Origin of the sequence: Blautia fusiformis (genome assembly GCF_020686995.1) — a bacterium.
GTDB lineage: Bacteria > Bacillota > Clostridia > Lachnospirales > Lachnospiraceae > Blautia_A > Blautia_A fusiformis.
Genome location: NZ_JAJEPT010000019.1, coordinates 1 through 57,671 on the forward strand (window position 1 = coordinate 1; position 57,671 = coordinate 57,671).

Genomic DNA, 57,671 nt, shown 5'->3' on the forward strand with positions numbered 1-57,671 from the left:
GCCAGGAGGGGAAGAGCGCGAGAAGGGGAGACGGCCTTCGCAACTATGAGTGCTTCCCCTTCTCGCAAATTACCCACTTTCAAAAAGTGAAAACTATAATCCAAAAAAATCAAACCATCCAATTTCCTCTCACTTTCAAAAAGTGAAAACTATAATCCAAAAAAATCAAACCATCCAATTTCCTCTCACTTCAAAAGGTGAAAACTACAATCCCAAAAAATCAAACTATCCAATTTATCTCACTTCAAAAAGTGAAAACTATAATCCAAAAAAATCAAACCATCCAATTTCCTCTCACTTCAAAAAGTGAAAACTACAATCCCAAAAAATCAAACTACCCAATTTATCTCACTTCAAAAAGTGAAAACTATAATCTAAAAAATCAAACCACACAATTTCCCCTCACTTCAAAAAGTGAAAACCATAATCCAAAAAGCAAACCACATAATTATAGATTCAAAGGAAGTCGTCCCACAACCTCCTTTGTCAACCCACCTATGAGAATCCCCGCCAGGACACCTGCTACCAGCAGTGCCGGTGCATAAACCATCAAACTCGTATTGCTCACCACGATCATGGCAACGATCAGCTGCCCGATATTATGTGTGACACCACCGGCCACACTGATACCGATCAGACTGAAGCCGGAATGTTTTTTCAAAAGCTCCATCACAGTCAGGCTAAGCGCAGCGCCAGCCAGACTATACAAAATACTGAACAGATTTCCAAACATAAATCCGATCACCAGGATCCTGACAACGGACACGAGAGCCGCTTCTTTAAAGGAATATCGGTCCAGTATAAAAAGCACCGCCAGGTTTGCAAGCCCGAGCTTGATACCCGGAATCCCTGTAAATACAGGGACCAGAGACTCCACATATCCAAAAATGATCGCTACTGCGGCAAATAATCCGAGATAAGCTGTTTTTCGTTTCATAAATAAATCCTTTCATTTGTTACAGGAATATCGTTGCAGGAATAGCACAGACAGAATATCATCTGTCAGAGAAAAATCTACGGAGAACACGCATTGCGCATATTCTCCGGAAATTTTATGTCACCGCATCAATTTTAGGCGAACTCTCCGAATCCTCTGCAGTATTTTCCCCTTCTATCACAACCTTATTAGGAAGGCAGATGATGGAACCGCCGTGCTCGTCCACAGCCTTCTGTTTCATACAGTAATGATCCGGGCAGGTTGCTTCGATCATTGTAACTTTTCCATCTTTGATCTCGCAGACATTGGTGTCTCCGATGTGGATGATCTGGTCCTGGGAAAGCGAATAGGTTCCGAATTCTTTTCCGTCAACGGTAATACGGATCGTATTATGGGAACGTTTCCCTGCAATCTGAAAACCAAGCCAGAGAACCCCCGCCAGAATCAGGATCCCGGCAATAAAAATCAATTCTTTTTTCTTCAAAACAAATCTCCATTTCTGTTACAGATTCAGAAAAAATCATATCATAATCGAAATTAAAAGGCAAACATAAGTTAATGATATCTAACCATAATTCATACAGCTGTTCCCAACGGAAAGGGAGGAGTGGCGAAAAAATTCATATTGGAAAAAGTTATAAACTACTAACAAAAGTGTAGACAAGAAAAAAAACAGGTGATATAATACCTAGCTGTAAGTTAGCATCATCTAATTTTACAAAAAAGATTAATCGAAACTAATTTATGTATATGGATAAAAACTATATAATTTATCCAAAAGACAGTTATACGCAGATTGAAGGAATAGATCGAGAGCATCTGACGCAGCAATATATGTTCGTACAGCTGAGCCTGATGCAGCAATTTACAGAATTGTTAAAAATACAAGGGAGAAAAGAGATGAAAAATCAGAATTTTTATATGAGAGTGATCTCCTTACTACTGGTGATCCTGGCTATACTTTTTTATAACAGCAGTATGAAAGCCCAGGCAAATGAAAAAGAGATCGCGGCTCTGACAGATAAGGTAGATACACTTCAGGAGCAGCAGAATGAACTTCTCAGTGCGCTGGAGACGAGTTATGTAAATCGTATGCAGAATCAGGCAGCATCTGTAGGATCAGGCAGCAGTGATGCAGATACAGCAGGCGATGACAAAACAACAGACACTTCAGACGGCAATGTATCCGATGCAGACGCAGAGGACACAGCAACCGCAGATTCCGATAATGTATATAAAGATGGAACCTACACAGGAGAAGCCGAGGGATACGGCGGGACCATTCAGGTGGAGGTGACACTTACCGGTGATGAGATCACATCCATCAACGTAGTCAGCGCCCCAGGTGAGGACAGTGCATATCTTTCACAGGCAGAGAGTGTGATCGATTCCATCCTGAGTGCTCAGAGTACAGATGTGGATACCGTATCCGGAGCAACGTTCAGCTCCACAGGAATCCTGAACGCAGTGGATGCGGCACTTGGAAAGGCGGAAAACTCATGAAAAAAAGACAGCGGGAGGTAAGGCTGATGCGTGCGGGAATACAGCTGGCATTTTTTATTGCCGCCCCGTCTCTGTTTTCTACAGCCTTTGCAGGTATCAAATCGATCTTTCTTGCCATTGCGGCCGGTCAGCCGGTGGAGTGGAATTCCTTTCTGACTGTAACGGCAGTGCTTCTGATCTTTACCTGCTTTTTCGGAAGACATTTCTGCGGATATGCGTGTGCATTCGGATCTTTCGGAGATGCCGTATATGAAGGCTTTTCCTGGATCCGGATGAAATGCTTTCACAAAAAAAAGAAACCGGCTCTTTCCGAAAAAATGGTTCACGGGCTTCAGAAAGTCAAATATATCGTACTGGCACTGCTCCTGCTTTCCTGCCTTACAGGTGTATACGGAAAGCTTACGGGAACCAGCCCGTGGGATGTTTTTTCCATGCTCACGGCAGGACGGCTCCCGAACAGCAAATATCTGGTGGGAATTATGCTCCTGGTGCTGATCATTGTGGGAATGTGTACACAGGAAAGGTTTTTCTGCCAGTTTCTCTGTCCCATGGGAGCGGTTTTTGCATTAATGCCAATCCTTCCGGGTGCACTGTTTCGGAGAAACCGTGAGAAATGTCCGCCGAAATGTGGTCTCTGTAAAAAAAGATGTCCGGCGCATCTGGATATCGACGGCGACACAGGCAGATCCGGCGAATGTCTTTGCTGCCACGCATGTGCCGCAGCATGCCCGAGAAAAAATATTCACATTGGAACAATTGAGGAAAAATGATCTATGAGATATCAGGCTCTGAAAAAGAAAACTTTTCTGGCAGCAGTTACATTTACAGGGATTGCGGTGTTGTTTCCTGTGCTGTGCATGGCTGCTTCGGAAAAGGATGTACAGACATATACCGATACAGATTTTGCAATGGATACTGTGGTATCAGAAACACTCTATACCACAGGTGACGATATAAACAGTAAGCTGACAGCTGTGCTGACAGATGTGGAGACGAACCTTCTTTCCTGGACCAATGAGAAGTCCCAGATCTATAAGGTGAATGCAGACAGCGGAAAAGATACGGAGATTTCCGACGAGCTTTCCGGATACCTGAAACGTCTTCTGAAGATCGCAGAGGATTCTGACGGAGCCTTTGACCCAACCATTGGGAAGCTGATCCGCCTGTGGGATATTGGAGGGGAAAACCAGAAAATTCCGGAAGAAGCAGAAATTAAGAATGTTCTGAAGGATTCCGGATATCAGAAGATTTTTCTTGACGGAAATACGGTCCATATGGAGGAGGGCTGTTCTCTGGATCTTGGAGCAGCGGGAAAGGGTATTGGCTGTGACCTGATCCTTAAAGAACTGGAAACAAAGAAGGATGTAACAGCAGCACTTATGAATCTGGGAGGAAGCAGTGTCATGACCTACGGAAGCAAGCCGGATGGTTCTTCCTGGAATGTGGCGGTGACAGATCCCAGAGCTGAAAATGAGGATGACTATCTTGGTGTGGTTGCCTTAAATGGTACAGAATTTCTTTCCACATCCGGAGATTATGAGAAATATTTTATCGAAAATGGTGTAAGGTATCACCACATTATGGACCCGTCTACCGGCTATCCGGCAGAAAGCGGAGTGACCGGGGTAACGGTAGTCTGTGACTCAGGTCTGGAGGCAGATGCGCTTTCCACAGCATGTTTTGTGCTGGGGGTGGAAAAAGGGACACAGCTGTTGAAAGCTTACGGTGCAGACGGACTTTTTGTGGATGAAGACCATCATGTATATCTCACTGAGGGGATGAAAGAGCGGTTCAGCCTGCTTGCGGATTCCTATAGTGTGGAGGATATTGCAGAGTGAAGCTGATCTCCCGGCGATCCGGTTTATGACTGTTTGGCAGAGGGGAATGCTCATATCCGCAGTACTTGCGATAGTAAACCTGGAAAGGGTTCTATAAATATATCATATTTTTAGGAGGAATAAGCAATGCAGAAGTGGAATCTATTGAAAAAAACAGCTCCATGCATTTTAAGTCTTGCAGTGGCAGCAACAACCTTTCCGACCGCTGTAATGGCATCTGATCTTGATGCAGCCGTGGTTTCCGAGGCAGAGGCAGGAGATACGGAGGATTTTAGCACAGAGGAAACGGCAGAGGATACTGAAGCTGTAGCAGAAGAAGCTATAGAGGATGCTGCAGACATAACAGAAGAAGCAGCAGAGGATGCAGCAGTGCCAGATGCTGCTGCAGACGAGACAGAGGATATCCAGCAGGAAGATACAGAAGCTGTCGAGACTCTGGATGAGACAGCAGAGGAAGCAGACCCGTTCTCTACAGGGGAAGAGGATTTCACAGAAGGCGATGAAGTGGCGGAAGCATTTTCCGATTCTGACCAGCTGACAGGCGAGTATCAGTACGTATATGCAGGACTTACCTGGGGTGAGTACTGGGCAGCAGAAGGCGTATATGCAGCTGGAGATACAAGCTCTTCAGAAGAGAAGGATTCACATAGTGAGTTTGATACAGGAGCTTTTGATACAGTAACAAGAGCGACTGCAAATCATGGACTCCACAGAGGAAGCTATCAGACAGAAGCTACGATCATTGCTGAAGACGGAACCAGATTCGACGTATCCTACTGGGAGGATAAAGGAAGCACACTTTATCTTACAGATGGTTCCAAGGTAAAATGGAACAGAGGCAGTATAACAACAGAAGATGGAAAAACCTATACGATGGATCATTATGAGATATATGGTTTGAAATATGTCCCGGTAGCAGTTAAGACCGCAGATTTTGCAGATTTCTGCAAAAAGTATAATGTTGTACAGGATGGAGCTGTGCTCTCCGGAGGATACAGTGAAAACAATCTCCAGTATTATAAAGGCCTTGTGGCAGACGTAAATGCACAGACAAATGGTCTGAAATATGTGGAGAAAAATGGTGACGGCTTTACATTTACAGCAAGAAAATCAGACGGAACAGCTTCCGGTATCAAGGATCAGGCGTTAAAAACAGCAACAGAGATCAAGCCGAGTGTAAAAGCAGCAAGCGGAAGCTACGGCGAATTCCTCCGTGTGGATCTCAATGGAAATTATGGCGATCTTGGTGCAAATATGCAGGCTGTACGCTGGGATTATTATGGAGATGATTCCACATATACAAAATGCCTCGCTTCTTATGGAACCAAGTTTGCCGCAGATAACTGGATGCATAAAGCAATGGGAATCCAGCTTGGACTTACAAAATCTGCACGCTGCAAGCTTCCGGGAGGAACAGACGGAACAGGATACTGGAAACTGACAGTGTATGCTCTCGGATATAATGACTATACCTACAGCTTCCAGGCAACTGCAGAGAATATCGTAAATCCTACAATGGAGCCAACTGATTTTACAAGTCTTAAAACAGAAGTGGAAGCTGCAAAGGCTCTGGCAGAGGCAGATTACACAATTGCAACCTGGAAGTCCTTTGCCGGTGAGCTTCAGGAAGCAGAAGACATTCTTGCAAAAACAGATGCAAGTCAGGCTGAGGTAAATGAAGCACTTGAACATCTTCAGGGAGCAGAGAAAGAGCTTCAGAAGGTAACAGTTACACTTGATAAGACAGCAGCAGCTGTATATACAGGAAAAACAACGACTCTTAAGGCAACAACAAATGACAGCGATGCAGCAGTAACATTTAAGTCCGGCAACACAAAGGTTGCAACGGTAAGCAGCAAGGGTGTCGTTAAAGGCGTAAAAGCCGGAACAGCAGTTATCACAGCAAAGGTCGGAAATGCCACAGCAACCTGCAAGGTAACAGTAAAAGCTTCTACAATTAAATTCGCAAAGGCTTCCGTAACGATCTACAAAGGAAAAACAGCAACTGTAAAAGCAACTGCAACACCATCTGCAACTGTAAAATACACAAGCAGCAACACAAAGGTTGCAACCGTAAACAGTAAAACAGGTGTTGTAAAAGGAATCAAAGCAGGAACCGTTACGATTACAGCAAAGGCAGGAGCCCTGAAGACAACCTGCAAAGTAGTTGTCAAGAATCCTGCATTCAGTCTTGTAAAATCTTCTGCAACGATCAAAAAAGGTAAAACAACAACCATCAGATCCAAAGCAGCACCTGCAGGCAAGGTTACATATACAAGCAGCAATAAAAAAGTTGCAGCTGTAAACAGCAAGGGTGTTGTAAAGGGAATCAAAAAAGGTAAAGCAACGATCACAGTGAAATGCAACGGAATTACAAAGAAATTTGTGGTAACAGTTAAATAATTTCACTGTTGAACCGAATGTGATCACAGATATCCAGAAGCCTCTGCCGCAGACATAGAGCAATGTCTGCGGCAGAGGTCTGCTGATTTCTGAAGAGCAATGTCTGACAGAGGCCGCAAGAAAAGAGGAGAGAGTAAGGAAGCATGGAAAAAGATCTGAAAGATAAAAAGCAGGAGGAAAAAAATACTCCGAAGATACCCTGGACCAAGCTGGTTCCTGCAGCTGCTGTGATTGCGGCGCTTGTGTTTTCAGGCATAAAGGCGAAGGGCTCTGATGGAGAGACAGAAGCAGTCGGGCAAGCAGAGACGACCGTAATGTCTGCTTCAGAGCTGGAAAAATATCTCGGGTATGAAAAAGAAAATACTGTTTCTGACAGCACAACTGCCACAGCTGAGAAAAACAGTACAACAAAAAAGAAAAGCTCATCGAAAAAAAGTGCAAAAAAAACAGCAGCGAAAAAAAGCTCAGGTACAAGAACGGTTTCCGAATCTGCAAAAAGCAATGCCAGCGCCGCAGGACAGGGAACCACGCAGACACCGGTAGCAAGCGTTCCGGCAGATGGATATAAGGACGGTACGTATGAAGGAAGCGGAACCGGATTTGGCGGGACGATTCGCGTGAGAGTAACAATCAGCGGCGGAAAGATTGCAGCCATAGATATTCTGGAGGCATCTGGAGAAACCGCGTCGTATTTTGCGTCAGCTCAGGGTGTGATCAGCAGGATGATCGCCGGAAATACACCGAATGTAGATGCAGTCAGTGGAGCAACCTATTCCTCCAACGGAATCATCCAGGCAGTTCAGAATGCCCTCTCCCAGGCAGCGGCAGATGGAAACAGCCAGCAGGTCACCCCTACACCTGCAGCAACTGCTTTACCAACTCCGACATCAGCTCCGTCACCTACAAAAAAACCATCTCCTACAAAGAAACCGGAAGATCCGGACAGTCCCCAAAAATATCTGGACGGTAAATATACAGCTTCGGCAAAGGGCTTCAATGGAGACGTGAAAGTAATTGTGACCATCAAGGATGGAGTGATCGAAGCCCTGAAACAGGAAAATACGGACACGGAGCAGTTTTTTGAAAAAGCATGGAGCGTGCTGGAGGAACAGATCATTGGTACGGATTCTGTAGATGATATTGATGCAGTCAGCGGAGCAACCTATTCCTCCAACGGAATTCTCAACGCTGTAAAAAAAGCTCTTAAAGAAGCGATCAATCCGGAGTATGGAAAGAAACCGACACCAACTCCGACAAAGAAACCGACACCAAAGCCAACAGCCACACCGAAACCTACGGCAACGCCGAAACCAACGGCCACACCGAAGCCAACAGAGACGCCGGCAGCAACCCCGACGCCGGAGCCGGACGACCCGGATGTGACGCCGGTTCCTGAAAAACCCAATGTAACTCCAACACCAGGGACAGATGAGCCGGATGCAACACCGGAGCCAACGGAAGCACCGGAACCGGTGGGAATGTACAGAGATGGAACGTATACAGGCTCGGCTTTTGGATATGGAGGAAAAACATATCTGACAATTACGATCTCAGGAGGCCAGATCGTATCCATTGAGCAGACAAATCAGGATACACCGGAATTTTTTGATCCTGCATGGAGCACGATCTATTCTCAGATCATGGCAAACCAGTCGGCGGATGGAATCGATACTGTCAGCGGAGCCACATATTCCTCCGAAGGGATCCTGGACGCTGCACAAAAGGCCCTTGCCCAGGCAAAGAATTAACCGGGTGAACGTTGGAGCAGCTATAAACATCTGAATCTAAGCCAATAATAAGAGGTGAAAGAAACCTCTGGACTTCTTGATTTTTTTGAAGTTCAGAGGTTTTTTGCTAGGTTTCTGAAATTGCTTCTATAAATCGATAAAAAAATAACAGGAATGTATACAGAATAATAGGGAAAATATCAGAAAATACAATCGGTTTAAATAATTTGAAATGCAAATTAGCGGGAATTAACCTGAGAAATACAATAAAATTTTTATTGCACAGGGCAATGTTTTATGTTATGTTTGAATGTGTGTAATTAAAGTTGTTATTAAAATGACAAACAACGCTGAAAGGAGAACAAATATGAGCAGTAAAATTACGATCATCGGAGCAGGAAGTGTAGGAGCAACTATCGCTTATACCTTATCACAGAGGAGTATTGCATCAGAGATTGTTCTGATCGATATTAACAAAGATAAGGCTGAAGGTGAGGTTATGGATATTGAGCAGGGAACCAGTTTCCGTGAGCCGATCTCCATCGTGGCAGGAGATTACCCGGATGCTGTAGATTCTGACATTGTGATCATCACTTCCGGTATTGCCAGAAAACCGGGACAGACTCGCATCGAGCTGACACAGACCAACGTCAACATTATGAAGAGTATTACTCCGGAGATCGTAAAGGTGGCTCCCAAAGCGCTTTATATTATCGTAAGTAATCCATGTGATATTATGACTTATGCATTTGCAAAGCTTTCCGGACTGCCGGAAAATCAGATCCTTGGTTCCGGAACCGCCCTGGATACGGCCCGTCTCCGCTGCAGACTTTCTCAGCACTACGGTGTATCTGAGAAAAACATCCACGCCTATGTATTCGGAGAGCATGGAGATACTTCCTTTGTACCGTGGTCCAGAGCCTTTGTTGCAGGTGCGACCCTTGATGAGTTTGACAAGATCGTTCATGAGGATCAGAAAGATCTGCAGCCACTTGACAGAGAAGAGGTTCTGGAGTATGTTCATACTTCAGGATCAACTGTGATCGCCAAGAAGGGTGCTACATTTTATGCGGTAGCCGTATCTGTTTGCAGACTTTGCTCGCTTCTTCTTGCAGCATCTGATACAATAGTCAGTGTATCAACCATGCTTCACGGAGAGTACGGTGTTGAAGACGTATGTCTTAGTACCATGGCTTCTATCGGACCGGAAGGTGTAAAACGTATCGTTCGTGTTCCGCTGACCGAGGAGGAGACAGAGAAGCTTCATGCAAGCGCCAATGCTCTGAAGGACGTGATCGCACAGATTGATCTTTGATAAATGTCAGAAGCTGTGTAAAGAGGAAAAAGCAGCCTCAGGCAAATTTGAAACAACGGGAGAAAGATAAAAATGGATATTATTCAGGTAATTACCAGAGAATTGAACGTTGAGAAATGGCAGGTCGAGGCAGCGGTTAAGCTGATCGATGAAGGCTGCACCATTCCTTTTATTTCCAGATACCGTAAGGAAGCAACCGGTACACTGAACGATGAACAGCTTCGTAATCTTAATGAGAGACTTACTTATTTAAGAAATCTTGAGGATAAAAAGGCTCAGGTTCTGGGCAGCATCGAGGAGCAGGGCAAGCTGACTCCGGAGCTGAAGAAACAGATCGAGGCAGCGCAGACACTCGTTGTGGTAGAGGATCTTTACCGTCCGTACCGCCCGAAGCGCCGTACACGTGCCATCATCGCCAGGGAAAAAGGTCTGGGACCGCTGGCCGACATCATCCTTCTCCAGATGACGAAGAAACCTCTTGAAGAAGAGGCAAAAGCATTTCTTTCTGAGGAAAAAGAAGTCAAAACTGTGGAAGAGGCCATCAGCGGTGCCAGAGATATCATTGCAGAACACATTTCTGATGAAGCAGATTATCGTATCAGTATCCGTAAGAGAACAATGGATAAGGGAACTATATGTTCTACCGCAAGAGATGAGAAGGAGCAGTCTGTATACGAGATGTATTATGACTTTGAGGAGCCGGTGAAAAAGCTTGCAGGTCATCGTGTCCTTGCTCTGAACCGTGGTGAGAAAGAGAAATTCCTTACTGTGAAGATCCTTGCACCTGAGGAAGAGATCATCCGTTATCTTGAAAAACAGGTGATCGTCCGCGATAATCCATACACTATACCTGTTCTGAAAGAAGCCATTGAGGACAGCTATAAACGTCTCATCGGACCGGCTATTGAGCGTGAGATCCGAAGCGCCCTTACAGAGGCAGCAGAGGACGGTGCCATCCATGTCTTTGGCAAAAATCTGGAGCAGCTTCTCATGCAGCCTCCAATTGCAGGACAGGTAGTTCTTGGCTGGGACCCTGCCTTCCGTACCGGATGCAAGCTGGCAGTGGTAGATCCTACCGGAAAGGTTCTGGATACCACAGTTATTTATCCCACAGCACCAACCAATGAGACCAAGATCCGTGCCGCAAAGGAAACCCTGAAAAAGCTTATCAGCAAATATCATGTGACACTGATCTCTGTAGGAAACGGAACGGCATCCAGAGAATCCGAGCAGATCATCGTGGAGCTTCTTAAGGAAATCCCTGAAAAGGTCCAGTATGTTATCACCAACGAGGCAGGTGCTTCTGTATATTCCGCAAGCAAGCTTGCCACGGAAGAATTCCCGAATTTCGATGTTGGACAGAGAAGCGCCGCATCCATCGCAAGACGTGTACAGGATCCGCTTGCAGAGCTTGTAAAGATCGATCCGAAATCCATCGGTGTCGGTCAGTATCAGCATGATATGAACCAGAAAAAGCTGGGAGAAGCCCTTAACGGCGTTGTGGAAGATTGTGTAAACAAGGTCGGAGTGGATCTGAATACTGCATCTGCATCCCTTCTGGAGTATATTTCCGGAATCAGCAAGGCCATCGCAAAGAATATTGTAGCCTACCGTGAGGAAAACGGCCGTTTCCAGACAAGAAGAGAGCTTCTTAAGGTTGCCAAGCTTGGTCCGAAAGCTTTTGAGCAGTGTGCAGGTTTCACACGGATCACAGGAGGCAAAAATCCTCTGGACGCAACCAGTGTCCATCCGGAAAGCTATGACGCAGCAAAAAAACTCCTGGAAAAGCTGGGCTACACACCGGAAGATGTGGCAGAGCGTAAGCTTACCGGTATTTCCGGGCAGATCCGCGATTACGGAAAACTGGCAAAGGAGCTGGAGATTGGAGAGCCAACCTTACGTGATATCGTAAAGGAACTGGAAAAACCTGCCAGAGATCCACGTGACGAGATGCCGAAACCGATCCTCCGTACCGATGTCCTGGATATGAAAGACCTGAAAGAAGGCATGGTCCTCAAGGGAACTGTCCGCAATGTTATTGACTTCGGTGCTTTTGTGGATATCGGTGTGCATCAGGATGGCCTGGTCCATATTTCCGAGATGAGCGAGAAATTCATCAAACATCCGCTGGAAGCAGTCAGTGTGGGAGATATCGTGGATGTCCGTGTTCTTGGTGTTGATATGAAGAAAAAACGTATCAGCCTTTCCATGAAGGGAATCAGTAAATAAAGAGAAAATCCGAGACATACCGCGCGAATTTATGCGATCAGCATAAATTCTGTGCATCGCCAGGCGTGTTACTGAGAACAGAGTGAACAGTAATGTATATTCAGCAGCATTCTGCGGCGGATTACCGGACAGATATACAATAAAGCTATAACAGAAATACAGCAGTGGTTTATACCCTATACTTTATAGAACCGGAGAAATCAGGTTTACAGGGAAAAACCACTGCTGTATTATTATATTACCAGATGCGGATTATAGGGAATGTTTACATCAGGAATACATAGATCGATCCGCATATGTATATCGAATGATCGATCAGACAAGAGGGATACATATGTAATCAGAAATGTCAACAAATGTGAGTAAATACACTCAAAGGTGTTTAAAATCCAAAACACTAGTTGGTAACTTAAAACTACTGGAATTACAGGAAATGAACCAGTGCAAGTTGAAACAGCCTTGCTAACTATAGGGTAGAACCTTGATGGTTGTAATTGAGTAATGGTATAAGTCTACGAAAACCAAGTAGCAAAGAAAAACAAATATTAAGAAAGGAAAAGCTATTTAGATGAAGTCTGTATAATGTCATATACAAGACTATACAGATATGTACCGATGGCTTAGTCGGGAATTTACGACTGTGGAGTGTACAAGAACTTGTGAGTAGATTGATATTTATATCATCAAAAGCATATACGTTGAAGCAGTAACTACAAATCGTGAGATTGTAGTAAATCATCTAGCATATACACATATGTATATGTTTTTAGTAGCAGGGATTATATTTGGATAGTACTGTACAGACCGTGCAGGAGGTCGGAAATCAGGTAAGCCAGTACAGGCAGATGTTTGAAAATTACCTGCCGGACATCACAAAATTCGGAATCAAGGTTGTTCTGGCTATCGTTGCTTTCTGGGTAGGAAGCACGGTAATTAAATGGATCGTAAAGTTTGTGAGGAAATCACTGACAAAATCCAGGCTGGATACAGGAGTGGCACAGTTTATGTCCTCTCTGGTCAAGATCATACTTTACATACTCCTGATCTTTAATATATCCACAAGCTTTGGAGTAAAGGAATCATCTCTGGCAGCACTTCTTGGAACTGCAGGTGTTACTATGGGTCTTGCCCTCCAGGGTGGACTTGCCAACTTGGCAGGAGGTATGATGCTTCTTCTGTTCAAGCCGTTCCAGGTAGGGGATTACATCATCGTTAACGGACAGGACGGAAGCGAGGGAACGGTAGCCAAGGTCGAGATTTGTTATACAACGCTGTTATCCATTGATAACAAGCACATCGTGATCCCCAACGGTACTCTTTCCAATGCGACCATCACCAACGTAACAGCAAGGGATCAGCGAAGGCTGGAGATCAAAGTGGGGATCTCTTACAATGCAGATATCCAGAAGGCCAAGGATATCCTGGAAGATATCCTCACCGAAGATCCGGATACAAGAGAAGACGAAGAGATGGTGGTATTCGTAGATGAGCTGGCAGAAAGCTCTGTGATCATGGGCTTTCGTGTCTGGGTAGATACCGACCGCTACTGGGCAGCCAGATGGAGATTGAACCAGAGGATCAAGGAAGATTTTGATTATTATGGAATTGAGATTCCTTATAATCAGCTGGATGTGCATATCCATAAATAATGTGCATAAAGGAAGAAAGCTAAAGCCCTTTCACATGGCAGAGAAATTGCTGTGTGGGAGGGTTTTTTGATGAAAGTAACTGGTTTTGAGATTATTACTGCCATTCACGATAATAGAGAATATGAAAATTATTGACAAACCAGTGTCGGGGTGCAATAATACCCCACAGAGATAGTATTTGGACTCAAAACTATACTCTGGCTGAAATCACTGGAATCTTATATAAAAATAGCCAGCCGGAACCCGGGATCGGGAACGGACGGATATATGAAAATTATAAAAGATACGAGCCTGTATCGATGATAACGAAGGCGTTACAACAGTTATGGGAATTTTGAGCAACTGTTGAAGAGTATGCTTTTCGTGTATAAAAAACAGGACTCAATATACAGGGAATCAATCAGAAGCGTTTCAGGGTCGAAGTGTACCCCGAGACGTTTTTTTATTAAATACAGAAGCGGATGCTTTTATCCACTTGAAAGTTATTCCCTGCAGGAAAGGACTTATATAAGATGACAATAGAGATGTTAAAAGGAAAGATCCACAGAGCAACCGTTGTCCAGGCGGAACTGGATTATGTAGGAAGTATCACTGTGGATGAGGAACTGCTGGAAGCTGCCGGGATACTGGAATATGAGAAGGTCCAGATCGTAGATGTGAACAACGGCAGCCGTTTCGAGACATACACCATTTGCGGAGAACGCGGAAGCGGTATGATCTGCCTGAACGGAGCAGCAGCAAGATGTGTAAGCACCGGTGACAAGATCATCATCATGGCTTACGCACAGTACGAGCAGGAAGAAGCCCGTACTCACAAGCCTGCAGTTGTATTTGTAGATGAAGAGAACAGGATCAGCAGAGTGACCAATTATGAGAAACACGGACTGCTGAAGGATATGGCCTGACGCAGATTAGAAATACAATAAGACGAAGGTGAATTCAGAAAAGAGGCTATCTCGAATCTATTCAGAAAACCGGTTCCAGAACCGGAAAAGAGGAGAGCACAATGCAGGTAACAAAAACAGTAGAAGAAACAAGAAAACAGATCAAAGCGTGGAAAAAAGAAGGAAGAACAGTAGGCCTTGTGCCAACCATGGGATTTCTCCATGAGGGACACGCAAGCCTGATCAAAAAATGCAGAGAGCAGAATGATATCGTAGTGGTATCCGATTTCGTCAATCCTACACAGTTCGGTCCTACCGAGGACCTGGAAGCCTACCCGAGAGACTTTGAGCGTGACAGCAAACTCTGCGAAAGCCTGGGAGCAGACCTGATCTTCTGCCCGGAGCCTTCCGAGATGTATCATGATCCCCACGCATTTGTAAGTATAGATACTCTGTCAGAGACACTTTGCGGAAAAACACGTCCGATCCATTTCAAGGGTGTGTGTACCGTTGTGACCAAGCTGTTCCACATTGTGGCACCGGACAGAGCATATTTCGGACAGAAAGACGCACAGCAGCTGGCCATCATCCGCAAGATGGTGCGTGATCTGAACTTCGATATTGAGATCGTAGGCTGTCCGATCATCCGTGAGGAGGACGGACTTGCAAAATCCTCCAGAAATACATACTTAAGCCCTGAAGAGAGAAAAGCAGCTCTTTGCCTGTCAAAGGCAGTAAAAGCCGGACAGGAAGCCATTCACGCAGGAATCCCGGCAGAAGAGCTTCTCGGAAAAATGCGAGCAGTGATCGAAGCAGAGCCTCTGGCAAAGATTGATTATGTATCCATGGTAGATGCATTTACCATGCAGCCGGTGGAAAAAGCTGACCGCAGCGTTCTTGTAGCAATGGCTGTTTACATCGGAAAAACAAGACTGATCGACAACTTCAGCTACGAGGTATAATGTATGGGAAAAGTTTTAAAGAAAATCGGAATTATCAGCAGCCTAGCATCCAGATATATCGGGATCATTATCATCGCTTTTTCCTGCCTGGCTTTTTTCTGGCGTGACGGATTTTCCTGGATGACGAACTATACGTCTGTATTTCTGGGAGTGATCATGTTTGGTATGGGCCTGACCATAAAGCTGGATGACTTCCGGGCAATTTTTTCCAGACCCAAAGAAGTGGTGATCGGTGCAGTGGCTCAGTATACCATTATGCCGGTGATCGCCTGGCTTCTGTGTAAAGTGATGAACCTTCCGGCAGATCTGGCACTGGGAGTGATCCTGGTGGGATGCTGTCCGGGCGGAACAGCCAGCAATGTGATCACCTATATCGCAGGAGGTGATGTGGCGCTTTCTGTGGGAATGACCATAGTTTCCACACTGGCAGCACCGTTGATGACACCGTTTCTTGTATATGTTTTGGCAGGAGCCTGGGTGGAAGTATCCTTCTGGGCCATGGTGATCTCTGTGGTAAAGGTAATTCTGATCCCGGTTCTCCTGGGAGTTTTTCTTCGGAGCCTTGCGGGAGAGCATGTGGATAAGGTATCCGATGTTATGCCGCTGGTGTCGGTTGTAGCTATTGTTATGATCATCGGAGGAATTGTGGCTGTAAATGCAGAGAAGATCGTAAGCTGTGGAGTTCTGGTGCTTGGAGTAGTGGCGATCCACAATTTCTGTGGTATGATGCTGGGATTTCTGGCTGCAAAAATCTTCCATGTGGAGTATTCCAGAACAACTGCTATAGCTATAGAGGTAGGCATGCAGAACAGTGGCCTTGCTGTCTCACTGGCAGCAGCTAATTTTGCAGCCAATCCGCTTGCAACACTTCCGGGCGCGATCTTCAGTGTATGGCACAATATTGCGGGTTCCATTTTTGCGGGGATCCGCCGTGCAGGTGCAGAAAACCTTGCAGAGATTGACCGGATCAGGGAAATCGACTGCTGTAATTGCGAAAAGCAATAAGCAGTGAATGCGGATTGCGGATATCCTCCTGACGGGGAACAGAAAAGCTGTGGAAGAATGTCTGTAAAGAAAGATCCGGGGGAGTTTGAGAGATAAAATGGCAGATTATGTCGAAAGAAAAAGTCATAAAATGCAGAATTGTGGTTTACAAATTTTAGCCGGTATACTATAATAACCACATGGACGAACAAACGTCCCCAACATATGAAAACAGGGGGGCCCGCTGAAGCGAGCTGAGAGTAGACTGTAAATGTCTTGACCCATAACCTGATTTGGATAATGCCAACGTAGGGACATATGCACGAAGGATTCTTAAAGACACAGAAGATCAGAGAGTACAGAAGAGATCAGAAGTACAGAAGATTTTCATTAAGTACGTAAGAGTAAGAGCCGGTTGCCGTGATGCGTATGCGTTGCAGCAGCCGGTTTTTTGTTGTATAAACACAAAGAATTTATGGAAGGAGATTTTTTTTACATGAGAAATTACAGTACACAGATGGAGGCAGCCCGTAAAGGCATCATCACACCTGAGCTTGAGATCGTAGCTAAGAAGGAACGCATGACAACAGAGGAACTGCTTCCGCTGGTAGCCTCCGGTAAGGTGGCAATCTGTGCAAATAAAAATCACAAATGTATCGATCCGGAGGGCGTAGGTTCCATGCTCCGCACCAAGATCAATGTAAACCTTGGTGTATCCAGAGACTGCAAGGACTACGATGTAGAGATGCAGAAAGTAATGGAAGCTGTAAACATGGGCGCCCATGCTATCATGGATCTTTCTTCCCACGGAAATACCATTCCGTTCCGACGCAAGCTGACATCCGAGTGTCCGGCAATGATCGGAACCGTTCCGGTTTATGATTCCGTTATCCACTATCAGAGAGATCTTGATACGCTGACAGCTAAAGATTTTATCGATGTAGTAAGACTCCATGCACAGGATGGTGTTGACTTTGTAACTCTTCACTGTGGAATCACAAGAAAGACCATCGATCAGATCCGTAATCACAAGAGAAAAATGAATATCGTTTCCAGAGGAGGATCTCTTGTATTTGCATGGATGTGTATGACCGGTGAGGAGAATCCGTTCTATGAATACTACGACGAGATCCTGGATATCTGCCGCGAGTATGATGTGACCATCTCTCTTGGTGATGCCTGCCGTCCTGGATGTCTGGCTGACGCAACAGACGTATGCCAGATCGAGGAGCTTGTACGTCTTGGCGAGCTGACCAAACGTGCATGGGAAAAGGACGTTCAGGTTATGGTTGAGGGACCGGGACATGTGCCGCTTGATCAGGTTGAGGCAAATATGAAAGTACAGCAGTCCATTTGCCAGGGTGCACCGTTCTATGTATTAGGACCTATCGTAACTGACGTTGCACCGGGATATGACCACATCACATCCGCGATCGGCGGAGCAGTAGCTGCTATGTCCGGAGCAGCATTCCTCTGCTATGTAACACCGGCAGAGCACCTTGCACTTCCGAATCTTGAGGACGTAAAACAGGGAATCATGGCATCTAAGATCGCAGCTCATGCAGCAGACATTGCCAAAGGTGTCCGCGGTGCCCGTGAGATCGATGACAAGATGGCAGATGCCAGAAGAAAGCTTGACTGGGAGGCACAGTGGGAATGCGCCATGGATCCGGAAACAGCAAAACGTATCTGGAACGAGCGCAAACCGGAGCATGATGATACCTGCTCCATGTGCGGTAAATTCTGCGCAGTACGAAGCATGAACAAGGCACTTGCAGGAGAACATATCGATATTCTGTAAGAATACAGAATGCATATGAGCATGCAGCATCACAGTAGAACGTGGTGTTGGCAGTATCCAGCCAGAAAACTGGTTGATTGAATGCGGATATGGAAAGAACAGTAATGCTGAAATTGTGGAAAGTCTGATGTTCCGATAATAAAACATAAACCGCTGTGATCTAAAATGAAGATCACAGCGGTTTTTTGCAGAGTTAGGGACATTATTGCAGCTTGCGAAAAGACAGGGCCGCGTTATAATAAAAACAGAACTTACATATAAATGGTTTACATAAAAAGGAAGGAAAGGTACGAAATGAAATTTCCGAAAAAATTGATAGCATTTGGTCTGTCATTATGTATGTCTATTGTTCCATGTGGACCGGTGGTGGCCGAAGATTTTACAGACGCACAGACGGATATAACAGACGCCATTGATACTTTTACAGATGACGGGAATTTTGAGGAATCAGAAAATACCGTAAACACAGATCAGATCGCGGGAGAAGATAATACCGTGAGCACAGATCAGATTACAGAAGAAGAGTTTCCGGGATCAGATATCGGAACGGAAACGGATGAAGCTGAAAGCTCAGAGAATGAGGAAATACAACAGGATTCTGATGAAGGATTAATTCTGGAAGAACCTTCGGCGGTCATCAGAAAAGCAGAAGGAACAGAGGAGGCTGCGGCACCGGAAGAAATTTTTGGTGACGGAGAAAACAAGGAGCAGCAGGAAGATATATTCACAGATGATATTCCGGCAGCAGGCACTTCCGAAAAAGAAACAGATGTGGAGAGCACAGAAATATATCTGTATGCGATGAATGATACCTACAGCAGTGTGATCTCCATGCCGGATACCATGCAGACATCTTATCAGATCCAGACATCCGGCAAAAATCCGGTATATACGGTTGTTTCCGGTTATACTGCGAAAGTCAGCGAAACCGGTCTTGTTACTCCTAAAATGCAGTATGTAACCTATGTAGACAAAAACGGAAATGACGTAAAGAGCCAGTGGGAATACATGTTTGGAGAGACCCTGATCTCTGTACAGGATGGAAACAGTACCGTTTATTATAAATTCATACTCAAAGATTATGCGGAGTATTACGCAGAACAAAAAATGGATACATTTCTCAAAGAAAATATTACTGCGGAAATGTCCGATTATAAAAAGGTTGAGACGATCGCCAGATGGCTTGCCAACAACTTTAATTACAGTCAGTATCATTCCGGTTATACAGGCCTGATGCTGGATGGCGGCGGAGACTGCTGGGCCAATACCAGCGCAGTGAACTATATGTGCGAAAAACTGGGACTGACCGTGTATGCAAGGTATGCGGCAAATGATCCGGGGGCAGGAAGCGGTCACAGGAATTCCGTAGTCATTATTGACGGCGAAAGATATCTGGTTGACTGCGGATATACGGGAAATGCCCCCAGACATTATGAATTGTCCAAAATGGACTATGACTATTCTTATGAGATCCTGAATGATGGAACACTCAGGCTGTATCAGTATGAAGGGACAGATACAAATATCGTAGTTCCGGATACTATTGACGGAAGAAAAGTAACGGTTCTTGGAAACAGTACCTTCCAGTATTGCACCCAGGCTTCTGATATAGAGTCTGTTACTTTGCCGGATTCGCTTACAACCATCGAAAAGAATGCTTTTTACAACTGTGAGAAATTGAAATCTGTTACGATTCCCCCAAATGTGTCATCTATAGGGCTGGCTGCTTTTGTGGAGGGCTTGTCTGAGTCCAGTCTGACAGAAATTAAAGTAGATCCGGAAAATCCGTATTTTTCTGAAAAAGACGGAGTGGTATTCAGCAAGGATGGCACAAAACTGATCGTGTTTCCGTCCGGACGTTCCGGAGATTACCAGATCCCGGATGGAACTGTAAGCGTGGGAGACTATGCTTTTTATTACTGTGTAAATGTTTCTTCCATAACAGTCCCGGGAAGTGTCAGAAGCCTTGGAGAAGGTGCATTCGGAAACTGCTCGTCGCTTACGAAAGCTGTCCTGAACGAAGGTTTGGAAGAAATCGGTGAATATGCATTCCAGAGCAGTTCAGGGATCCGTGATATTATAATTCCCGCATCTGTAAAATCAGTTGGGAAAAATGGACTTCGTCTGTCTTCCGGGTGCAGGATAAGAGTACTGAGCACAGATACTGTTTGGGCGGATGATGCGTTCAGGGATTCAGCACTGATCGCGGGAAAAAAGGATTCCACACTTCAGAAATACGCAGAGGACCATGGCTGCACGTTTGTGGAGCTGTCAGCAGACAACCGGATACCGCTTCAGAATGAATGGTTTGAACAGATCACTTCAGACTATGAATATAATGGAAAAAGCCATGAACCCGAAATAGAATCCAGTGAATCCGCACCGGAACTTGAGCAGGGCTCCGATTATGAAGTAACTTATGAAAATAACATCAATGCAGGAACTGCGACTATAAAGATCACGGGAAAAGATATTTTCTGCGGTACAGTAGAGCGGAGTTTCAAGATTACGCCAGATGAAAATGGAATGCATGTGTGCTATTTTGCGGAAAATAATGAAACCTACCTGGAAACCACCTTTAAAGGAAAAAAAGTGGAACCGGAAGTGGTAATTGACGGACTGGTACGGGGGAAAGATTATACGGTAACCTATGTTAATAATGAAAAGCCTGGTGAAGCTCGTGCAGAGCTCACGGGAATCGGCAATTATAAAGGATCGGAAACATTATATTTTACTATTTACGGAAAACTACCGGCTGCGGATCCAATAGCTGATCAGACATATACAGGAAATGAGATCACACCGGACATCGTGATACCCGGATTGAAAGCCGGCGAAGATTATTATATGTATTACGAGGATAATCAGTATCCGGGTGTGGCAACGGTAACCATTTATGGTACCGGTTATTATAAAGGTACTGCAACCATTCATTTCAAGATCATAAAAAAGACAGAAAAGTTTGTCAGCAATGTTAAGCTAAACAGAACCTCTTACACTTATACGGGAAAAACCATCCGGCCATCAGTAACCGTAACTGTAAATGGAAAGAAGATCGGTGCGAGTGCTTATAAGCTGTATTACAAAAATAATAAAAACTCCGGAATTGGAACTGTGCAGGTCAGAGGGACTGGAAAATACAGTCGTATCAACAAAACGATTACCTTTAAGATCCTGCCTCCAAAAACTCTGCTGACAGGACTGAAAAAAGCAAACAGATCCTTTATCGCAAGCTGGAAGAAAAATATACAGGCAACCGGCTATCAGATCCAGTATGCAGCAGACAGCAGATTTACAAAAGAAAGAAAAACGGTCACAGTTGGAAAACAGTCTGCGACCAGATATAAGATATCAGGACTGAAAAACAAAAAGACCTATTATGTCCGCATCCGGTCATATAAAAGAGTCGGAAAAAAGATTCTTTACAGTAGCTGGAGTACGGTAAAGAAAATCCGGGTTTGATCATAAATGAGCGGATCTCAGACCCATATAAATGGAGAACAATACTTCCGGGACAGAATTAAGCCTTGTAATTATAAAAAGAGCGCGTTATAATGAACTCATAAAAAAGGAAATTTCTTCGGGGCAGGGTGTGATTCCCTACCGGCGGTATAGTCCGCGACCCGCTTTGGCGGCTGATCTGGTGAAATTCCGGAACCGACAGTAAAGTCTGGATGAGAGAAGAACGCGCAGTATTTAAAGAACGTGCTCAGTGCCCCGGGAAGAAGCTCCCGGGGCTTTTTATGTGAAGAAATAGAAATTTTTTTCGCATAAAGATTTCTTGTGGAAATTTTCTTTGAATATTTCTGAAGAAGGAGAGAGAGTTATGAGTGAACAGATATTACAGAGAGGAAATGCCGTGGAAAGAAGCAGAACAAGAACCATCGCGCAGGTAGCCATGCTTGGTGCTGTGGCAGGAGTATTAATGAATCTTGAGTTTCCGATCCCGTTTCTTGCACCATCTTTTTATCAGCTTGATTTTTCCGAGGTACCGGTTATGGTAGGAACCTTCGCTATGGGACCTGTGGCAGGTATCCTGATCGAACTTGTGAAGATTCTCGTACATCTTGTGACTAAGGGGACCATGACTGCCGGTGTTGGTGATGTTGCCAATTTCCTGTTTGGATGTGCCTATGTGGTACCGGCCGGCCTGATCTACCGTTTCCGTCACAAAAAGAGCAGAGTACATGCAGTTGCAGGTATGGCAGCAGGAACAGTCCTGACAGCGATCCTTGCATGCTTTGTCAATGCCTTTGTATTGCTTCCGGCTTACGGTAAGGCGTTTGGAATGCCGATCGAGACCTTTATCCAGATGGGAAGCGCAGTACACAGCTCCGTAAACGGACTGCTTACCTTTGCACTGCTGATCATTGCTCCGTTTAATATCTTTAAATATGCACTGACATCTCTGATCGTATTTGTAATTTATAAGAAGATCCGTGTTGTACTGAAGGGTGACTGATCATAAGCAGCTGCCGGAGGATGAAGAAAAGATCAGAAATTGGTGGTTTCAGATAAATATCTGAGAATGTGAGAAATGCCATGTAATATATTGCCGATGGGCAGTAAATTACATGGCATTTTTTATGTTATAGGAAATTACTCCGTAATGTTCCCATAACATAAAAAAGCCCTCCGGGCAGGATCGCACTGCGACGGAGAGGAATAATGTCGCTGAAGCGACCCGTCGCAGGCGGAGAATCCTGCAAGCAGGATTCTTTCTTGTGTCAGGCGTTTTGTTCTGCAGCTTTCATGACTCCAAGCTCACGTCTGGCAAAAACAACGGCCAGCACAAATGCAGAGGTATCTGCAATTGGTCCTGCGTACATGACGCCATCGATTCCGAAGAAGACCGGGAAGATGACGATCAGCGGCAGCAGGAAGAGCACCTGCCTTGTGAGGGACATGATCACACCAAGCCGGGCTTTTCCAATGGAGGTAAAAAAGCCGGCGGACATAGGCTGGATCCCGTTGGCAAAGGTCATCAGCATGAAGATGCGGAGATATTTTTCTGCAAAATGAAAGTACAGGTCGCTGCCGTTTCCGAAGATGCCTACGATCTGATGCGGGAAGAACTGGAAGCAGATAAAAAATATGGTTGCGATCACAGTACATAAGGTTACGGAATAGCGGTATGTCTGGCGCACGCGGCTGTATTTTTCGGCGCCGTAGTTAAATCCCCAGATGGGCTGGGAGCCCTGGGAGATTCCGATGCAGATGGCCATAAATACCTGATTGACTTTGGAAATGATCCCTGCACAGGCGATTGGAATATCACTTCCGTAAGCGGAGAGTGCTCCGTAATGGCGAAGTGTATTGTTCATGACGATCTGCACTGCAGCAATGGCAACCTGATTGATACAGGATGCCATTCCCAGAGAAAAAATGGCAGACAGATTGCGTGCCTTAGGAATCAGCATGGAGTGGTCCAGGTACATTTTTCGGAGTCTGGAAAAATAAAAGATGATCAGAAGTCCGGATACAATCTGGCCGATCACGGTTGCCCAGGCTGCACCTTTGATGCCCCAGCCGAATCCAAAGATGAAAAGCGGGTCCAGGATGGTGTTGATGGCGGCACCGGCCAGGATGCAGGTCATGGAATAGGTAGGACTCCTGTCTGCTCGGATCAGGTGGTTGCCGCCTGTGCTTAAAACATAAAAGGGAAGTCCAATGGCGGTGATCCCTATGTAATCAATGGCATAGGGCATGACGTCCGGTGTTCCGCCGAAAAAATGAAGAAGTGGCTTCAGGAACAGAAGGACAATGACAGAGAGTATCGTACCGGAGATTATCAGCGTGGAGAGTCCGGTTCCTGCAATGGAGCTGGCTTTTTTTTCGTTTCCTGCGCCCATTTCCAGGTTGTAATTGGAGGCGCTGCCGATTCCCAGGAGCAATGCAGCAGCAGTAGAGATAATGGTTACGGGAAATGCGATGTTTGTGGCGGCGTTTCCAAGCATTCCTACGCCCTGGCCGATAAAGATCTGGTCAACGATATTGTACAGAGCGCTGACCAGCATGCTGATGATGGCGGGAATGGCGAATTTGGCGATCAGGCTGCCTACAGGGGCGGTTCCCAGAGGGTTTTCGGCCTGGGCAGCATTGGTCTGATTTTTCAATGTTTTTTCCTTCTTTCTTGTCTACAGTAGCTGTTTGGTAATGTAATAAGTAAATTTAAATTTTATAGCAGGATATTTATTATAGCACTATTGTGAAGGGAGTGTAAGTATAAAAAATTGACCTTTGGTTTTGGATGGGATAAAATGTTTTTAGAAAAAATTTTCGGGAAGGAGTTTTTCAGATGGGTAAGATCAATAGTGTGAAAAAACTTACAGATAATAAGTTCGTGAATCTTTATGGAGTGGATGCGACCAGTGTACATGATACGCCGGTTTCTTATTTTGTGGCCTCCAGGGCGAAGTGTGTGGAGGATATGAAGCTTTCTACAGGGGAGAATCATCCGGATGGGGTGATCATTTACAGTGTTTATGGAGAGAAGCGGGATAAGGTTGTGCTGATCCGTCAGTATCGGTATACGATCGGCGGGTATATTTATGAGTTTCCGGCGGGGCTTGTGGAGCCTGGGGAGGATTTCCATGAGGGTGCTGTGCGGGAGATGTTTGAGGAGACCGGGTTGAAGCTGGAGCCGATCAAGGTTGCGGAGGCTTTTGAGAAGCCTTATTTTACGACGATTGGGATGACGGATGAATCCTGTGCTACGGTTTATGGGTATGCCAGTGGTGAGGTTAGTAAGGCTGCTCAGGAGGATAGTGAGGAGATCGAGGTTGTGATCGCGGACCGGGATGAGGTCAGGAGGATCCTGAAGGAGGAGAGGGTTGCGATCATGTGTGCTTATATGCTGATGCATTTTCTTGAGGATGAGGAGGTGTTTGGATTTCTTGGGGAGATTTAAACGGAGGTAGTTATATGGTGGAAGGGGACGCCAGTGAGGGGCTTCTTTCCAGGCTGGGGCTTCGTCGGGGGCTGGCTTCTAAGGTGCCGGAATTCTGCTAAAAGCGCTTCAAAAAATCTCGAACTCGCGTCTGAAGCCGCTCAAACAGCGAGATTTTTTGAAGCAACGCAGATTTTCGCCACCTAAGAAGCAGCTCCCCTCCTGCAGAGTCAGCCTGGAAAGAAGCCCCTCACTGGCTGTGCGTTGGCCGTGAGACGTGTTAAATCTCGTGGGGAGTGTTGCTAGTGGGGTGGTATGACGGGAGTTGGATGAGCCGTTAGCGCTGCGCTGGATGGATGAGAAAAACGGGGAATCTGCGGTTGCGGATTCCCCGTTTTGGTCAGAGCTCTGTGAGTTTTCCCAGGTCTTTGTTGTATTTGCAGTATTTGCCGTTTTCGGAGATAAATGGCTGGTAGGTGTCGGTACGGTTGTCTTTGACGTAGACGATTCCGGTGGCGATCATTTCTACCAGGGAGAAGCGTTTGCTTAAGCTGGAGATCCAGCGGTAGGTTTTTTCGTTGCCGGAGTCTGCCATGAGGAGGTTGTAGCCGCCTGGGCAGGCTTCCAGGGTGAAGTAGACTTTCTGGGACCGGATGGAGGTGTTGAAGACCTGGCCGGTGATGTAGGTGGAGAAGTTGGTTTCTACAAATTGGCGGAAGGTGTAGAAATCGTAGATCACGCCGGTGGTCTCATCTTTGATCTTGTCGCCGCGTTCGATGCGGGCTTTCAGGAGCTTGAGGACTTCGATGGTCCAATTGATGAAGGAGATGCTGCTGTAGGTCATGCTTTCCTGAAGTTGATCGACCAGCTGTTTTGACAGGATGTTGGATTTTGATGCTTCATTAAAAAGTTCTTCGTTCATAAGGTTCCCTCCAGTGTTGGATTTTTATATGGTTTTCGCTCTTTTTTTGTATCTTTTATTATAAGTCTGAATTATATATAAAGCAATAAAAAATGCGTAAAATACAAAGATGATTATCGGGAAATGATATATAATTGACGATTATGTTTTGGAAATGTCAGTGCTTTTGAGGGCTGGGTTAAATGTGGACTTTAAATATCGAGTTAATTTGGATAACTATAAATAATTATAAGGAAGAGTTTTACCAAATATTCTCATTTTATTGATAAAATTTTGTTGTATATCTCCCTTGACATAAAGCCTTCCTCCGGGTGTATCATAGTGCTGTGTTAAAGGAGGTAGACTATTATGTTTGAGACATTACAGGAGAAGACGGAAGAGAAAGCAATGGTACAGTTCCTTGAACGCTTTACAGATTATCCATTTCTGGTAAAGTTCAAGAATTCCGAGTATCACATCGGAGAGGGCAAACCTACATTTACGGTGAATTTTAAGAAAGCGATTCCTCTGGCGGATCTGATGAAGAGCACATCCCTTGCACTGGGTGAGGCGTATATGCGTGGGGATCTGGATATCGAGGGAAATCTTTATGAAGCGCTGGATCATTTTCTGGGTCAGATGGGGAAATTTTCTACCAATGAATCTGCTCTGAAAAAGATCATGTTCAGTTCAACATCAAAGAAGAACCAGGAAAAGGAAGTGACCAGCCATTATGATATTGGAAATGACTTTTATAAACTTTGGCTGGATGAGACTATGAGTTATTCCTGTGGGTATTTTATCCATGAGGATGATACGTTGTATCAGGCACAGGTAAATAAAGTTGATTATATCCTTAAAAAATTACATCTGGAAGAGGGTATGAGTCTTTTGGATATCGGCTGCGGCTGGGGTTTTCTGCTGATCGAGGCAGCTAAGAAATATAAGGTTCATGGTACCGGTATCACCTTAAGTCATGAACAGTATGCAGAATTTCAGAGACGGATCAAGGATCAGGGGCTGGAAGATTATCTTACGGTAGAGCTGATGGATTACCGTGATTTGCCGAAGAAGGAGTATCAGTTTGACCGTGTTGTCAGTGTCGGTATGCTGGAGCATGTTGGACGTGATAATTATCAGCTGTTTCTTGATTGTGTGGAAAAGGTTCTGAAGCCGGGTGGACTGTTTCTGCTTCACTTTATCAGTGCTCTGAAGGAGCATCCGGGTGATCCGTGGGTCAAGAAATATATTTTCCCGGGCGGAACTGTTCCGAGCTTACGTGAGATCCTGAACCATATGGCAGAGGACAATTTCCATACCCTGGATATCGAAAATCTCCGTCTGCATTACAATAAGACATTGCTTCACTGGGAAAAGAATTTCCGGGACAATATTGAAAAAGAAAAGACTATGTTTGACGAAGAGTTCCTGCGTATGTGGGATCTGTACCTGTCAGCATGTGCGGCAACCTTCCACAACGGAATTATCGATCTTCACCAGATTCTTATGACCAAGGGTGTGAATAATGATCTGCCGATGACACGCTGGTATTGATAAAAGCCTTTACAAACCTGCCGGAAAGGAATATCATACTTCTATAAAATTATTTATTAAAGCGTATAAGGAGCCTGTGGATTCAGCATATGATTACAGAAATGCTGAATCCGCAGGCTTTGTTTTTTAACCGATAAACCGCGAAGGAGTTATTCGGTCATGAGCAAGTAGCGAAGCGTATTGCGAATATTCGCTTGACTATTCCGTTTACCGATAATTATGGAATGTGCATAAAAACAAAGCTGCAAACTTGTTCAATAAGCAGAATCATAGAAAACTATCTTGACAGATCAGGAGAAAAGAATAATAATGTAATTACTTTAATAAAATAATTAATAAAAGATGATATGCAATAGAAAGAAATTAAAGGAGGAGAATAAGATGCTTCAGCAGGTAATGACAAATCCAGGAGAGATTATTTTCAGAGAGGTTCCAGTTCCGGAAGTGGGAGATGACCAGGTTCTGGTTAAGATCATGAACATTGGTATCTGCGGATCAGATATCCATGTATATCACGGCAAGCATCCTTTTACAAAATATCCGGTAACACAGGGACACGAAGTATCCGGTGAGATCACGGGACTTGGAAAGAATGTGACAGGTTTTAAGGTTGGCCAGAAAGTAACCATCGAGCCTCAGGTATACTGCGGACACTGTTATCCATGCCGCCATGGAAAATATAATCTCTGCGAGGAACTGAAGGTTATGGGCTTCCAGACAACAGGAACAGCTTCTGAATTCTTTGCAGTAGATGCATCTAAGGTAACACCGATCCCGGAGGAGATGTCTTACGAGGAAGGTGCAATGATCGAGCCGCTGGCAGTTGCAGTCCATGCAGTGAAGCAGATGGGCGATGTAAAAGGGATGAACATCACAGTGATCGGTGCAGGTCCCATCGGAAATCTTGTTGCGCAGACAGCCAAAGGAATGGGGGCAGCCAGGGTTATGATCACGGATGTCAGTGACCTTCGTCTTGCAAAAGCAAAAGAGTGCGGCATTGATATCTGTGTAAACACAAAGGAGAAAAATTTCGGAGAGGCACTGGTAGAGGCATTTGGTCCGGATAAGGCAGATGTGATCTATGACTGTGCCGGAAATAACATCACCATGGGACAGGCCATCCAGTATGCGAGAAAAGGCAGCGTGATCGTACTGGTAGCGGTATTTGCGGATATGGCAACCGTTGACCTTGCTGTTGCCAATGACCATGAGCTGGATATCAAGAGTACTATGATGTACCGTCATGATGATTATGTAGATGCCATTGATCTTGTAAATGCGGGAAAGGTTCATTTAAAGCCGCTGATCTCAAAGACATTTAAGTTCGCAGATTATCTGAAGGCTTATCAGTATATTGATGAGAACCGTGAGACAACCATGAAGGTTATCATCAATGTGCAGGAGAAATAATTTCTGAAGATTATAAGTGATATAAGAAAAACTCCCGGATGTTTGGCTGTCCGGGAGTTTTCAGATGGTGGCGGTGTCAGATTATGGGAGAATTTTTGGAACAGTTTTGAGTGATTTGTTTATTGATGTGTGGTATGGTTATTATATCTTATAGGATTCTTGTCTGTATGGACATTCTGAAAGCTTCGTATTCTGGAGCGTTTTCCATTTTAAGTTCCTGTAGAGTTCGTAAAAATACGTTTTATGGGGTTTTTATGTTTTGATGATGTGGTATAATTTGGATATACCGGTGGGAGTGATCAATCGTTTGTTTTTGGATGGACGGTCGGATGAAGTGCAGCGTGTGATGACGGATGTAAAATGGCGTCAGAAGCTGTATGATGAGTATGAATTGTAACAAGTGATATGAGTATGACGAGGAGGAATTAGCATGGAGAATATTTTTCACAGAGTAAGTATTCGTAAATATGAAGATAAATCCGTAGAGAAGGAAAAGATCCTTCAGATTTTGAAGGCAGGTATGCAGGCGCCAAGCGCGTGTAATCAGCAACCTTGGGAATTTTATGTTGTGACAGATAAGGAGAAGATCCTGGAGCTTTCCAAAGCCACTCCCTATTCCGGATGTGCAGCAGGTGCACCGGTTGTGATCGTTCCGGTATATCGGAAAGAGGGATTGCCTGTTCAGGATATGGCACAGATCGATATGTCTATCGCACAGGAGAATATCTGGCTGGAAACGGATGCACTGGGACTTGGCGGCGTGTGGATCGGAATTGCACCGCTTAAGGATCGTATGGCGTTGGTCCATGATATTCTGAAGCTTCCGGAGAATGTGGAGGTATTTTCTCTTTTTGCCCTGGGGTACCCGGCAGAGAGCAGAAAGCAGCAGGATCGTTTTGATAAGAGCAGGATCCACTTTGTAGAATAAAAAAAGCCTTCTTTGAGGAAGATAACATCCGGAAACAGAAGAAGTCTGAATGTAGTGAAAAATACCAATAAATCCTCTGAAAATTTGTGCAGAACGCATTTTGCATGATCGGGATTTTTACGATAAAATGTAAGTATAAGAACTGAAAAACTGCATTAAATGAAAGAGGTGAAGGGTATGAAGGAATATGAGATCATTATTGAAACCATTAATCCCTGCGGCGGCGATCGTCATTCTCAGCAGGAGATCATTGAAGCAAATATCGAGAGCCCGGAAGCTTTCGTAAAAGAAAAAGGAAGATTTCCGATCATTGATAAGATCGAGAATCCCGATGGCGGAGTCGTGATCGTAACCGGTGACGGAAAAGGATACATGGTAAGATATACATTTTCTGAATAATGGATAATGCGGCGTATGTGACGGAAAAAGGATCGTAAAGCAGAGCTGGGATCAGATCTGGCTTCGTTACATACGCCGTGTTTTGGCTTTTACCTAAAAAATGCATAAAAAAACATATGCAAATTTATAAAATATATATAAATTATTTGTTGAATTTTTATAAAAAAAGGAGTAAAACATTAGATAAATAAAAAAGAGAAATGCATGGAACAGGACAGATCACAAGAAGCAGACCGGATCACAGAGAGCCGCAGCTGGTGAGAAGCGGCAGAAGGTATTTTGTGATATCACTTGGGAGCATCCCGCTGAATAGAAAGGTTAAGTAAGCAGGGACGTAGTCTTCACGTTACAGAAGAGGCTGTTTGAAGAGACAGCACTAAGTGGTTGTATTTAGTGATAAATATGATAATACAAAGTGGTACCACGGAACATTCCGCCTTTGTTATCCGAAAGGATAGCAAGGGCTTTTTTAATATATAAAATTATAAAATAAAAAACACAAAGGAAAGAGAGTTGATATTATGAACGGAATAACAATGATGATCATAGCCATTGTAGTTCTCGGAGGCGCATATCTTCTGTATGGCCGTTATCTCCAGAACAAATGGGGCATTGATCCGAAAGCAAAAACTCCGGCATACGAAATGGAGGACGGAGTTGATTATGTACCGGCTGATACAAATGTAGTATTTGGACATCAGTTTGCATCCATAGCAGGTGCAGGTCCCATCAACGGACCGATCCAGGCCGCAATTTTCGGTTGGCTGCCGGTTCTGTTATGGATCCTCATCGGTGGTGTATTTTTCGGAGCTGTGCAGGATTTTGCATCCATGTATGCATCCGTAAAGAATAAAGGACGTACTATCGGATATATCATCGAAGCGTATATCGGAAAGCTTGGAAAAAAATTATTTCTTTTATTCTGTTGGCTGTTCTGTATTCTGGTCGTTGCCGCATTTGCAGATGTTGTAGCAGGAACCTTTAACGGATTTGTCGCAAATGATGCAGGAACAGTTACAAAGGTAGCGGCAAACGGAGCTGTTGCAACCACTTCCATGTTATTTATATTTGAGGCTGTTGCACTTGGATTTTTCCTTAAATATACAAAATTCAACAAATGGGTCAACACTGCAGTCGCAATTTTACTGCTGGTAGCAGCAATTGTGCTGGGACTTAATTTTCCCATGTATGTAAGTCTTGGAACCTGGCATATCATCATTTTTGTATACATCCTGATCGCCAGTGTCGCTCCTGTATGGGCACTGCTTCAGCCACGTGATTATCTGAACAGCTATCTGCTCATTTTTATGATCGTCGGTGCGGTTATCGGTGTATTTGTTGCCAATCCTTCCTGTAACCTGAAGGCATTTACAAGCTTTCACGTAGACGGACAGTATATGTTCCCGATCCTGTTTGTAACCATTGCCTGCGGTGCTGTTTCCGGCTTCCATTCACTGGTATCTTCCGGTACTGCATCCAAGCAGATCAAAAATGAGAAAAACATGCTTCCTGTTTCCTTTGGAGCAATGCTGATGGAAAGTATGCTTGCCATCATCGCACTGATCGCAGTTGCATCCTTTGCAGACGGTGAAGCAGCAGCACAGGGACTTACAACACAGCCGCAGATTTTTGCAGGTGCTATCGCAAACTTCCTTTCTGTAGTTGGCCTTCCGCATTCCCTGGTATTTACCCTGATTAACCTTGCTGTATCCGCATTTGCACTGACCTCTCTTGATTCTGTAGCCAGAGTCGGACGTCTGTCATTCCAGGAATTTTTCCTTGATTCTGATACAGATGAGGAAAACATGAGCCCGTTCCTGAAGGTAGTAACAAATAAATATTTCGCAACAGTCATTACACTGGTACTTGCCTACATGCTTACAAAGGTCGGCTATGCTGAGATCTGGCCGCTGTTCGGCTCCGCAAACCAGCTGTTATCTGTACTCGCTCTTGTAGCCTGTGCAGTATTCTTAAAGAAAACAAAACGTCAGGGCTGTATGCTCTGGATCCCGATGGTATTCATGATGGCAGTTACCTTCACAGCACTTGGCATGACCATCACAAAGCTTTCAAAGGCACTGGTAACAACAGGGCTGGATCTTGGAAACACCTTACAGCTTGTATTTGCAGTATTACTGCTGATCCTTGGTGTACTGGTAGCGATCCAGGGCGTGAAGAAACTGCTTGAGAAGACAGATGATAAAAAAGCAACGGCATAATATTATCGGATGAGATCACGGATTTCTGTTTGGCTGAAGAGGCATGAGTCATATAAATGGCTCATACCTTTTTACATCCATGGAATTTTGAGATATCTAAAGACGATTTATGACTCCATGCGCCTGCATTCATTGGGAGTCATTCCGAATTGCTTTTTGAAAGCAGTCTGAAAGTGGCTCTGGCTGGAGAAGCATAAAAAGGTGCTGATCGTACGGATGGATTTGTTTGTATATTGCAGCAATTCTTTACCTTCCTCCAGCTTGCAGCGCAAAATAAATGCGCTGACAGAAAAACCAAGGGTCTTTTTAAATAATCAGGAAATGATGGCTGCGATGATGGAAGGAATGCCGCTTCGTCAGTTGTTAAGCTTCGTTCCCGGAATTAAAAGAGAAATACTGGAACAGATGGTTGGTGCTTTAAACGAAGGCGTTGCATATAATAAAAAAAATGTATCAATGGAAATAAAAGCCTTATGCCAGACCAGAAATTAGAGAATCTACTTAATCTTGCCATGAATGCCCTGCCGCAGGAACGGGCGAAATCGGAAAATCTGAATGTGGGATATGATCCCACTACCAGGCTGTGGGATGTGATCGTGAAATACAGCGGTCCGGAAAGCGGACTTGGTGGTGAGAGGATCCAGGTGGTCCCGCTGCTTGGCAGCTATGCAGTAGTGACATTGCCGGAAACGGAAATTTCTGCATACTCAGTTAGAGAGCAGATCGAGTTTATAGAAAAGCCTAAGAGACTTTATTTTGAGACCTTTGAAGAGCGGGAGGCAAGCTGCATTTTGCCGGTGCAGAATGGAGCCGATGGCTTAACCGGCAAGGGGATTTTGGTGGGTATTGTGGATTCCGGGGTGGACTATTTTCATCCGGATTTCAGAAATGAGGATGGAAGTACCCGGATCCTGCGACTGTGGGATCAGAGTGTAGCTGGAAATCCACCGGAAAACTATGTATCAGGAACTGAATATACGAAGGAAGAAATTGATGAGGCGCTTGCACTCGGGGAAACCGAAGGCAGGCGCCTTGTTCCGTCTGGGGATTTCAGCGGACATGGAACAGCAGTTCTTGGAATAGCAGCAGGAAATGGGAGAGCATCGGAGGGAGTGAAGCGAGGCGTTGCGTATAGAAGTGATCTTCTGGTGGTAAAGATGGGAAATCCACGGGAAAATTCATTTCCGCGGACAACGGAGCTGATGGAGGGTATTGATTACCTGATACGGCAGGCAGTGAAGATGAGAAAACCGATCGTTATAAACGTCAGCTTTGGGAATAATTATGGTTCTCATGAACCTTATAATTAAGGGAAAACATAAGAAAACACTGATATTTCCTGTGTTTTCAGGCAATTCAGTGTTTTACTCGGATTCATGTTTGGTTGTTGTTTGAGTCTTATAATACTCGGTCAGGATCATGTTAATCTGCTGGGAACGTGTACGATAGTTCGCTTTTGCATCCTTATCAATCTCAGCAACCAGTTCTTTGGACAAAGTAGTATAGACCTGAATATTGTTGGAACTGATAGCCATGTGGCACCTCCGATTCAATTTAATAGAATTATTCTATCATACTTCTTCGGGAGGGGCAATGTGAACTGAAAATTGAAGAATTATTGTTACTGTAAAATTGGAACGGTCGTAAAGAAAATCTATGAATAGAGAACGATAAGAAAGGTAGAACAGACAATGAAGAAAACAATTTTTGAAGAGATGGGCGGTACTTATATCAGACATGGGGATTATCTTATCCCTGCTCTTACCTTACCGAAGGAAGAAGAACAAAGGGTTGTCGGTGTATGGGGACAAAGACATTTGCGGTATTTGAAGGAATACCGCAGATTGCTATATCTGAATATGCTTACAAGCGGCAGGCTGAATGGTTATTTGGCTGATATAGAAGAACAGGCACAGGAACGCTTTGAAAGACTTGTAGAACAGATGAAACAGGCACAAGGCATTACAGAACAGCTAAAGGTGGAAAATGTCTTGGAATGGATAGGAAGAATGAACAATATACAAGTATGTGCGAGGGAGATTGTGGATAAAGAGATAATTTATCAAGAATGAAATGTAAGATAAATAGTGTATAAAATGTAGCAGGGCATCATAAGATAAAATTGTAATTGCATTTTCCACATAGTTCGTGTAAAATGTAATTAGAAAAGCTGTGCATCAGCGGTGGGTTGACACCTAAAATCTGATACGTTTTCCGAACGAAGGTGTCGGAGGTTGGCAGGCAACGGAAAAACCTGATATTTTCCAGACGAAGGTGCTGGAGGTTGGCAGACAACGGAAAAATCAACCATGAGAAGGGAATGTTTAGTGCTGCGGCGTGAACATTCCCTTCTCTAAATTTTATGGGATAAGGATTAAGTTATGGACAAAAGACGTGCAATTCAGATTATGACAAAAGCGGCACAACTATATAAAGAACATCTTGAGGATCAGAAGGTTTTGTTCCTATATGGCTTACCGAAAGAGGTGAATAAGCAATTACAGGAAAGTAATAAGATTTTGTCATCTGTACAGGGATATGAAGTTGTTTTCCATAGATACAATTTTTTACATTTGACAGGAGTTCGATTGAATAAAAAAGAGACAGCTTCTGCAATTCATTTTTACCAGAAATGCCTGGATAAGCGATTAACAGAAAATGATTTTGTTTTTGCAAAAGATGGCTCTACGGGGCAAAAATTGGATATATTGGAACGTATGATGCTTATTAAGAAAAACGTAACAATGATAGGAGAATTTACAGATCGAGGACCGAAATTATATACAGAAAAAGCTGCCGGGAATATATGTGGTTGTATTGGCTTCGTAAAAGATAAAAATACGAAATTAAATGTACCGAACACATTGCTGAAAAAGGACATCAGAGATGTAACAGCACAGCCTACATATAAAGTATTTGCTGTAATATCAAAACACTATACAGATGAGAAATATACAAATCTTGTGAAGATGGACAAAAGTATTGATTTGAAAGAGTGTTGTTTCTCAGAAACAATAGAAAATATGATAGATAGAGAAAATCTATAATGAAATATAAAGAAACCATGCTACTGCTTTTTGTAACAGTATCATGGTTTTATTGTTTGTCGTCTATATTTTAAGTTGATTATTACTTTACAAAATTGGCAATGTTATAATTATCATTGATTTTAGAAGAAGGGAGTATCGAGGGAAATTAGTGGAACTGGTTTTGCAAGCATAGCGTTTGGATATCCAAACGCACTTTGGGAGCCCCCCAAACCCCATTTGTTGGCTTTACAAAGTAGGAATTTTTTGCTCAAGATAAAAAGAGAGTGCGTAAGCGGAAAGAAATCAAATTATGCTTACGCACTTTGTGCCTCACTTTTGCTCGGTGGTTAGCAGTTTGTGAATTATTGGGATGAAGCAATATAACTGTTTTGAGAAAACGGGATATTTTTTATATTAGTAGTTTAAACATTATAGTTCTGTGTTGTGCGATTTTTGCCTGGATTGAACAGGATGTTTTTTTTGCAATTCCTGTTTCCTCTGATATTCAAGTTCCCAGGTACGATGAGAGAAGCTATAGGGATCTTCCATATTGAGATCATCCACTTCATGGGTTGCGATATCACGATAGTGATAGTCATAATATTCACCAAAAGTACCTTTGAGCTGCTCAATCAGTTTCTCTCGGAAAGTAGGTCGTATCTGGATTCTGGCATCCAGTAATTCTGTATATTGCTCTGGTTTAGGCCGGAGTTTTTCCTCTTGGAAAGCGACAGCATCTTTTTCAAGCTGCTCTTTGAGAGCCATATCCTGAGAATCGAGAATATCCAGATTCTTATCCATCTGGTCGTATTTTCTGGAAAGGCTCGCCATATCTTTCTCTGTGGAGCATTCAGCCTGAAACAGCAGCTGTTCTTTGGCAGATTTCAGTTCCTCGATTTCTTCTGTTACGGTTGTAAGCTGCTGGTTTAACTTTATATGCTGGAAAGGATTTAGAATACTGGTTTTACTTTTTTGCACATTTAGTTCTTTCTTTTCAGTAACTTTCGCTTTGAGCTTTTTCTTAATGGTATCATATTTATTTAGGATAGGACGAAAATGCTGCATCCAGTCATGGATCACTTCTTTTTGCATTTCATTATGAAGTAAATGATATTGTGTAAAAATCATATGATTGCGGATTGCTTCTAATGTTTCTGCAATTACCGGAATAGATTTTTCGACAGCTTGAACCAATTTTTTTATCTGTGTTTTTAATTCCCGTAGTATTCTGTTATCCGCACGAACCCGACGGTTGATTTCACACCGGTCTGCTATCATGCCTTTCTTTTCCATATTCTGGGCAATGTAGCCTTCGTGGATGGTTGGCTGTTCAGTGATTCCCTGAGCTGCAAAACTGCGGTGATCAATGGCGGCATTTATCTGATTAAGGGCAAGCATTTTATTTACGGCATCTGCCCAGTTTGCTCTCCAGAGGCAGAGCTGTTCCTCACTGTTCCATTGTTCGGAAATCGGGTTTTGTCTGCCATACCGGGTGCTTTTTGGATGTTTGTCGATACGTTCATAACCTTTCTCCTGTGCTGCCGAGGGAGTCAGATATACTTTCTTTTTCCCAGCTTTATAACGATACTGTTTTTCCCAGCCCTCTTTCTGAGCATCCTTAAATTCAGAAGCAGTAAATCCCTTTTCCTCTCCATCTTTGATGCATAGATATTCTTTTTCGGTTTTATACTGCCATGTTCCGTTTTCGTTTAATGGACGGACAGTAAGTAGAATGTGTGCATGGGGATTGTGACCATCTGTATCGTGAATGGCGAAATCGGCACACATTCCCATATCTACAAAATTCTTTTGAATAAAATTCTGAAGAAGAGAAATATTGCTGTCTTTATCCAACTCAATAGGGAGTGCGACAACAAATTCTCTTGCCAGTCGGCTGTCTTTTGTTTTTTCAGCAGCTTCTACAGCATTCCAGAGTTGCTCCCGGTTTTTCCATTTAGGCGGAGCCATAGGGGGAAGCATTACTTCCTGATAGATCAGTCCATGTTTTCGGGTGTAGTCATGCTGGATGCCATCGTAATCATTGTATATGCGGCTACAGCTCATATAAGCAGATGCAGCGACAGCAGACCGCCCGGAACCACGGCTGACGACCTTGGCTTGCATATGATAAATTGCCATATCTGGCACCTCCTTTCGATGTTGCCTGCAACAGCGGATAGCCCTCGGCAGAGCGCACGAGCCCCGTAGGGGATACCACCGCCCGATTTATCGGGTGGTGAGTAAGTGCGCCCTTCGGGAGTAGAACTTGTGTATTTACATTCCTCTTAGCCGGAGCATCAGCTCCCGCTTTAGGGTATCTAAATCCATTTCTTTAATATGTGGAGCAATGCTTTCCAGAATCGCTCCTTCTTGAATCAATCTGCGTGTTCTGGCATTACGTTCCTTTTTACGGTTTCTTGCTTCGATTTCTTCCAGTCTGTGTTTTGCCTGTAAAAGCACTTTTTCTTCTGGTGTCATAATTCTTTTATTTGCCATATCTGGCACCTCCTTTTTATGCCCGTATCCGGGCGATTTAGTTTTAAAATCTTGTGGTTTAGTACTATAGTTTTAGATAACTGACAGTGGCATGTCTCTGGTGATAAATAAGAAAAGAAAGTAGTACTACTGTCAGTGAAAAATAGTTATTGTGCGATGCTGCTTTGTTTCAACTCTGGTTTGAAGTGTGATTATCTAACAGAATTTTTTTCGTTTTTTTTAAATTAGCTGTTGCATTGTCCTGACGGATATTCCGGTTATTGATACGGATGGGAACACATCTCTCCAGAATCCGGTCATAAATTCGCTTGTGTGCGATATCAGCGGCGTTATTCAGCTCTGATAAAGTGAGATTGGTTGTTATGATCAGGGGCTTTTTACTGCGGTAACGGCTGTCAATCACATTGAATACCTGTTCCAGTGCAAAGTCAGAGTTCCGTTCAATTCCGAGGTCATCAATGATCAGAAGGCTGTAGCGGTTTAAGCTGTGGATGAACTGATTCCTGTCTTCAAAATGCATTCCGGTAAGGGTATTCAGAATCCGGGAAAAGTTGGTCATCAGTACCGGGACGCCTTTTTCCAGAAGGGCATTGGCAATGCAGCCTGCAAAGAAAGATTTTCCAGTACCGACATCGCCCCAGATGAGAAGTCCGGAAGCGTTTGCTTTCATCTCTTCCCAGTTACTTACATAATTGTGTGCAAGTTTCATTTCCGGATTGCTGCCGTTATCTTTGGCAAAGGTGTAGTCATAAAGTGATTTGTCCTGTAAGCCGCTGGTTTTGAGATGCTCTATTTCCATTTGCTTTTCATGAAGTTTTCTCTGGGCTTCCTCCTGTTCAAAGATCTCCTGCTGGCACTTACAGCGGATGGAAGGAATAAGAACCTTTCCCTGTAATTCATGCCTGCACTGTCTTGGCGTATTGCATTTGGAACAGTAGATCAGGTGATTTGTTTCGTTAAAATATTCATCAGACTGAAGCTCTCTGTTTGGTGTGATAGCTGTTGGTTTTTCTGTAAATGTTGTCATAATGTTTCGTATTCCTCACTTTCATAATTTCGTTGCCGGGAAACAGGATGATCCTGTCTTGCCCAACGGATGATGGTAGCTGCATGGTTTTGGTATTGCTTTCCGGTAGAAGCCATATAACCGGATAAGCGTTCCATATAGTCCTGCCAGTCAGGGATTGTCTGCCGGATATTTTCCAGCTCCGTCTCTGACAGAAAAACATTTTGAAATGTTCCATAGGGTGAGCGTGGCTCTTTACTCCCTCTTATTGTTAAATGGTTCTTTTTTATCTCTTTCTTATTACTGGACAGTTTTCTGTCTGTATCAGGGAAAGAATCCTGTCTGTCAATAGGACAGTTTTCTGTCTGTCTTGAGGAAAGAATTCTGTCTGTATTGCTGAGGGTTTCTTTCGGGATTTTTACATAGATCCGATTAGGGTGTCCGGGTCCCTGCCGTTTTCGGAAGATAAGCTCTTGTTTTTCCAGTACTGCCAGAGCAGTTTTCACCGTCATCTGGCTTTTGTGGAGAACTTCTGCCAGTGCTTCAATCGTAAAGTAGAGGAACACATGACCATTTGTATCTGACCAGCCCTCATTTTTCTGGGAAAGCCTTGCACGGTCGAGCAGGATCATATAAAGCATTTTGGCAGTTTCGTTTATTTCCATGTCCAGAAGAAAACGGGGAAACATCATATAAGATGGCAGGCTTGTGTCTGCTGTCAGAAAGTCCGTCATGTGTTCACCTCCAATCACAATGGTTTATTCTCCAAGAAAATCCCAGTCTATATCACGATCCGGCTGTTCTTTTTCAGGAGCTGGAAAGGGCATCCTGATGGGGGATTCCCTTTCCAACATGCCTGCAGTCAGCCCGGACAGAAAAATCGGCAATGACTGTTTCAGGCTGTGTTCTACTGCTTCTACAATCTGTTTCACAAAAAGTTCTTCCCGTTCCCTTGTTTCCAGATAGGGATCAGCCTGAGTGCGGTAGTAGCGGTCAAAATAATCGACCAGTGCAAGGGAGATTACCTGGCTGTAAGATTTAAAATTCTGTCTGTCCATCGTCTGTAAATATTCCCAGGCTCTCCGCTGCTGGTCTTTGTCCAGATTAAATCGCAGGTTTGTGTTGCGGATATGGTTCTGCATGGCTTATCCCCTCCTTTTCAGGCTCATATAAGCCAGAGATTCATAACCTTTGGCAGTGGCACAGATATCATCAAGGATGGTAACTCGTGATTTGTCATACGCTCCAAAGTTACGGATCAGGCATCCACCGCCTCCGACCACATACAGGCGCATCAGGCCAGGATTGTATTCATATTTGCGGAGCGTGGCAAAAATATCTGTGACATACTGTCTGGCAACAGCAGTAATACAATCCAGATAAGACGCTGAAATGTCAGCGGTTCCAAACCGCAGAATCTGCTCTACGGTAGATTCTTCAATCTTTACTCCGAAGTTGTCCAGAACAGCGTTTTTAGCGGCAATCATGCATTGGTTTACGCCAAACTTTTCTGTCCAGCACCGGCTTTCCTGTGCTTTCTTATTATTGATATACAGAATGTTCATGGTTCCGTTGCCGATATCTGCAAGAAGATTTGTCCCCTTGAAATCTCCAAGTCGGTTTACGATAGCCGGATATCCCTGCGGGTAAAGGCTGCATCCCACAAAACGGAGATGATACTCTTTGCTGTTAAATCGGTAATGGACTTCTGGATTCTGGAGCAGATAGGAACGGAAATCTTCTCTCTGGTTTCTGATCCATGTCAGAGGAAGCCCGGCAGCCAGATGAACGTCTGCTTCACGGATGGAAAAGACATTCAGTTCCCTTGCAATCGCCATGAGAGTTAGAAGATAATATTCTTCGTCCATAGCTTTATCTGGGATAAATTCTTTGTGTCCTTCGCCAATCCGGTAGTAAATGCCGTTATATTCCAGAATATTCCCGGTGAAGATGGGTTCTGTTTCATAGGCTTTGATTCCGGTTGGTGTGACGGTATTTGCTGTTTTCATGTTGCCGTAGCCGTGATCTACAGCAATGATTTTTGTGTTTCTGAGTTCTCGCATAAAAAACACCTCCATTTTCGTATTGATTAATTCAGCAGGCTGTACCGGTGTGGTACTGCTTTGCTGTGAGATAAGCATACGAAAGTTGGAGGAAAAAGACATTGAGGGAAAATTGAGTTGGAATTGAAAAATAGGATATAATTTTGTAAAATAGAGCAATTTCTTTAGTTTTTTATAGCCCTGCATTTTTTTGTTATAAACGTTCATTAAATGTTGACATGTTATTATATAAATGGTAAAATTGTACAATAAAATGTGGAAAGTTGGATGGAATTTATTGAATTATAATAAAACTAATCGTACTTAACTGGCGGCTTATGTATTTGTAGAACTTAGAATAATAGAAAATTTAAAATATTATCAATTTTTACAGCTGTTGCAATGCTTTCAGTAGGAACAACAGTTTTTGCAAGTCCTTAACTGTTGTTTGATAAGGAGTGTAGTTTTATACAAATAGTGATATTATTGCAAAAAACTAGGATTTTATAAAAATAAAAAAATCAAGTCTATAGCTGTTTGAAGTGAGGAGAAAAGCGTATGAGAAATGTGTTGGCAACGGACATAAAAAACAATATTCGAAGCATTCGCTTTATTTTGGGGATTTTTCTAATCGTTTCGGCTACCCTGATGTCTGAGCATGAGATGTTGCAGAAGATCATAAATGCAGGCGGATCTGCAGAAGGACCAGGCTGGTTCGTAGCATACACCTATTGTATGAACAGCGTTAATATGCTTCTGTTTGTTCCCATTGCTGTTGCTTTTGCGGGTGGAGAGAATACGGAGGCTGAGCTGCACAGTCGTTTTTTTCTGTTCAGTTATATCCGTTCAGGGAGAAAACAGTATCTCGTAGGAAAAGCAGCAGGATTGTTGGTCTCCGGAGGTTTGACAGCTTTTTTAGCCATGGTGTTCCTTCTTGTAATCTGTATACTGAGGTTCGGTCAGTATCCTTCTCTGATTGACGGAAATTATGAGATGGCAGTGCTTGTGGGCAGAACGGCGGTAAGCTTTCTGAGATTGTTTTTAAATGGCGCTTTTTGGGCGCTAATTGGCGGTACGTCGGCTGTCATAACAAAAAATCGCTATATGTCCTATGCCGTTCCTTTTATTCTTTATTATGTCCTGACCGTATTTCAGGAGCGTTACTATCAAAAAGCATTCTTTCTGAGTCCCCGCTATTGGGCGGCGTCTATTTACTACAATGATATCTTCTGCATTGCTATATTAGCGGTTGGAAGTTTTTTAACGGCACTGATCTTTATGTGCGCAATAGAAAGAAGGTTGCGGTATGCGTGATATTAAACAGGCTTTTTGGATTGCAGGCCAGAATTTCTATGGATGGAAAAAAAGTCCGAGGATCTGGATGACCTTTATTTTGGCAGCTATATTATGTCTGATGCTGTCGGATCAGATTATTTCCCATGCGATAAAATATGAGACAATCCTTCAGGTATTCGAGCCGTTTATTTGGACATATGGGGATGCATCCTCTGTTATGCTGTCCTCCCTGCTTTTAATCCTGCTCTTTGCGGACATGCCATTTATCAGTCAGGCAACTCCGTATTGGCTTGTACGCACAAAACGGAAGATATGGCTTGCGGGTCAGATTATCTATGTGATCCTGGCGACTGTGATCTATAATATTTTTTTGGCTGTGATGCTTGGAATTATGGGAGCTCCCTTTTCCTTTACGGGAAATGTGTGGAGCGAAACAGCGGCAATGTTGGGCTATGGCGGTGGGGAGAGCATAACCGTTCCTGTTTCCATAAAAACAATGGAAAGCTCAACTCCTTATATGTGCGCAGCAATAGTGTTTGGACTTGTACTTTTATATACTCTTTTTATCGCAGTTCTCATGTTGTTTTTAAATCTGGCTGCGGGAAATATGGCAGGGGTGATCGGTGCTTTTGCAGTCAGTCTGTATGGGCTCCTGCTGAACCCAGATGTTTTCCGGAAACTGTTTCATTTTACAGAAAGTCAGGAATATAGGGCGAACGTGTTCTGCGGCTGGCTGTCTCCGTTGAACCAAGCTACCTTTCCCATGCACAGCTTTGGTTATGATTACCTGCCAGGGATCGGGATGAGCATGTTCATATTTGCAATATTAATCATAGCGCTGATCGGCTTGTCAGCCGTCCGAATTAAGGGCTATAATTTCTCTTTTACGCAGACAAACGAATAAATGGAGGGCAAAATGGAATATGCAATCAGGTTGAAGGGACTGACAAAATCCTTTCAAAAAGAAAAAGTATTAAAGAACATTACCCATGATTTTGAAAAAGGGAAGATTCATGGGATTATGGGGTTTAACGGTTCAGGGAAAACCGTAATGTTTAAATGCATCTGTGGATTTTTACAACCTGAGAGCGGCACAGTGCTCGTAGGGGGAAAACAGATCGGGAAGGAGCTGGACTTTCCAGATTCCGTAGGCATTATCATTGAAAACCCTGGCTTCTTTCTGGATCTCAGCGGTTTTGCGAATTTAAAGAGACTGGCGTCTCTGAAACACCGTATTTCCGATGACGATGTGAGGGCGACGATGCGTGCCCTAGGGCTTGATCCTCTGTCTAAAAAGAAGGTAGGACAGTATTCTCTTGGAATGCGTGAACGTCTTGGTATCGCACAGGCAATCATGGAAGATCCGGAGCTTTTGATATTGGACGAGCCTTTTAATGGTCTGGACAAGCAGGGGGCAGGAGAGGTCTGCGAGCTTTTGCGGGGATTAAAGGAACGAGGGAAGACTATTCTTATCGCAGCACATAACATGCTGGAGATCGAATGGCTCTGCGATACGATCTGTGAGATGGATGCAGGTGTCCTGACGCAGATAAAATAAAAATACGGGGGAAAGAATATGGGAAAGGTATTAATTAAATGCATTCAAACACCAATGCAGAAATATTTTTATGATCGTTCTTTGGATTACTAGTACATAGAACAGACTGCCTTATACATTAAAATAAATAAGGTAGTCTGTTTCTAAAAAATATACGAAAACGTTAATAGTGTCAGGAAGGTATTTATAAGTTAAAGAGTTTATAATTGAAGTTTCGTGAAAAAGCGACAATTCTATAAGATATATGGAGGAAAAATGAAAAAAAGTGTTCTAGCAATTATGGTAGGTGCGTTGTGTATTATTCTTTCCAGCTGTCAGGAAACACCAGAGGAGAGTTCGGTAGTCAGCAAAGTGGATGGGATTAGCGAGGCGGCTGTCTGTGAACCTCTTAAAAAAGGAGAAAAGAGAGAGACAAATGTTCCAACGCATTGGAAATTTGAAGAAAAGAAAAGCAACGACCGTGTGGTTATCCAGGCAGATATTAAGTTGGGCGAACAAAGCATTGGCAATCTTCCAGTCATAGAGATGCAAAATCACGAGTTAACGCAGGAAGAACTGAATGGATTGATTGATTATTTTACGGACGGTGAGGAACTATATATGCCACAGATGGTGACAAAGGATGCGTATCAGGAAGTGTTAGACAGGATTTCCAGCAAGGAAGGAAGTTACTTGCAATCAGCATATTCTACATCGATTGCAGGGATTCAAAACGCAACCCGAGAGGGGATGGAGCTTGCACCGGATGAAGCGTCTGCACCGGAAAAGATGGAGATAAAATTTCAAAAAAAAACAGAGGATCACGGTGTGGAAGCGGCACGGAGTTGGATGAGTACTGAATTGGAAAACACAGATACAGAGGATTATTTTACTGCAGATGTGGGCGAGGACAGGAAGGCATATATAGAAGCAGAGCGGTATAATCAGGAAATTGACAATGACAGTAGTTTTCTCTGGATGGAGGGTTCTAATTTTATAGAAGAAGAAACAATAGAAACTGAGGAAATGCAGAGTGAGTATTACAGTAGCTTTGGCATGGATACCAACGGCTATACAGAGAAATTTCATGAACTGGCAGATGCGTATCGAAAGTGCATGGACAAGATCACCTTTACAGAGGAAGATGGAAAGGAACAGGCAGAACAAGTTTTAGAGGATTTAGGTATCGATGGAATGGGCCTTGTAGATTCTGATCGTACCGTGTGGTTCCCGAATGGCGCATGTTCAGAGCGCAATGGTCTGGGACTTGGTAGTGATGCTTTGTGGCAGGGAGATCTGGATAGAGGATTACCGGGATATCTGTATTGTTTTTCGAAAAGTGTAGAGGGTATTACTTCAGTTCCTGATGGCGTGGTTGCGGAAGAAACAGTGGATAGTTATGTGCCTCCGTTCCAGGTAGAAACAATCTCTATTCTGATAACAGAGGAAGGAATTAAATATTTTAAATGGGATGGGATATCGGAAGAAGTCTGTACGGTGACGGAAAATACAAAGCTTCTGCCTTTTGAAAAAATACAGGCAAAGCTGACAGATCAGATTTTTTATTGGTATTCCGGAAAAGGCCAGTCTGCCAACGACACTACCGCACTGGAGTATGATGTGGTAAACGCAAAATTGCAGTATACTTATACCACAGCCTATCAGGAGCCGAAACACGCATGGTTGGTTCCAGCATGGATTTTTACTGTCAGGGAAAGTATTGGTGGAAATTCTCTACAGGAGCTTTCTTATGTGATCAATGCTTATGATGGCAGTGTGATTGGAGAAGCATATTAGGGTTCAGCGACACTTGAATTTTTATTGACCATAGAATTACAAGGTTTATCATGAGAATAATAAATATGCGATATTTGGCTTGGATATATAACAGGTAAGAATAGGAATAGTGCAAATGATTAAGCTCGCATTGATTGATAACGGTATACCTTATCATATGAGAAATAACAGGAATCAAAGGATTGTTCATAAATCTTTTTTGGCTTCTAAATGCGATCCAAGTGAGTATAAAGACGATAAATCATTCCATGGCGCTGTATGCGTCGGAATTATCACAAGCATATGTAGTGATATAGAATTATGGGACTTGAATGTGACTGACTCTGCAGGAACAACACAGATCACAGTTTTGCTGGAAGCTTTGGAATGGTGTATTCAAAATAAAATAAAGTTAATTCACATGAGTCTTGGAACAATCAATTATTTTGATATTAAACCCTTATGGATTCAAATAAAAAGATTACTTGATGCTGATGCGATTATAGTAGCAGCATATCATAACAGAAATATAAAGACTTATCCAGCTGCATATCCAGGTGTTTTTGGTGTCAGGCAGGATCGTTATGGTCTTTTGGGAAATGGTCAAATTCTGTTTCAAGAACAAAAAGGTTATAATATTGAGAATTCTATTATAGCAAATTTTTCGTGGAATGGGATCGTAAATCAAGCCAATAGTTATGCGGCTCCTGTTGTCACTGGACATATTGCTACATATTTAAACAGAAAGCCCACAGCAGGATTTGATGATGTTATGGACTTTTTGATGACTATAGCAACGCATAAATCTGATTATCCGGATATACTAGAAAATGTAATAAGGGATAAAACCAATATAGAGATACCGGTAATTGCCGGTATTGATTTAGATTACGAGGAAATGATACAGCTAAAAGTGATGTTTAGTCAGAACGGTTATTACGCAATAAATCTGCAGAAAAATCCTTTAGATGAAAATGTAATTCCTTTAGAATATTATGACGATTCCAATGAGTCATTGAACGATATCCTTTATACAGTATATATAGCTTATGAACCTGATATTATTCTTTTGAATCAAGAGGAAGAAATATTTGAAAGTAGTAAGGCATCAGATATAGATATGTATATTGTGCGTAAAAATAATATGTATGAATTGTATGCAGAAGATCGAATAGGAATCACTTACAATATAGAGGATATATATGAGCTTGTTTGTCAATATTTTGCTTAACGAATAGTGAGGATGGCAATTGGATATGAGAGAAAATGGGAAAACATGGTATCGAATTTGTAAAATGTTGTGTGAATATAAAAAGTATTTTCCAGGGATTATCTGTTGCCTTTTGGGTTCATCATTCATAACGTTTATACACCCACTGCTTATAAGACAAATAACAGATTGTGGTATATTGCAGAAAAACATGAAATACATTCTTTTATTTTCTGTTATATTAATAATAATTTCTTTAACCCAGCAAGAGTTAAATATAATCCAAACAAAATTATTTTCAAATGTACATAATCAGTTTACACATTCTCTCTATAAAAAGACTTACTGGAAAATCAATAGGATGAAAATACAGTATTTTGCTGAAAGAGGAAGTGCAGAGATTATAAATACAATTGGTATGGATATTGATAATGTGTCATCTGTTGTGGATCAGATTACTCAGTTTTCTATATCATCAATTCTCCAAATAATAGGAGGAGTAGTTGGGCTGTCCTTATTAGACTGGAAATTAGCAATATTGATAGAAGCAATTATTCCACTGAAATTTATAATAGTGTCCTATTGTGCAAACAAGAAACGGGAAGTGTTTGAACAGTGGATTGAGGATAAACGAAAGTTTATGAGTTGGTTTGCCGAGTGTATAAATGGAATTCATGAAATGAAGCTCTGGAATCTGTTTCAGGTAAAAAAATCTCAATTTGAAGGTCTGCAAAAAGATTTGATGGATTCATATAAAAAGAACGCAATGCTAGATGAATATAGTACTGTCAGTGTTGTAGTAATAGACACGGTTGTAAATGCGTTATTATATATATTAAGTGGGCTTTTTATAATAAAAGGAGAATTCACTATAGGCGGAGCATTTGCTTTTATTACATATAGTGCATATGTTGTAAATCCAATTTCAGCATTGATAAACATTAAATATTATTTTGCGCAAATTGAGCCATCGGCAAAACGTCTTTTTGAGTTATGGGGACAACCGGAAGAATTGGAAATGAAATTATGTGAAATGAAACCTGAGAAAATTTATCAAGATAGGGATATGGTTTTTGAAGTAAAAAATCTTGTCTTTGGTTATGAACCAGGACACCCTATTTTAAATGGTATTTCACTATGTGTAAAAAAAGGGGAACGAATTGCGATCGTAGGAGAAAATGGAAGTGGCAAATCAACACTTTTGAACCTTTTGGCGGGATTCTACCGGCCACAAAAAGGAATAATAAAATTGTATGGAGCTCCTGTGGAATTGATGGATATACAAGATATGAGAAATAGAATTGCGGTTATAAGCCAAAGGCCATATCTATTCCAAGGGACTATAGAGGAGAATGTTAATATCGATGGAAAGGCGTCAAGAGATGCAGTTGTTGAAGCATGTAGAAAAAGTGGTGCTTTAGGTTTTATTGAAAAATTGGATCATGGATTTGGACAAAAAATTGGACAAGATGGTGCAAAACTTTCTGGAGGAGAAAGACAAAAGATAGCTGTAGCTAGGGCTCTGCTGAAAAATGCAGACATTTTACTTATGGATGAGGCTACAGAAGGATTTGATGTTGAATCAAATGAAGCTTTACGTGAGTTATTACATAGTGAATTAAAAAATAAGACTATCGTTTTTATTACGCATAAGTATAAAGAACTGGAAAGTGTTGATAAAGTATATCGCCTTTCAAAAGGAATTTTAGAATTGGTGCGGAGTTAGAGATATAAATTTCTAATAGAACTGAGCCACTATGCATTTGACATATTGTATCAAACAGTAGGTTGATGACGAGATGATTGTAATGTATCGCAGATTGAACAAGCAGAGGAGCATATTTACAAGTTCTCAGGCATTGATGAAGGCAATATACCTAGACTATAAAAAATTTGAGATAGGAGGAGCGAAAAGTGTCAAAAAAAGAAAAGTGATCCTTATGTAAACGCTCCATGTCTAAGAAAAAATGGAAATGGACAAGCGCCTAGTCTTGGAGTGTATCTCAAAACTAGGCGTTTACATTATTGAGGCAATATATTTTACAAGTGTTTGTAGGAACCGTTAGTGCTTGGTGAGAAGAATACTTTTTGCCAGAGCAATTCCAGCTTGTGGATACAATTCTTGAATTGCTTGATATTTTTCTTCAATCAATTCGGGTTCGTCTGCCCATATATCCTCATAAATTTTCAAGGCTTTTTTAAAATGGGTTTTCGCTTGCGAAATATTTGCAGTGATCAGGCAGATACTTCCAAGGGATTCCTGTACCTGGGCATAATCCAAACAGTGGTTTGAATTATATTCTTTGATAATCTGTGCTAATTTCTGAAGAGCAGACAGGGCAAGGTCAGGTTCTTGTATTTCAATTAAGAGGACAGCATAATTATTAATCTGAGGAATACTGTCATTAGTATAAAGAAGCTGGTATTGTTGTAAAAGAGAGATACCCATTTTCATGTGCCTTTTAGCGAGATCAAGTTGTCCGTTGATTCGGTAAAGCCCTCCAAGATTGGAATGGAGGTTGGAAACCAGGTGGGCATTTTCTTTTGTGGTTTCTTTTATTTGAGCAAGTGCTTCTTTTTCTAATTTTATCGCTTTTTCTGTTTTGGGTTCCAGAGTTGCCTGATAATCCAATAGTAAGGCACGGTCAGATGCAGTCCCGTAAGTATTTGCTTTTATAAAATGCTGTAGTTCCTGGATGATTTTTTTCATACCCTTTTGATAGTGGTACTTCTCCATATATGGAAAAACATCTTCTAAAAATAACAGGTATTGGGGAATATCGTCCTTTTCAATGAAAAGCATGATGTTTTCTACTGTTTGAAATAATTTTTTATAATAGCTAACTTCAATGCCATGCATCAAACATATTTTTTGCAGAGAATCCAATAACGTGTGGCAGCTTGTAACAGAAGGTGCGGTCTCGGAAACTGCAATTTCCTGAATCATTGGATGCAGAGAAATAGTATGCCGGAGACTTGACTGTACAAAACCTGTCTCGATCAGATCATTCACGTCATTTAAAGTAGGCAGCTCCAGCCATTTGGAAAATATACGGGCAGAAATACCAGATGAAGGCATAAAACACATATTGCACATAATATCCTGCTGTTTCCGTGATAAGGAGTATAACGAAAACAGGGTATGGATATGGTTGTAATAGGTGGCTTTTTTGCTCTGACCATCTTTCATTACTTTAATCTTATCTTCATTATGAAGAGAAGCCTTTTCCTCTTGAAGTTTTATCAATAATTGCTCTGGAGTTAAAATTCCATTTTCCAGAAGTTTGGCTGCCAGTTCGACAGCAAAAGTATGGTAGTGTACAGTTTCTATGATTTTTTCTACGATTGCCCGGTTTTCCTCTGCTTCTGAATAAAATACAGATGTCAGTTGAAAAAGAGTGGGTATATCTTTCAGTTCTTTTAATTGAAAACTACAGTATTCAGACAGTTGGCTTCTGGTTGTAAATAAAACCCGGCAACGGTATTTTAATACGACTGACAGGCAACTGTCCTGTGTGGATGTGACATTAAAATTGTCTATGATCAGCAGTGTATCAGATTTCAAAGAGCGTAAGAAACGGTTATGTCTTTGAAAACGTTCCTGCTCACTGATTTCTGGTGGATCATCAATAAAATCCATGTCTACAATATCTTGATATAGATTACCGGTGTATTCCATATAGAGAATATTGGTGTACTGTTTTCTGTATTGCTTTGCATAGGCTTTAGCAGGCTCGCTTTTTCCAATTCCGGCAATTCCATAAAGAAATATATGTCGGTTCTCTTCAAACAAAGTATGGAGTTCATCCAGTTCTTCTTCTCTTCCTAGAAAATGACGGCATGGTTTTGGGACTTCGCTGTCCATAATGTAATCCAGAACAATCGGAGATAGAACACCTCCTGCAATCAGTTTTTGATTTCTTGTATCACGTTTAATAAATTGCCGTTCCATACCAAAAGAAAGTACTTTTGCTAAAAACAACAGCCTTGAATCAGAAGGTTTATATAGAGATACAAGTTCCTGCTTTTTTGTATCCGAAATCGTATCGTCCTGTATGAATAACGTGTAAATGTCCTGTATAACCATGTTGCAGTCTGCCATTAAGGGAAGTAAGTTCCGCTGAATGGTTGTTGCCAGTTTTTTCTGATTGCTGGGTTTTGCATAATATGAGGTTATTTTGGGACTGATTTTTGCTTGTCCGGTTATCCAGCGGCAAATTAGACCATTATCCATAGAAAAATCTTCATTTATCGGATCATTCATAAAATCTTCAAATAATTCGTATAAAAAATCAGGTTGGTTCATCTGATTGCTTTCACTGATTTGATTTTTTAGGCATGTGCTAATAGAAGAAAAATCACATCGTTCCAACAGAAATCCCTCCTTTGGTTTTCGTGTTTTATATTCTTAAAGTCTTTTTATTATAACACGAACAAATGTTCCGGACAATAGGAATTGATACTGTATAGGAAGAAAATGAATCTTAAAAACTCAATCTGCGGTCAATTTCAATTCAATGTGATTGGTGCAGAATAATTTTAGAATGTAATCAGGCTTTCGAAAGCCGAATTCAATTCATACAGAACTTTTGTACAATCCTGCCGGCATAGGATGTAGAGAGAACTGTATGCTGAAGGAGGCATATAGCATGAATACGTTATTTGATTCTGTAGAAGTTCTGGATACAAAAAAAGAAATCCAAAAAGAGAATGTAAGCTATGAACATGCAGGATATCAGATTCGAGTGCATTTTAATGGGGAAAAGACATTGATCCAGTGCATTCAGAATCTTACTGAACGAAAAATTGCAGGTTGATTTTCTTAAGTTCTTGTTGTAAAATAAAGACAATTAAAGACAATGACTACGCAAGACCGATGAAAAGAGGGATAGAATGTATCAGGCAGGAATTTATTGCCGAATTTCCATTGAAGAGCAAAATAAAGAGGGTGAATACAGCAATAGTATTCACTCTCAGATTCAGATGGCAAGAGATTATATTGCAGAGAATAAAGATATTGCAGAGAAAAAAGTTTATGTAGACGATGGGGCTTCTGGAAGTAATTTTGAAAGAACTGAATTTCGGAGGATGCTGGCAGATATTGAGCTTGGTGTTATCAATATGGTGATTTTTAAGGACGTATCTCGACTTGGAAGAGAACATATTGATACCAACTATTATCTAGGCAAATATTTCCCGGAGAAACAGATTCGGATTGTTTCGATTCTGGATAATTATGATTCAGCCGTTGGAACTTATGATGAAATGTTAGAAATAAAAACTTTGCTGAATGATATGTATTTGAGAGATACATCCAGAAAGATTAAGACAACGATTCAGACCAAAAGAAGTATGGGCGAATATACTCCGAAACAGCCCCCCTTTGGATATGTGAAAAGTAAAACAATTCATAATCATCTGGAAATTGATCCTTATGCAGCCGAGGTTGTTCGAAGAATTTACAGAATGTATCAAAATGGATTTGGCTGTACGGTTATTTGCAGGACTTTGAATGAAGATGAAATCCCTTGTCCCGCAAAATATAAAAAGGAAGTTTTAAAAACCAATTATGTATGGGATTCGGGAAAAGGTCTGTGGACATCGTCTACTGTAAGTGGAATTTTAAAGAATCCGGTCTATACTGGGGCGGTTGTGATTCGGAAACATGAAAGACCGTCTTATAAGCTGAAATACAAAAAGGCAATTCCCCTGGAAGAAATGGAGCTGGTGCCGGATGCACATGAGGCAATCATTTCTAAAGAAGAGTTTGATAGGGTTCAGCAAATAAGAAAGGGGCGCAGAGTTTCCTATTTTGATAAAAACAATGAACCACATAAATATGTGGGACTGCTCTTTTGTGGGAAATGTAAAACAGCCATGCGAAAACGTTATCTGGCATCTCATAAAGACTATGACGGATATATGTGTGGTTTTCATCAGAAGCAGGGGCAGAATTACTGTGAGCTGAATCATATTACATTTGAAAAGCTGGATGAACTGGTTGTATTTGCAATCAACCAGCAATTGAAACAGATGAAGATGGATATGAATAATCTGGAAACTCAGATCAGACAGAAACAGCCGGAACTGGATGGTAAAATTGCAAAATTGCAGGCAAAAATAGAAAGAAATCTGGAATACCGGAAACGAGCATATGAACAGTTTATGGATGAAGTACTTTCCAAAGAGGAATATCTGGAATTAAAACAGATGTATGAAACAGAGAATCAGAAATATCAAAAAGAATTATCAGAACTGAACCATGAAGAGCAAAGGCAGCGGGCGGCGGTCAATGAAACAAAGATATGGTTGGAGCACTTTAATCGCAGAAGAATAACGGTAAAGCAGCTTACCAGAGAAGCGCTTGTGGAGTTAGTTGATAAAATTTATGTATATCCAGAGCAGAAAATAGATATATATTTTAAGTTTGCTTCAGTAGAGAGTTCACCAGATAGAATACTTGAGAAAGATGGGGTGATATGATGTATCAGATGGGTGTATATTGTCGTCTGTCGAAGGATGATGGAGAGAATAAAGTTAGTGAGAGTATTGAAAATCAGATGAAACTGATTCGTGAGTATGTGACTAAATCAGAGGATCTGGAAATCGCAGATATTTATATTGATGACGGTTATTCGGGGCTTTATTTTGCGAATAGACCGGAATTTCAGCGGATGATGGAGGATATCTACAAAGGGAAAATTCAAGGCGTTATTACGAAAGATATTTCCCGGCTTGGGCGTGAACATATTGAAACCAGTAACTATATTGAGCGTGTTTTTCCATCTTTGGGTGTGCGTTATATTGCAATTTTGGATGGCGTGGATTCTGTTCATCACAGTAATGAAGAATTGGCACAGTTTAAGACGTTGTTTAATGATATGTATAGTCGTGATATATCTAAGAAAATCAGAGGTGCATTGACCGCCCAGAAGAAACGGGGACAGTTTATGTCTGGGTTTGCCCCATATGGATATGTAAAAGATCCGGCAGATAAGCATCATTTTCTTGTAGATGAAGAAGCAGCTAAAGTGGTACGGAGAATCTTTTATATGAGTTTGGAAGGATATTCCAGGGATGGTATTGCAAAGAAACTGAATCAGGAAGGAATTCTGACACCGTCAGAGTATAAGAGAAAGGTGCAGGGATTGAAATATGCCAATGCATTAGAAAAAGCGGGTGCAAAGGGCTGGGCATATCCTACGATCAATGTAATTTTGCGAAACAGAGTTTATACAGGGGCTATGGTACAGCATAAATCAGAAAAGATATCCTATAAAGTGGAAAAGTATCAATATATTCCAGAGGAACAGCAGTATATTGTGGAAGGAATGCACGAAGCAATTATTAGCAAAGATACTTTTGAGCAGGTACAGGAACTTATGAAGAAAAGAACACGGACACCGGGATTTAATAGCGAAGTGAGAAAGGTAAATCCATACGCAGGAATTATTGTTTGTGGAGATTGCGGATATAATTTCCAGAGGGTTACTTGTCGGGACGGTTATGAGTGCGGTACCTATCACAAAAAAGGAAACACAGTTTGTTATTCTCATTTCATTAAAAAAGAAGTATTGGATTCTATTGTAAAAAATGAAATCCAAAGACAAGCGGAACTGGCACTGAAAGAAAGTGATAAGGATGAAATATTAAAAGTAGCAGATAGGAAGAAGGAGGTGCAGAGACGATGTGCAGAAGCAGACCAGCAGATTGAACGGTTACAAAAAGAACTTGCGGCTGTCCAAAAGTATAAAAAGAAAACTTACGAAAATTATGTAGATGGTGTTCTGGATAAAGAAGAATATCTCTCCTATAAGGCAGAATATGAAAAGCAGGATAAAGATATCAGGGCGAAGATTCAGTTGGCAGAACAAGAGAAAGACAGCTTTGGAGAGGCAGAAGAATCTTATGAAAACTGGATAGAGAAATTTATCAAGTATGGAACATTATCCGAAGTGACAAGAGAAATTGTGACAGAATTGATTGAAAAAATTGTTGTGAATGGAGATAAGAGCATTGATATTGTATTTAAGTATCAGTCGCCTTATCCGGTAGAAAAACAGGCAGTGTAAAGACTGCAAATTTTTTTACAGTAATTTTCCCCTAGTTATAATGAACACACAGAGGGGATTCCCTTCTGGAAAACTATATTGATACAGTTGCGGCCATGGGGCGGACTGTGATCGTTACAGGAACCGGAAATAACGGCAGCCAGCCCTGGCATGCAGGAGGAATCCTGCAGCAGGGGAAAACAGAAGAAATCCAGCTGGCAGTGGGAGCTTTTGAGCCCACATTAAATGTACAGTTATGGAAGGATTATGAAGATGAGATGGAAATTTATCTGGAAAGTCCGTCCGGAGAACGGATCGGTCCATTATATGAAAGGCTGGGGCCACAGCGGCATCTGCTGGAAAATACAGAGCTTCTGATCTATTATGGAAAACCCGGTCCCTATCAGCTGTCACAGGAAATCTACATAGATTTCATTCCTGAGGGGAATTATGTGGACAGCGGTGTCTGGAAAGTTCTTTTAAGTGGAAAACGTGTGCGCTCCGGACAGTATTTCCTCTGGCTGCCGGGTGGAAATGTACTGAATCGCGGAACTGGGTTTTATTCTCCGCGGGCTGTGGGAACTTTGACGATTCCTTCCACTGCCGGAAAAGTTATTTCTGTTGGAGCTTATGATTCCAGACAGAATGCCTACGCAGATTTTTCCGGAAGGGGAAGTCAGTTCCTGCCGATCCGGAAGCCTGACCTCGCAGCTCCCGGCGTATCCATCACCGCCCCGGTTCCCGGTGGAAGCTACGCCACTGTTACCGGAACCTCCTTTGCGGCACCCTTTGTCAGCGGAAGCGCAGCTCTGCTTATGGAGTGGGGAATCGTGAAAGGAAATGATCCGTTTCTTTACGGAGAAAAGGTAAAGGCATACCTGCGGAAAGGTGCACAGCGTGTGGGCGGGTATGAGGAATATCCGAATGTGGAGGTGGGATGGGGACGGTTGTGTCTGGCAGAGAGTATCCCATACGGCATATCCTGAACATATAGAAACGGACAGGATTTTCAGATACGAGCCTTATGATCCTGACATTGATATGAAGATGAATTCAGTTACTGTCAGAGATGCTAGTGCAAATGGCGAAGCATTCACGCATAATGTAGATAAACAAAAACACAAATATAAAAAGAAGGAGGATTGGGTATGGGATTATTTGATAAGAAGATCTGTGATATCTGCGGAGAGAAAATAGGTTTATTAGGCAACAGAAAACTGGATGACGGAAATCTGTGTAAGGATTGTGCAAAAAAATTGTCACCATGGTTTGAAGACCGGCGGCACAGTACGGTAGAGGATATAAAACGTCAACTGGAATATCGTGAAAAAAACAAAAAAGCCGTAATGGATTTTTGTATAACACGTCAGATCAATACCAGAAATTACAATGTTTTTATTGATGACAATAAGGGGAATTTTACTGTTGCACGGAAGCTGGATGTCAATGAAAATCCGGATATAGTTCCTTTATCCGCTGTTGTGCAGTGCAGAGTTGATGTAGAGCGACAGCAGAACGAGGAAACATATACAACAAAGGATGGAGAAACCGTAAGCTATCAGCCACCGGTATATAAGTATGAATTTGATTATACTATGCGTATTAAAGTAAAAACTCCATGGTTTGATGATATGGATTTTCGTTTGAATACTTTTTCCATAAGCAGCGATAACAGAGGTGAATTGATGGAAGTGGAGCAGACAGGTCATCAGATCATAGCCGCCCTGACACCAAATGCGGCTGGAATGCAGCAGCCCGGAATGAACATGAACAGCGGAATGCAGCAGTCCGGGATGTACATGAACAATGGAATGCAGCAGTCCGGAATGAACATGAACAGTGGAATGCAGCAGCCTGGGATGAATATGAACAACGGAATGCAGCAATCTGGAATGCAGATGAACAACGGAATGCAGCAGCCCGGCGGTTTGTGGAAATGTCAGTGCGGTGCAGAGAATACCGGAAGATTCTGCGAATACTGTGGCCAGCCAAGACCATTTTGAGTGATGATAGACAGAGTGGACAGAATTGTTCACTCTGTTTGTGATAACAGGGGTTGAGAATGGATGGTTTCTCTGAAAACTATATAATAAAATAGAACTTTATAGTATACTTATCACAGAGGTGTATTGATGAGAGAGGAATTTTCATGACATACAATAAAAAAAGGGCACTGTCGTATGGAGGAATCCTGATAAGTGTATTTCTGGCGTATTTCTGCAGGCTGGGAAGACCGGAAAATGTTTTTATGAGAAATCTCGCAGATCAGTGTCGTAACTGTATTTATCTGGGAATGTATTGTGCCTGGGTGATTTATCTGGAAAAGCATGTAGTGCATAGAAAAACGCGCAGATGTCTGACTGCAATTGGCTGTCTGATGGTCTTCTGGTTTTTTGTACGGACAGTAAAATTTCATATTTTTCATGATCCGCTTGGAGAACATATCTGCTGGTATCTGTATTATATCCCGATGATCCTGATACCGGTCCTTGGACTGGCAGCAGCGATGTTTCTTGGTGAAAAGGACGGCGAGAAAACGGGCAGAAAAATTATTGTTTTGCTGGTTTTTGCGGTGATTATGATCGTCTGTGTTTTTACAAATGACCTGCATCAGCTGGTGTTTCGGTTTTCCGGGCGGCCTCCGTTTTCGGACAGAGATTACAGCTATGGTATTCTTTTTATAGTGATCCAGGGAT

The 57,671-nt window shown here is 42.5% G+C and carries 49 protein-coding genes and 1 riboswitch (1 of these 50 running past the window's edge); of the genes, 36 read left to right on the plus strand and 13 right to left on the minus strand.

Going from position 1 to position 57,671, the window contains the following annotated elements:
- Positions 1–448: 448 nt before the first annotated feature.
- Positions 449–937 carry a Gx transporter family protein gene (locus LKD46_RS14240; RefSeq protein WP_015526232.1) on the minus strand — a complete coding sequence of 163 codons (489 nt, stop codon included), beginning with the start codon at positions 935–937 and terminating at the stop codon, positions 449–451.
- Positions 938–1,052: 115 nt separating this feature from the next.
- The gene (locus LKD46_RS14245) at positions 1,053–1,421 is read right to left on the minus strand and encodes a NusG domain II-containing protein (RefSeq protein WP_059086694.1); all 369 of its coding nucleotides are present in this window, start codon (positions 1,419–1,421) and stop codon (positions 1,053–1,055) included.
- Between the two features lie 416 nt (positions 1,422–1,837).
- Between LKD46_RS14245 and LKD46_RS14250 the strand changes: the two genes are divergently transcribed.
- The 14 genes from LKD46_RS14250 to LKD46_RS14315 all read left to right on the plus strand — a co-directional run bounded on the left by LKD46_RS14250 (position 1,838) and on the right by LKD46_RS14315 (position 22,694).
- Entirely contained in the window at positions 1,838–2,440 is a 603-nt protein-coding gene (locus LKD46_RS14250) for an FMN-binding protein (protein ID WP_110104022.1), read from the plus strand.
- A complete protein-coding gene (locus tag LKD46_RS14255) occupies positions 2,437–3,210 on the plus strand; it encodes a 4Fe-4S binding protein (protein ID WP_110104005.1) in 774 nt (257 codons plus the stop codon). Before LKD46_RS14250 ends, LKD46_RS14255 begins: the two co-directional genes overlap by 4 nt.
- Before the next feature lie 3 nt (positions 3,211–3,213).
- The gene (locus LKD46_RS14260) at positions 3,214–4,278 is read left to right on the plus strand and encodes an FAD:protein FMN transferase (RefSeq protein ID WP_110104004.1); all 1,065 of its coding nucleotides are present in this window, start codon (positions 3,214–3,216) and stop codon (positions 4,276–4,278) included.
- Between the two features lie 126 nt (positions 4,279–4,404).
- Entirely contained in the window at positions 4,405–6,681 is a 2,277-nt protein-coding gene (locus LKD46_RS14265; RefSeq protein WP_227574286.1) for a penicillin-binding Tp47 domain A-containing protein, read from the plus strand.
- 143 nt (positions 6,682–6,824) lie between these two features.
- Positions 6,825–8,429, plus strand: a complete 1,605-nt coding sequence (locus LKD46_RS14270) for an FMN-binding protein (RefSeq protein WP_110104002.1) — start codon at positions 6,825–6,827, stop codon at positions 8,427–8,429.
- 346 nt (positions 8,430–8,775) lie between these two features.
- Complete coding sequence (locus LKD46_RS14275) at positions 8,776–9,723, plus strand: L-lactate dehydrogenase (protein ID WP_015526226.1); 948 nt, start codon at positions 8,776–8,778, stop codon at positions 9,721–9,723.
- A 72-nt stretch (positions 9,724–9,795) separates the two neighbouring features.
- A complete protein-coding gene (locus LKD46_RS14280) occupies positions 9,796–11,952 on the plus strand; it encodes a Tex family protein (RefSeq protein ID WP_092069796.1) in 2,157 nt (718 codons plus the stop codon).
- 785 nt (positions 11,953–12,737) lie between these two features.
- Entirely contained in the window at positions 12,738–13,601 is an 864-nt protein-coding gene (locus tag LKD46_RS14285; RefSeq protein ID WP_330409294.1) for a mechanosensitive ion channel family protein, read from the plus strand.
- 512 nt (positions 13,602–14,113) lie between these two features.
- Positions 14,114–14,506 carry an aspartate 1-decarboxylase gene (panD, locus tag LKD46_RS14290; RefSeq protein ID WP_015526224.1) on the plus strand — a complete coding sequence of 131 codons (393 nt, stop codon included), beginning with the start codon at positions 14,114–14,116 and terminating at the stop codon, positions 14,504–14,506.
- Between the two features lie 101 nt (positions 14,507–14,607).
- Positions 14,608–15,447: a pantoate--beta-alanine ligase gene (panC, locus tag LKD46_RS14295; protein ID WP_110104001.1), complete on the plus strand. Its 840-nt coding sequence runs from the start codon at positions 14,608–14,610 to the stop codon at positions 15,445–15,447.
- A 3-nt stretch (positions 15,448–15,450) separates the two neighbouring features.
- Positions 15,451–16,452, plus strand: coding sequence for a bile acid:sodium symporter family protein (locus LKD46_RS14300; RefSeq protein WP_110104000.1), 1,002 nt, complete (start codon positions 15,451–15,453; stop codon positions 16,450–16,452).
- Positions 16,453–16,927: 475 nt separating this feature from the next.
- Positions 16,928–18,232, plus strand: a complete 1,305-nt coding sequence (thiC, locus tag LKD46_RS14305) for a phosphomethylpyrimidine synthase ThiC (RefSeq protein WP_022426187.1) — start codon at positions 16,928–16,930, stop codon at positions 18,230–18,232.
- 294 nt (positions 18,233–18,526) lie between these two features.
- Positions 18,527–21,694 (plus strand): fibronectin type III domain-containing protein, encoded by a 3,168-nt coding sequence (locus LKD46_RS14310; protein WP_158526506.1) that lies wholly within the window; start codon positions 18,527–18,529, stop codon positions 21,692–21,694.
- A 110-nt stretch (positions 21,695–21,804) separates the two neighbouring features.
- A riboswitch (FMN riboswitch) is annotated at positions 21,805–21,922 on the plus strand.
- 136 nt (positions 21,923–22,058) lie between these two features.
- Complete coding sequence (locus tag LKD46_RS14315) at positions 22,059–22,694, plus strand: ECF transporter S component (RefSeq protein WP_022426189.1); 636 nt, start codon at positions 22,059–22,061, stop codon at positions 22,692–22,694.
- Between the two features lie 265 nt (positions 22,695–22,959).
- On the opposite strand, the gene LKD46_RS14320 is transcribed toward LKD46_RS14315, so the two are convergent.
- Entirely contained in the window at positions 22,960–24,348 is a 1,389-nt protein-coding gene (locus LKD46_RS14320) for an MATE family efflux transporter (RefSeq protein ID WP_242981860.1), read from the minus strand.
- 182 nt (positions 24,349–24,530) lie between these two features.
- Between LKD46_RS14320 and LKD46_RS14325 the strand changes: the two genes are divergently transcribed.
- The gene (locus tag LKD46_RS14325) at positions 24,531–25,142 is read left to right on the plus strand and encodes an NUDIX hydrolase (protein ID WP_110103998.1); all 612 of its coding nucleotides are present in this window, start codon (positions 24,531–24,533) and stop codon (positions 25,140–25,142) included.
- A gap of 379 nt (positions 25,143–25,521) precedes the next feature.
- On the opposite strand, the gene LKD46_RS14330 is transcribed toward LKD46_RS14325, so the two are convergent.
- Entirely contained in the window at positions 25,522–26,043 is a 522-nt protein-coding gene (locus LKD46_RS14330; RefSeq protein ID WP_110103997.1) for a hypothetical protein, read from the minus strand.
- Positions 26,044–26,391: 348 nt separating this feature from the next.
- Here LKD46_RS14330 and LKD46_RS14335 point away from each other — a divergent pair, with 348 nt between their 5' ends.
- From LKD46_RS14335 to LKD46_RS14355, 5 genes are all read left to right on the plus strand, one after another.
- The gene (locus LKD46_RS14335; protein WP_110103796.1) at positions 26,392–27,576 is read left to right on the plus strand and encodes an SAM-dependent methyltransferase; all 1,185 of its coding nucleotides are present in this window, start codon (positions 26,392–26,394) and stop codon (positions 27,574–27,576) included.
- A 381-nt stretch (positions 27,577–27,957) separates the two neighbouring features.
- The gene (locus tag LKD46_RS14340) at positions 27,958–28,986 is read left to right on the plus strand and encodes a zinc-dependent alcohol dehydrogenase (RefSeq protein WP_015526214.1); all 1,029 of its coding nucleotides are present in this window, start codon (positions 27,958–27,960) and stop codon (positions 28,984–28,986) included.
- A gap of 430 nt (positions 28,987–29,416) precedes the next feature.
- Positions 29,417–29,914, plus strand: a complete 498-nt coding sequence (locus tag LKD46_RS14345; RefSeq protein WP_110103795.1) for a nitroreductase family protein — start codon at positions 29,417–29,419, stop codon at positions 29,912–29,914.
- A gap of 177 nt (positions 29,915–30,091) precedes the next feature.
- The gene (locus LKD46_RS14350) at positions 30,092–30,313 is read left to right on the plus strand and encodes a hypothetical protein (protein WP_059086708.1); all 222 of its coding nucleotides are present in this window, start codon (positions 30,092–30,094) and stop codon (positions 30,311–30,313) included.
- A gap of 521 nt (positions 30,314–30,834) precedes the next feature.
- Complete coding sequence (locus tag LKD46_RS14355; protein WP_110103794.1) at positions 30,835–32,532, plus strand: carbon starvation CstA family protein; 1,698 nt, start codon at positions 30,835–30,837, stop codon at positions 32,530–32,532.
- A 107-nt stretch (positions 32,533–32,639) separates the two neighbouring features.
- Here the strand turns inward: LKD46_RS14355 and LKD46_RS16815 are convergent, their stop codons facing one another.
- The gene (locus LKD46_RS16815; protein ID WP_180214222.1) at positions 32,640–32,804 is read right to left on the minus strand and encodes a helix-turn-helix domain-containing protein; all 165 of its coding nucleotides are present in this window, start codon (positions 32,802–32,804) and stop codon (positions 32,640–32,642) included.
- Here LKD46_RS16815 and LKD46_RS14365 point away from each other — a divergent pair.
- The gene (locus LKD46_RS14365) at positions 32,749–33,024 is read left to right on the plus strand and encodes a hypothetical protein (protein ID WP_147238614.1); all 276 of its coding nucleotides are present in this window, start codon (positions 32,749–32,751) and stop codon (positions 33,022–33,024) included. The two genes, LKD46_RS16815 and LKD46_RS14365, sit on opposite strands and share 56 nt — an antisense overlap.
- Positions 33,006–33,842, plus strand: a complete 837-nt coding sequence (locus LKD46_RS14370) for a S8 family serine peptidase (RefSeq protein ID WP_110103792.1) — start codon at positions 33,006–33,008, stop codon at positions 33,840–33,842. The genes LKD46_RS14365 and LKD46_RS14370 overlap by 19 nt, the downstream gene beginning before the upstream one ends.
- 54 nt (positions 33,843–33,896) lie before the next feature.
- On the opposite strand, the gene LKD46_RS14375 is transcribed toward LKD46_RS14370, so the two are convergent.
- Positions 33,897–34,067 (minus strand): hypothetical protein, encoded by a 171-nt coding sequence (locus LKD46_RS14375; protein WP_005428285.1) that lies wholly within the window; start codon positions 34,065–34,067, stop codon positions 33,897–33,899.
- 156 nt (positions 34,068–34,223) lie between these two features.
- Between LKD46_RS14375 and LKD46_RS14380 the strand changes: the two genes are divergently transcribed.
- Both LKD46_RS14380 and LKD46_RS14385 read left to right on the plus strand, forming a co-directional pair.
- Positions 34,224–34,604, plus strand: coding sequence for a TnpV protein (locus LKD46_RS14380; protein ID WP_005428283.1), 381 nt, complete (start codon positions 34,224–34,226; stop codon positions 34,602–34,604).
- 309 nt (positions 34,605–34,913) lie between these two features.
- Positions 34,914–35,579 carry a PBECR4 domain-containing protein gene (locus LKD46_RS14385; protein WP_005428282.1) on the plus strand — a complete coding sequence of 222 codons (666 nt, stop codon included), beginning with the start codon at positions 34,914–34,916 and terminating at the stop codon, positions 35,577–35,579.
- A gap of 411 nt (positions 35,580–35,990) precedes the next feature.
- On the opposite strand, the gene mobQ is transcribed toward LKD46_RS14385, so the two are convergent.
- From mobQ to LKD46_RS14415, 6 genes are all read right to left on the minus strand, one after another.
- Entirely contained in the window at positions 35,991–37,700 is a 1,710-nt protein-coding gene (gene mobQ / locus LKD46_RS14390) for a MobQ family relaxase (RefSeq protein WP_023924145.1), read from the minus strand.
- A 135-nt stretch (positions 37,701–37,835) separates the two neighbouring features.
- Positions 37,836–38,057 (minus strand): hypothetical protein, encoded by a 222-nt coding sequence (locus tag LKD46_RS14395; RefSeq protein ID WP_005428277.1) that lies wholly within the window; start codon positions 38,055–38,057, stop codon positions 37,836–37,838.
- Between the two features lie 169 nt (positions 38,058–38,226).
- A complete protein-coding gene (locus tag LKD46_RS14400; RefSeq protein WP_005428275.1) occupies positions 38,227–39,084 on the minus strand; it encodes an ATP-binding protein in 858 nt (285 codons plus the stop codon).
- A complete protein-coding gene (locus LKD46_RS14405; RefSeq protein WP_005428274.1) occupies positions 39,081–39,797 on the minus strand; it encodes a replication initiator protein A in 717 nt (238 codons plus the stop codon). Before LKD46_RS14405 ends, LKD46_RS14400 begins: the two co-directional genes overlap by 4 nt.
- Positions 39,798–39,821: 24 nt before the next feature.
- Complete coding sequence (locus LKD46_RS14410) at positions 39,822–40,205, minus strand: hypothetical protein (protein WP_005428271.1); 384 nt, start codon at positions 40,203–40,205, stop codon at positions 39,822–39,824.
- 3 nt (positions 40,206–40,208) lie between these two features.
- On the minus strand, positions 40,209–41,126 hold the full coding sequence (locus LKD46_RS14415; protein WP_009245410.1) for a ParM/StbA family protein: 918 nt from the start codon (positions 41,124–41,126) through the stop codon (positions 40,209–40,211).
- A gap of 537 nt (positions 41,127–41,663) precedes the next feature.
- Here LKD46_RS14415 and LKD46_RS14420 point away from each other — a divergent pair.
- The 6 genes from LKD46_RS14420 to LKD46_RS14445 all read left to right on the plus strand — a co-directional run bounded on the left by LKD46_RS14420 (position 41,664) and on the right by LKD46_RS14445 (position 48,650).
- On the plus strand, positions 41,664–42,419 hold the full coding sequence (locus LKD46_RS14420; RefSeq protein WP_005428267.1) for a hypothetical protein: 756 nt from the start codon (positions 41,664–41,666) through the stop codon (positions 42,417–42,419).
- Positions 42,412–43,305, plus strand: a complete 894-nt coding sequence (locus tag LKD46_RS14425) for a hypothetical protein (RefSeq protein WP_005428264.1) — start codon at positions 42,412–42,414, stop codon at positions 43,303–43,305. Before LKD46_RS14420 ends, LKD46_RS14425 begins: the two co-directional genes overlap by 8 nt.
- Before the next feature lie 12 nt (positions 43,306–43,317).
- Entirely contained in the window at positions 43,318–43,959 is a 642-nt protein-coding gene (locus tag LKD46_RS14430; protein ID WP_009245407.1) for an ABC transporter ATP-binding protein, read from the plus strand.
- Positions 43,960–44,214: 255 nt separating this feature from the next.
- Entirely contained in the window at positions 44,215–45,735 is a 1,521-nt protein-coding gene (locus tag LKD46_RS14435) for a DUF6034 family protein (protein ID WP_005428257.1), read from the plus strand.
- Between the two features lie 115 nt (positions 45,736–45,850).
- Positions 45,851–46,945 carry a S8 family serine peptidase gene (locus LKD46_RS14440; protein WP_009245400.1) on the plus strand — a complete coding sequence of 365 codons (1,095 nt, stop codon included), beginning with the start codon at positions 45,851–45,853 and terminating at the stop codon, positions 46,943–46,945.
- Positions 46,946–46,970: 25 nt separating this feature from the next.
- Entirely contained in the window at positions 46,971–48,650 is a 1,680-nt protein-coding gene (locus tag LKD46_RS14445) for an ABC transporter ATP-binding protein (protein ID WP_005428253.1), read from the plus strand.
- Positions 48,651–48,986: 336 nt separating this feature from the next.
- Here LKD46_RS14445 and LKD46_RS14450 read toward each other — a convergent pair whose 3' ends face one another.
- The gene (locus LKD46_RS14450; protein ID WP_227574289.1) at positions 48,987–51,230 is read right to left on the minus strand and encodes a tetratricopeptide repeat protein; all 2,244 of its coding nucleotides are present in this window, start codon (positions 51,228–51,230) and stop codon (positions 48,987–48,989) included.
- Between the two features lie 343 nt (positions 51,231–51,573).
- On the opposite strand from LKD46_RS14450, the gene LKD46_RS14455 reads away from it, so the two are divergent.
- The 6 genes from LKD46_RS14455 to LKD46_RS14480 form a co-directional block, all read left to right on the plus strand.
- Complete coding sequence (locus LKD46_RS14455) at positions 51,574–51,741, plus strand: hypothetical protein (RefSeq protein WP_009245398.1); 168 nt, start codon at positions 51,574–51,576, stop codon at positions 51,739–51,741.
- Positions 51,742–51,817: 76 nt separating this feature from the next.
- Positions 51,818–53,407: a recombinase family protein gene (locus LKD46_RS14460; RefSeq protein ID WP_110103791.1), complete on the plus strand. Its 1,590-nt coding sequence runs from the start codon at positions 51,818–51,820 to the stop codon at positions 53,405–53,407.
- On the plus strand, positions 53,404–54,996 hold the full coding sequence (locus tag LKD46_RS14465) for a recombinase family protein (RefSeq protein WP_005428244.1): 1,593 nt from the start codon (positions 53,404–53,406) through the stop codon (positions 54,994–54,996). Before LKD46_RS14460 ends, LKD46_RS14465 begins: the two co-directional genes overlap by 4 nt.
- Positions 54,997–55,103: 107 nt before the next feature.
- Complete coding sequence (locus LKD46_RS14470) at positions 55,104–55,961, plus strand: S8 family serine peptidase (protein ID WP_227574287.1); 858 nt, start codon at positions 55,104–55,106, stop codon at positions 55,959–55,961.
- 162 nt (positions 55,962–56,123) lie between these two features.
- Positions 56,124–56,978: a DUF4428 domain-containing protein gene (locus LKD46_RS14475; RefSeq protein ID WP_118368572.1), complete on the plus strand. Its 855-nt coding sequence runs from the start codon at positions 56,124–56,126 to the stop codon at positions 56,976–56,978.
- A gap of 146 nt (positions 56,979–57,124) precedes the next feature.
- Positions 57,125–57,671: the start of a histidine kinase N-terminal 7TM domain-containing protein gene (locus LKD46_RS14480; protein WP_110103786.1), read on the plus strand. Its footprint extends 1,121 nt past the window's final position; the window shows 547 of its 1,668 coding nt (coding positions 1–547); it begins with the start codon at positions 57,125–57,127; the stop codon falls past the right edge of the window.

Excerpts from the sequence above, each read along its gene's own strand:
- panD (WP_015526224.1), top strand. The coding sequence starts at position 14,114 with ATGACAATAGAGATGTTAAAAGGAAAGATCCACAGAGCAACCGTTGTC.
- LKD46_RS14400 (WP_005428275.1), bottom strand. The coding sequence starts at position 39,084 with ATGACAACATTTACAGAAAAACCAACAGCTATCACACCAAACAGAGAG.
- LKD46_RS14240 (WP_015526232.1), bottom strand. The coding sequence starts at position 937 with ATGAAACGAAAAACAGCTTATCTCGGATTATTTGCCGCAGTAGCGATC.
- LKD46_RS14260 (WP_110104004.1), top strand. The coding sequence starts at position 3,214 with ATGAGATATCAGGCTCTGAAAAAGAAAACTTTTCTGGCAGCAGTTACA.
- LKD46_RS14310 (WP_158526506.1), top strand. The coding sequence starts at position 18,527 with ATGAAATTTCCGAAAAAATTGATAGCATTTGGTCTGTCATTATGTATG.
- panC (WP_110104001.1), top strand. The coding sequence starts at position 14,608 with ATGCAGGTAACAAAAACAGTAGAAGAAACAAGAAAACAGATCAAAGCG.
- LKD46_RS14345 (WP_110103795.1), top strand. The coding sequence starts at position 29,417 with ATGGAGAATATTTTTCACAGAGTAAGTATTCGTAAATATGAAGATAAA.
- LKD46_RS14265 (WP_227574286.1), top strand. The coding sequence starts at position 4,405 with ATGCAGAAGTGGAATCTATTGAAAAAAACAGCTCCATGCATTTTAAGT.
- LKD46_RS14395 (WP_005428277.1), bottom strand. The coding sequence starts at position 38,057 with ATGGCAAATAAAAGAATTATGACACCAGAAGAAAAAGTGCTTTTACAG.
- LKD46_RS14455 (WP_009245398.1), top strand. The coding sequence starts at position 51,574 with ATGAATACGTTATTTGATTCTGTAGAAGTTCTGGATACAAAAAAAGAA.
- LKD46_RS14405 (WP_005428274.1), bottom strand. The coding sequence starts at position 39,797 with ATGACGGACTTTCTGACAGCAGACACAAGCCTGCCATCTTATATGATG.
- LKD46_RS14330 (WP_110103997.1), bottom strand. The coding sequence starts at position 26,043 with ATGAACGAAGAACTTTTTAATGAAGCATCAAAATCCAACATCCTGTCA.
- LKD46_RS14440 (WP_009245400.1), top strand. The coding sequence starts at position 45,851 with ATGATTAAGCTCGCATTGATTGATAACGGTATACCTTATCATATGAGA.
- LKD46_RS14435 (WP_005428257.1), top strand. The coding sequence starts at position 44,215 with ATGAAAAAAAGTGTTCTAGCAATTATGGTAGGTGCGTTGTGTATTATT.
- LKD46_RS14460 (WP_110103791.1), top strand. The coding sequence starts at position 51,818 with ATGTATCAGGCAGGAATTTATTGCCGAATTTCCATTGAAGAGCAAAAT.
- mobQ (WP_023924145.1), bottom strand. The coding sequence starts at position 37,700 with ATGGCAATTTATCATATGCAAGCCAAGGTCGTCAGCCGTGGTTCCGGG.
- LKD46_RS14380 (WP_005428283.1), top strand. The coding sequence starts at position 34,224 with ATGAAGAAAACAATTTTTGAAGAGATGGGCGGTACTTATATCAGACAT.
- LKD46_RS14410 (WP_005428271.1), bottom strand. The coding sequence starts at position 40,205 with ATGCAGAACCATATCCGCAACACAAACCTGCGATTTAATCTGGACAAA.
- LKD46_RS14355 (WP_110103794.1), top strand. The coding sequence starts at position 30,835 with ATGAACGGAATAACAATGATGATCATAGCCATTGTAGTTCTCGGAGGC.
- LKD46_RS14280 (WP_092069796.1), top strand. The coding sequence starts at position 9,796 with ATGGATATTATTCAGGTAATTACCAGAGAATTGAACGTTGAGAAATGG.
- LKD46_RS14350 (WP_059086708.1), top strand. The coding sequence starts at position 30,092 with ATGAAGGAATATGAGATCATTATTGAAACCATTAATCCCTGCGGCGGC.
- LKD46_RS14420 (WP_005428267.1), top strand. The coding sequence starts at position 41,664 with ATGAGAAATGTGTTGGCAACGGACATAAAAAACAATATTCGAAGCATT.
- LKD46_RS14275 (WP_015526226.1), top strand. The coding sequence starts at position 8,776 with ATGAGCAGTAAAATTACGATCATCGGAGCAGGAAGTGTAGGAGCAACT.
- thiC (WP_022426187.1), top strand. The coding sequence starts at position 16,928 with ATGAGAAATTACAGTACACAGATGGAGGCAGCCCGTAAAGGCATCATC.
- LKD46_RS14375 (WP_005428285.1), bottom strand. The coding sequence starts at position 34,067 with ATGGCTATCAGTTCCAACAATATTCAGGTCTATACTACTTTGTCCAAA.
- LKD46_RS14340 (WP_015526214.1), top strand. The coding sequence starts at position 27,958 with ATGCTTCAGCAGGTAATGACAAATCCAGGAGAGATTATTTTCAGAGAG.
- LKD46_RS14450 (WP_227574289.1), bottom strand. The coding sequence starts at position 51,230 with ATGAACCAACCTGATTTTTTATACGAATTATTTGAAGATTTTATGAAT.
- LKD46_RS14475 (WP_118368572.1), top strand. The coding sequence starts at position 56,124 with ATGGGATTATTTGATAAGAAGATCTGTGATATCTGCGGAGAGAAAATA.
- LKD46_RS14385 (WP_005428282.1), top strand. The coding sequence starts at position 34,914 with ATGGACAAAAGACGTGCAATTCAGATTATGACAAAAGCGGCACAACTA.
- LKD46_RS14270 (WP_110104002.1), top strand. The coding sequence starts at position 6,825 with ATGGAAAAAGATCTGAAAGATAAAAAGCAGGAGGAAAAAAATACTCCG.
- LKD46_RS14300 (WP_110104000.1), top strand. The coding sequence starts at position 15,451 with ATGGGAAAAGTTTTAAAGAAAATCGGAATTATCAGCAGCCTAGCATCC.
- LKD46_RS14370 (WP_110103792.1), top strand. The coding sequence starts at position 33,006 with ATGCCAGACCAGAAATTAGAGAATCTACTTAATCTTGCCATGAATGCC.
- LKD46_RS14365 (WP_147238614.1), top strand. The coding sequence starts at position 32,749 with ATGGATTTGTTTGTATATTGCAGCAATTCTTTACCTTCCTCCAGCTTG.
- LKD46_RS14335 (WP_110103796.1), top strand. The coding sequence starts at position 26,392 with ATGTTTGAGACATTACAGGAGAAGACGGAAGAGAAAGCAATGGTACAG.
- LKD46_RS14445 (WP_005428253.1), top strand. The coding sequence starts at position 46,971 with ATGAGAGAAAATGGGAAAACATGGTATCGAATTTGTAAAATGTTGTGT.
- LKD46_RS14250 (WP_110104022.1), top strand. The coding sequence starts at position 1,838 with ATGAAAAATCAGAATTTTTATATGAGAGTGATCTCCTTACTACTGGTG.
- LKD46_RS14325 (WP_110103998.1), top strand. The coding sequence starts at position 24,531 with ATGGGTAAGATCAATAGTGTGAAAAAACTTACAGATAATAAGTTCGTG.
- LKD46_RS14255 (WP_110104005.1), top strand. The coding sequence starts at position 2,437 with ATGAAAAAAAGACAGCGGGAGGTAAGGCTGATGCGTGCGGGAATACAG.
- LKD46_RS14425 (WP_005428264.1), top strand. The coding sequence starts at position 42,412 with ATGCGTGATATTAAACAGGCTTTTTGGATTGCAGGCCAGAATTTCTAT.
- LKD46_RS14415 (WP_009245410.1), bottom strand. The coding sequence starts at position 41,126 with ATGCGAGAACTCAGAAACACAAAAATCATTGCTGTAGATCACGGCTAC.
- LKD46_RS14430 (WP_009245407.1), top strand. The coding sequence starts at position 43,318 with ATGGAATATGCAATCAGGTTGAAGGGACTGACAAAATCCTTTCAAAAA.
- LKD46_RS14315 (WP_022426189.1), top strand. The coding sequence starts at position 22,059 with ATGAGTGAACAGATATTACAGAGAGGAAATGCCGTGGAAAGAAGCAGA.
- LKD46_RS14465 (WP_005428244.1), top strand. The coding sequence starts at position 53,404 with ATGATGTATCAGATGGGTGTATATTGTCGTCTGTCGAAGGATGATGGA.